Origin of the sequence: Brachybacterium sp. SGAir0954, from assembly GCF_005490785.1 — a bacterium.
Classification (GTDB): Bacteria; Actinomycetota; Actinomycetes; order Actinomycetales; family Dermabacteraceae; genus Brachybacterium; species Brachybacterium rhamnosum.
The window spans coordinates 1,132,443-1,189,523 of sequence record NZ_CP027295.1 but is presented as its reverse complement, the minus strand read 5'-3'; the positions used below and the strand labels follow the sequence as shown (position 1 = coordinate 1,189,523).

Sequence of the window (57,081 nt, the reverse complement as noted above, 5' to 3'; positions counted from 1 at the left end):
GAGCACCCCCTCGAGGACGAGAAGGGCGAGAAGATCGCCGTCCCCGAGTGGAGCTTCCCCGCGGTGGAGATGATCGAGCAGCGCTTCCGGATCAAGGAGCTCAGCGCCAAGGCGGGAGCGGCGGTCGTCGCCCAGCTCCCCGCCACGACGCGGACGCGCGCCTGGACGACCCAGCTGCACAAGGCCACCTCGGGCCTGACCACGCTGCGCAAGTACATCGAGCTGTACCGGCTGTACACGAAGACGGAGATGGTCTTCGACGACGCGAACACCCGCGCCCTGCGCGAGGAGCTGCCGGCCTCCTTCCTCGCGGAGCACGACTTCGACGTGCACGACATCGACTGGTCGGACTTCTTCCGCAACCACCACCTCCCCGCCATCACGGAGCTCACCAAGGCGTACTCGCGCCGCAAGGCCGCCCTGCGCAGCCGTGCGGGCCGCCCGGTCGAGATCACGGAGAAGCCGGGCGCCCTCGCCGTCTTCGACCTCGACGGCACGGTCATCGCGTCCAACGTGGTGCGCCAGTACGTCGACGTGGTCCGGGCGACCCGCCCGCGCCGCGAGTGGCCCGGGGAGATCGCGGCCGTGCTCGCCTCGGTGCCGGGGTACCTGCGGGCGGACCAGCGTGACCGCTCCGAGCTGATCCGCATGGTCAACCGCCGGTACAAGGGTTACCGCGCCGAGGAGCTGCGCGCGCTCATGCAGGGCGAGCTGGGCACCCGCATCCGGGCCTCGATCCGGCCGGAGGCCCTGGAGCTCATCGAGCGCCACCGCGCCGCGGGTCACCGCACCGTGCTCGTCTCCGGCGCGCTCGACCTGCTCGTCGAGCCGCTGCGCGACCTCTTCGACGACGTCATCGCCACCCCGATGGACGCCGACGCCGACGGCGTGCTCACCGGCTACCTCGCCACTCCCCCGCTGGTCGACGAGGCCCGCGGGAACTGGCTGCTGAAGTACGCCGACGGGCAGGGCGCGGATCTCTCGGTCTCCTCCGGCTACGGCGACTCCCTCGCGGACGCCGCCTGGCTCGAGCTCGTGGGCACCCCCACCGCCATCAACCCGGACCTGGGCCTGTTCTCGCTCGCGAAGAAGAAGCGCTGGCAGATCCTCGAGTGGTGACCCCCGGGGCCTGAGAGGCCGGCGGGTCGAGCTTCGGCTCCCGGCCACCGACCCCGATCACCCCGACCCCGACGCCCGCCGTCGGCCCTCCGCCTCGCAGCGGCCGGGCCCGTGGCGGGCGTCGTGCGTCGGCCCCTCCGCCGCAGGTCGGGCGTGACGGGACAGGACGACGCGGAAGGGGCGGCACCGGGGCCCGAGCGGAGTCGAACCGGGCCGGTCGAGGCGAGGCGGCACCGGCGATGCGAGCAGGCCAGCGAGCCAGGGAGCCAGGGAGCCAGGGAGCCAGGGAGCCAGGGAGCCAGGGAGCCAGGATCGAGCGCTACCCCGCCGACCGGACGGGGCCTCCCACGAAAAGACTGGTCATCATGTACATGATGACCCGCCTTTCAGAAAGACGGACCGACCTCGAGTCGGGTCGGGACACGGCCGTGCTCGGATCGCCCCCTGGCCGACGGGCGACGCGCGGCGCGGGGTAGGTCGTGCCTCCGTCGGAGGAGTAGGTCAGAGGACCGAGGCGAGGAAGCCCTTCAGGCGCTCGGACCCGGGGTGGTCGATGACCTGCTCCGGGGTGCCCTGCTCGACGATCAGGCCGTCGTCCATGAAGATCACCTGGTCGGCGACCTCGCGGGCGAAGCCCATCTCGTGGGTCACGACGATCATGGTCATGCCGCCCTCGGCGAGCTCCTTGAGGACGGAGAGCACCTCCGCCACGAGCTCGGGGTCCAGGGCCGAGGTGGGCTCGTCGAAGAGCATCAGCTCGGGCTCCATCGCCAGCGCGCGGGCGATCGCGACACGCTGCTGCTGACCGCCAGAGAGCTCCGAGGGGTAGTGGTCCGCGCGATCCCCGAGGCCCACGCGGTCCAGGAGCGCGATCGCCGCCTCCTTCGCCTCCGCCCTCCCCCGGCCGAGCACCTGGATCGGCGCTTCCATGACGTTCTCGAGCGCCGTCATGTGCGGGAAGAGGTGGAAGCGCTGGAAGACCATGCCGATCCGTGAGCGCTGGCGGGCGATCTGCGCGGAGGGGAGCTTCTGCCAGCGGCCGTCCGCGAGGTGCTCCTCGGCGTAGCCCTGGGTGACGCCGGCGATGCGGACACGGCCCGCGGTGGGCTCCTCGAGCTGGTTGATGCAGCGCAGCAGCGTCGACTTGCCGGAGCCCGAGGGGCCGATCAGCACCGCGACCTCACCGGCCGCGACCTCGAGGTCGCAGCCCTTGAGCACGTGCAGGTCGCCGAAGGCCTTGTGGATGCCCTCGAGGCTGATGAGCGGGGTCGGGGCGGCGCCCGCCGCGGAGGCGGGACCGGCGGCGGGAGCGGTCGCCGCCCCGTCGGGGGACGGGGACGGACCGTTCTGGGACGGGATGTTCTGGGGCGCGGTCGTCATCAGAGCTCCACCTCCGGGAGCGAGTCCTTGGGGGTCGTGCCGGCGCGGTTCACCGCGGCCTGGCGGGAGCGCTTCGCGGCGGGCCCGCCGGTGCGGTCGTCGAACCCACGCCCGAAGTACCGCTCGAGGAAGTGCTGGCCCACCATGAGCACGCTCGTGATGGCGAGGTACCACAGGGCCGCGACGATGAGCAGCGGGATCGGCGCGTAGAGCTTGTTCGCGATCGCGTTCGAGGCGAAGGTCAGGTCCAGCGTGAAGGGCACCGCGAGGACGAGCGAGGTCGTCTTCAGCATGCCGATGGTCTCGTTGCCCAGCGGCGGGACGATCACGCGCATGGCCTGCGGGATGATGATGCGCCGCAGGATCTTCCCGTTGCTCATGCCGAGCGCCTTGGACGCCTCCGTCTGCCCCTTGTCCACCGAGTTCAGGCCCGAGCGGATGATCTCCGCGAGGTAGGCGCCCTCGTTGAGCGCGAGGCCCACGACCGCCGCCCAGAAGGCCGGGAAGTAGTCACGGGTCGAGAACGAGAACAGCTCCGGGCCGAAGGGCACACCGAGCGCGATCTTGGGGACGATCACCGTGAACAGGCCCCAGAACACGAGCTGCGTGTACACCGGGGTGCCGCGGAAGACGAAGATGTACGCCCAGCTCACGCCCCGCAGCACGGGATTCTCGCTGCGGCGCATGATCGCCGCGGTGAGCGCGATCGCGGTGCCGAGGATCATCGACAGCACGGTGATCAGGAGCGTCCAGCCGACTCCCTGGACGACCTTGACGTCGAGGATGAAGGTCGCGACGGTCCCCCAGTCGAAGACGGGGTTCGTGACGAGGAAGTTCGCGAGGCCCAGCACGAGCAGCGCGACGATCACAGCGCTGATCCAGGTGCCGGGGCGGGGCGGCCGCTTGGCGCGGATCCGACCCGGGATCGGATCGGCGGGGCGCCGGGCGGCGGGGGCGGCGGGGGTCTGTGTGCTCACTGCTGCGGGTCCACTTCCGAGGTCTCGATCATGCCGGTCTCATTCCCCCAGGCCGCGAGGATCTCGCGGAGGGTGCCCGAGTCGATGAGGTGCTGGACGGCGCCGCGGATCGCCTCGGCCAGGTCGGGCTGGTCCTTGGCGACGACGATGCCGTTGAGGGCGGCGTCCTCGATCTCGCCGACCTGCTCGAGGGTGCCGCGCGAGCGGTCCACGGCGTAGGCGACGACGGGCGAGTCGCCGATGAGGACGTCGGCCTTGCCGCCGGCGACGGCGGTCGCGGCGTCCGCGTTGCCGACGTAGGGCTGGTCGACGATGCCCTTGCCGCCGCCGTCGCGGCACTCGGCGTCCCGCTCGACGACGACATCGTCCATGTAGGTGCCGACCTGGTGGGCGACGCGCGTGCCGCACAGGTCCGGCGGGGTGATCCCGTACGGGTTCCCCGACTTCACGGCGTAGCTCATGCCGGCGGCGAAGTAGGACACCATCGTCACCTGCTCGAGGCGCTCGGGGTTGATGGTGAAGCTCGAGATGCCGACGTCGTACTTCGAGCCGATCGAGGGGATGATCTGCGCGAACACCGCGGACTCGGTGCGGGTCGTCAGGCCCAGCACCTTGCCGATCGCCGCGAGGACGTCCATGTCGTAGCCGACGGCCTGCCCGTCGGAGCCGACGAACTCGCCGGGGGCGTAGTTCAGGGCGGCGCCGTTGACGAGCTCGCCGCGCTCGCGGATCGCGGCGGGGACGAGCTCGGCGAGGTCCTGCCGCTCCTCGATGCCGGAGAGGTCGATCGTGGGGATCGCGTTCGACTCGGCGTCCAGGCGCACGGAGGCGTCGGTGCAGGCGGCGAGCGCAGGCGCGAGGGCCGCGCCGCCGAGGGCGAGGGGCAGCGCGCGGAGGAGGCTGCGCCGCCGGGGTCGGGTGGGGATCACGGATGGAACCTTATGCATAACGGTGCATGACGACAAATCCGTGAGGTCTGTGCCTCACGGCCCGACGTCGCGCGGGGACGGCCGACGCTACCGTCGGCCGTCCCCGCCGTCCGGCGCTCCCCCGCGCCGAGACCGCACCGTGATCCGCGTCCGAGCGCAGCGCCCTCCCGTGCGACCAGACCTCCCGCGGGCTCAGAGCGCGGGGGCGATCCCGCCGGTCGTCGTCGGCACCTCGCCCGTGACCGGGGCCGGCTCCGTCGCGCCCGTCTCCCCCGTGACCGGGACCTCCGCGTCCGGATCCGACGTCGCTCCCTCGAACTGCGAGCGGTACAGACGGGCGTACGCGCCGCCCGCCGCGAGCAGCTCCTCGTGGGAGCCCTGCTCGACGATGTCCCCGCTCTCCATGACGAGGATCAGCTCCGCGTCGCGGATCGTCGAGAGGCGGTGCGCGATGACGAAGGAGGTGCGACCCTCCCGGAGGCGGTTCATCGCGTTCTGCACGAGCACCTCGGTGCGCGTGTCCACGCTCGAGGTCGCCTCGTCGAGGATCAGCAGGCTCGGCCGGGCGAGGAACGCGCGGGCGATCGTCAGCAGCTGCTTCTCGCCCGCGGAGATCGACGTGCCGTCGTCGTCCACGACCGTGTCGTAGCCCTCCGGCAGCTGCCGCACGAAGTCGTCGACATGGGTGGCGCGGGCCGCCTCGAGCACCTCGTCGTCGGTCGCGTCGAGCCGGCCGTAGCGGATGTTCTCCCGGATCGTGCCCTCGAACAGCCACGTGTCCTGGAGGACCATGCCGGTGCGGGAGCGCAGCTGGGCGCGCGTGAGATCGCGGATGTCGACGCCGTCGATCGTGATCCGGCCCCCGTCGACCTCGTAGAAGCGCATCACGAGGTTCACGAGGGTCGTCTTCCCCGCGCCCGTCGGCCCCACGATCGCGACCGTGTGCCCCGGATCCGCGACGAGGGACAGGTCCCGGATCAGCTCGCGCTCCGGCGTGTAGGAGAAGCGCACGTGCTCGAACTCGACGCGGCCCTCGCGGATTCCGGCGACGGCGCGGGGATCCGCGGTCTCCGGCTCCTGCTCCTCCGCGTCCAGCAGCTCGAAGACCCGCTCCGCGCTCGCGACGCCGGACTGCAGCATTGTCGCCATCGAGGCGACCTGGCTTAGCGGCTGCGTGAACTGGCGCGAGTACTGGATGAACGCCTGCACGTCACCGAGGGTCATCTGCCCCGAGATGATCCGCAGACCGCCCACGATCGCGATCGCGACGTAGGACAGGTTCCCCACGAACAGCATGAACGGCATGATCAGCGAGGAGACGAACTGGGCGCCGAAGGTGGCCGTGAACAGGCGGCCGTTGGACCGCTCGAACTGCTCGGCGACCTCGCGGCGCCGGCCGAACACGGTGATCAGCTCGTGGCCCGTGAAGGCCTCCTCGACCTCGCCGTTCAGCGCGCCCGTCGCGTCCCACTGCTGGGCGAAGAGCTTCTGCGCGCGCTTGCCGACGACGGCCGTGATGAGGAACGCCACCGGGATCACGGCGAGCGCGATGAGCGTGAGCCGCCCCGAGATCGTCAGCATCATGACGAGCACGCCGATCACCGTGAGGATCGAGTTCACGAGCCCCGTCACGGTGTTCATGAGGGTGTTCTGGATGTTGTCGATGTCGTTGGTGACGCGGGAGAGGATCTCGCCGCGCTTCATCCGGTCGAAGTACGCGAGCGGCAGGCGGTGCAGCTTCTCCTCGACCTGGCGGCGCAGCCGCGAGACCATCCGCACCAGCAGCCGGTTCAGCGCGACGCCCTGCAGCCACATGAGCAGCGAGGCGGCGATGTACAGGCCGGTCGCGAGGGCGAGCACCTGGTAGAGCGCCGTGAAGTCGATGCCCTGCCCCGGCGTGAGCGTCATGCCGGAGAGCATGTCCGCCATCTTCTCCTCGCCCGAGGCGCGCATCTGGGCGATGACCTGCGCCGGATCGGCGCCCGCGGGGAGCTGCCTCGAGATCAGCCCGGAGAAGATGAGGTCCGTCGCGCGGCCCAGGATCTTCGGTCCCACGACGTTCAGCGCCACGGAGACGACGCCGATGGCGATCGCGAGGACGAGGTACTTCCGCTCCGGTCCGATCTCCCGGACCAGGCGCTTCGCGGAGGGCCAGAAGCTCTTCGCGCTCTGCCCCGGGCGCAACCCGCGCGAGGCGTCCTTCTCGCTCGCGATCTCCGCGGCGACCTCGGCCTCGTCCCCGGCCGCAGGGGTGGATGCGTGCTTCTGCTCGCTCATCACGCGACCTCCTCCTCGACGCCCTGGGAGCGCACGATCTCGCGATAGGTCTCCGAGCCCTCGAGCAGCTCGGCGTGGGTGCCCTGCGCGACGACCCTCCCGTGCTCGAGCACGAGGATGAGGTCGGCGCCGGTGATGGTGGTGACGCGCTGGGCGACGATGAGCACGAGCGCGTCCCGGGTCTCGGGGGCGAGCGCGGTGCGCAGGCGGGCGTCGGTCGTGAGGTCGAGCGCGCTGAAGGAGTCGTCGAAGAGGTAGATCGACGGCTTCGCGGCGAGCGCGCGGGCGATGCACAGCCGCTGCCGCTGACCGCCGGAGACGTTCGTGCCGCCCTGGGCGATCGGCGAGTCCAGCTCCTGCGGCATCGCGGCGACGAAGTCACGGCCCTGGGCGACGGTGAGCGCGTGCCAGAGCTCCTCGTCGCTCGCCTCCGGATTGCCGAAGCGGAGGTTCGAGCCGACGGTGCCGGAGAACAGGTAGGGGCGCTGCGGGACGAGGCCGATACGGTCCCAGAGCACCTGCGCGTCGAGCTCGCGGATGTCCACGCCGCCCAGCAGGACCCGCCCGGAGGTGACGTCGGACAGCCGCGGGACGAGGTTCACGAGCGTCGTCTTGCCGGCGCCGGTGCCGCCGATGATCGCGACGGTCTGCCCGGCGCGGGCGCTGAAGGAGATGTTCTCGAGCACCGGGCGCTCTGCCCCCGGGTAGGTGAAGGAGACGTCCTCGAAGGTCAGCTCGAGGGGGCCGCTCAGCTCGCGCACGCCGTCCTCCCGCTGCACGACGGTCGTGGTGGTCCCGAGGACCTCGCCGATGCGCTCCGCGGAGACCATCGCGCGCGGCACCATCATCGTCATGAAGGTCGCCATCATGACCGCGATGAGGATCTGCATGAGGTAGGCGATGAAGGCGGTGATCGAGCCGACTTCCATCTGCCCGGAGTCGATGCGCGGCGCCGCGACGAGCAGCACGACCACGGTGGACATGTTGAGGATCAGCATGATGATCGGCTGCATCGTGATCATGAGCAGGCCGATCCGGCGGTTCAGGTCCGTGACCTCGTCGTTGACGACGCCGTAGCGCTCCCGTTCGCGGTCCTCGCGCACGAAGGCGCGCAGCACGCGGATGCCGGTGATCTGCTCGCGCAGCACCCCGTTGATCTGGTCGATCACGCCCTGCATGCGGCGGAACAGCGGGGCGGCGCGCGCGATGATGAACCCGACGGCGAGCAGCATGACCGGCACCATCACCGCGATCAGCCACGCCATCCCGGGCTCGACGCGCAGCGCGAGCACCACGCCGCCGATCCCCGTCACCGGCGCCTGCACCAGGAAGTTCAGCGAGAAGAAGACGAGCATCTGCACCTGCTGCACGTCGTTCGTGGAGCGGGTGATGAGCGAGGGCGTGCCGAAGCGGTCCATCTCGCGCGGGGAGAACGTCGCGACCTGGCCGAAGACCTTCCTGCGGAGGTCCTGGCCCACGCGCATCGCGGAGCGGGCGCTGAAGAAGTTCGCGGCGACGAGCGCGACGATGTAGCCCAGCGAGATCACGAGCATGATCCGCCCGAGCTCCCAGATCCGGTCGACGTCGGCCTTCGCGACGCCGTCGTCGATGATGTCGGCGTTGAGGGTGGGCAGGTAGAGCGAGGCGAGCACGCCGATGATCTGGAAGACGACCACCAGCGCGATCCAGAGCCAGTAGGGGCGCAGCGAGCGCAGGACGAGACGGAGCAGCGGCACAGGGGTTCCTCTCACGCGTCGTGCGTGCGCACGCACGACCCCGCCGAGCCTACTGACATCCGCGTGCGCTCGCTGAGGGGGCGCTGGGGATTCGAGACAGGTGTCCGGCGGAGGACGTCGGAGGGAGGACGGGGCGCGGCCGGCGGGGCGGGGGCCGACCGGGGCGGTCGCGGCGGGCGGGGGTGGGGCTCAGCCGGCGGAGCCCGCGTCCGACGCGCCGCCCGCGTCGGAGGCGGCGGAGTCCTCGTCCGGGGTGAGGGACATGTCCGCGACGCGCCAGCTGCTCCCGTCCCAGACCAGCTTCGCGCTCAGCTGCCCGGAGACCGACTCGAGCGAGTACGGCACGCGGGAGGGGTCGTCCACGAGGGTGCTCTCCGCCTCCTCGAAGTCCGCGACGACGGTGCCGCTCGCGGGCGGCTCCCCGGTGCCCTCGAAGGTCGTGCCATGCACGGTGAACTCGCCGCCCACGAGGTAGCCGTCCTGCTCGTGCAGGGTGGTCGCGTTGTCGAGGAAGGACGTGCACACCGAGCAGTCCTGGTCGATCGACGCCTCCCAGAGGGACGTGTCCCCCGTGGTCATCATGTACGTGTACGAGTCCAGGAGGTAGGTGAGCGTGGCCTGCGCGCCCTCGGCGGTCTGCTCCTTCATCACCGCGGGCGCCTCGGGCCTCGCGACCTCGGGCCGCGGGGTCTGATCCGCCGGGTCCATGGTGGGGCGCGGGTCCTCGGTGGACTCCGTCGCGGTCCCGGCCGTGGGATCGCCGCTGCCGCCCGTCAGCTGCCCGATGCCGAGGATCCCGGCGGGGATCACGAGCAGCAGGGCGAGGACGACGATGACGATGCGCTGGAAGGGACGGTTCACGCGGGCCAGGGTAGCGGGCCGAGCCGTGCGCGCCCTCCACGGCCCCGGCCGGGCCGGCTCCCGATGCGCCACGACCCGGCCCCCGCCCCGCGGCCGCGCCCCGGCCCCGGCCCGAGCCCCCGGCCCCGCCCCCTCACTGTCCGATTGCGCGCCGGAGTTCCACGAACGGAACTGGGACGCGCAATCGGACAGTCGGGTCCGCGGCGGGGCCGGTCACGGGACCTCTTCGCGCACGTCCCTCCCGTATCGAGGACTTCTGCGCGCGGACGTCCCGTGCCCCTGATCGGCGGATGCCGGTGCGCAGGGGGACGGCGCGGGCCGGGGCTCAGGCCGCGCGGTAGAGGAAGAGATCGGTGCGATAGGGCAGGCCGACGGTGCTCCCCCGCTCATGGCCCAGGTGCTCGTGCACGTACCAGTCGAGGTTCGCGAGCACCTTCTCCCGCCGCTCCTCCTCCGCGGTGATGACGTAGCTGCGGGTGCGGGCGAGATCCACGAGGTCCGGCGTTGCCATCGGGTCCTCCCACCGCACGACGACCCGCTCGGCGAGGGCGAGCCCGCCGGCCACGGGCGGGGCGAAGTCGTCGCGCTGCACGTCCCCCGCGTGCATGATCCGCGAGTAGCGGTGCACCCAGGGGATCTGCACGTCCAGGGTGTTCCACAGCAGTGCGAGCACCCCGCCGGGGCGCAGCAGGCGGAGCACCTCCGCGCTCGCGGCGTCCGCCTCGAACCAGTGCCAGGCCTGGGCGGCCGTCACGAGATCGGCGCAGGCATCCGGCAGGCCCGTCGCCTCCGCGGTCCCCACCACGCGCTCGACTCCCGGGTCCCGGAGCGCGTCGAGCATCGAGGCGGCGGGGTCCACCGCGGTGACGACGAGGCCGCGGGCGGCGAGGGCGGCGGAGAGCTTGCCGGTCCCCGCGCCGAGGTCCACCGCGGTCCGGCGCTCGACGGCGGCGGGAAGGGCGGCGAGGATCGCGTCGAGCGCCGCCTCGGGATAGGCCGGGCGCAGCCGGTCGTAGTCCGCGCCGGTGCGGGTGAAGGCCTCGGCGAGCTCGGCGCGCCGTTCCCGGGAGCGGAACCGCGGCTGAGAGCGGCGGGACACGGGCGGGACCGGCGGGTGCTGGGGGTCGTCGGTGCTCACGCGGGGGAGCCTAGTCGGCGCGCCCGCCTGTCCGTCCCCCTCGCGGGGGACGGACGGGCGGGAGGGCGACGAGGCTCAGAGGCGCGGGTCCACCATTACCTTGAGCACCTCGCGGGCGTCCATCGCGGCGTAGCCCGCGGGCACGCCGTCCAGGCCCACGGTGCGGTCGAACACCTTGCCGGGCTCGATCTCGCCGCGCAGCACCTGGCCGATCGCCTCCTCCTGATAGGCGCGCACGGGAGCGGGGCCGCCGGCGAGGCGCGCGTTCTTCCCGAACAGGGAGCCGAAGCCCACCGGCGCCTCCTCGTACTGGGGCACGCCCACGCGGGAGATGACGCCGCCCGCGCGCACCACGCCGTAGGACTGCTCGTAGGCGGGCATGTGGCCCACGGCCTCGAGGACCGCCTCGCTGCCGAGGCCGCCGGTGAGCTCGAGGACCTCCGCGACGCCCTCCTCGCCGCGCGCGGAGACGACGTCGGTCGCGCCGAACTCGCGACCCAGGTCGGTGCGGGCGGTGTGGCGGCCCATGAGGATGATCCGCTCCGCGCCGAGCTGCTTCGCGGCGAGCACCGCGGAGAGGCCCACGGCGCCGTCGCCCACGACGGTGACCGTCTGGCCGGGGCGCACCTTCGCCACGTACGCGGCGTGATAGCCGGTGAGGTAGACGTCGGAGAGGGTCAGCAGGGACGCGAGCAGGGACTCGTCGGCCGTGTCGGCATCCACCTCGGGGACGGGGACGAGGGAGCCGTCGGCGAGGGGGATGCGGGCGAACTCCGCCTGCAGTCCGTTCGTCTCCGGCGTCGCGTAGAAGCCGCCGTGGGGGCAGGCCGTCTGGAAGCCGTCGCGGCAGATCTCGCAGGTGTTGTCGGAGAAGGAGAAGGGCGCGACGACGAGCTGGCCGGGGCGCAGCGAGGTGACCTCGGCGCCGATCTCCTCGACGACGGCGAGGGACTCGTGGCCCATCGACTGGCCGTGCTCCTGCGCCTCCATCGAGTGATAGGGGTGCAGGTCCGAGCCGCAGACGCAGGTGCGGACGGTGCGCACGATCGCGTCGGTGGGGCGGAGGATCGTGGGCTCGGGGACGTCCTGGACGCGGACGTCGCCCGCGCCGAACATGAGGGTGGCCTTCATGGCGGATCTCCTGTGAGGTCGGAGTCGGGACCCGTCGGCGGGACTCTGCCGGCGGGGACCTCACCAGCGTGCGGTCACCGGCCGACGCCCGGGAGTCCGGGGCGAGAGGTGTACTGCGAGAGCCCCCCAGGGACGGGGATGACGGGGACGAGGACGACGGGGACGAGACCGACGGGCCCGGGGCATCGGTGCGGGGTACTCACGAGACCTCCCTCGCCGTCGCCGGCGCCCCTACGCTCGGGAGCATGAGCCAGAAGGACGAGGTGCGCGAGTTCCTCATCAGCCGCCGTGCGAAGGTGACCCCCGCGATGGTGAGCCTTCCCCCGGGCGGCCCGCGCCGCGTGCCCGGGCTGCGCCGCGGGGAGGTCGCGGTGCTCGCGGGCGTGAGCGTCGAGTACTACACGAAGGTGGAGCGCGGTGACCTGCGCGGCGTCTCCGACGAGGTGCTCGGTGCGATCGCCACGGCGCTGCGTCTGGACGAGGCGGAGCAGACGTACCTCATGAACCTCGCGCGGGCCGCGAACGCCGGCCACCGGGCCCGAGCCCCGCGCCGTCAGGAGCAGGGGATCCGGCCCAGCATGCTGCATCTCGTGGACTCGATCTCCGAGGGTGCGGCGGTGCTCGCGAACCCGCGCAGCGAGATCCTCGCGACGAACCCGCTGGCCCGTGCGCTGTACGACCCGCTGTTCCGTTCCCAGGGCGAGCGTCCCGGCTACGGGCGCTTCATCTTCCTGGACCCCGCCTCGCGGCAGTTCTACCCGGACTGGGAGATGATCGCCGACGTCAACGTGGCGTCCCTGCGCGCGGTCGCCGGGCGGAACCCCTTCGACCCCTCGATCACGGAGCTCGTGGGCGAGCTGTCCACCCGCTCCGAGGAGTTCCGCCGGCGCTGGGCTCGGCACGACGTGCGGCTGCACATCGAGGGCCTGAAGCGCCTGAGCCATCCGGTCGTGGGGCTCGTGGAGCTCGAGTACAACGTGCTGGACCTGCGGGCCGACGACGGCGCCGATCTCACCGTGTACACCGCCGTCCCGGGCTCCGAGAGCGAGGAGAAGCTGCGGCTGCTCGCGAGCTGGTGGGCCTCGGAGCGTGCGGCCGACGACGCCGCCTCCCCCGCCTCGGGGAGCGTGCTGCCCGGGGCGGGAGGGGCGGTGCGGGATCAGGGGACGGTGTAGCCCGCCGCCCGGAGGATCTCGTACCACTCGGCGCGGGTGAGCGGCAGGTCCGATCCCGCCGCGGAGTCGGTGACCCGCTGCGGGGTCGTGGTGCCGAGCACCACCTGCATGTTCGCCGGGTGCCGGGTGATCCAGGCGACCGCGATCGCGGTGGTCGTGACGTCGTACTGCTGCGCGAGGCGGTCCAGCACCGCGTTCAGCTCGGGGTACTTCTCCGACCCCAGGAAGGGCCCGTCGAAGAAGCCCGCCTGGAAGGGGGACCAGGCCTGCAGCGTGATGTCGTGCAGGCGGGCGTGGTCGACGAGACCGTCGTCCCGGCTGATCGACTGGTCGAGCCCCTGCATGTTCGCGGCGACGCCCTGGGCGATGAGCGGCGCGTGCGTGATCGAGAGCTGCACCTGGTTCGCGACGATCGGCTGGCGCACGTGCTTCTTCAGCAGGTCGATCTGCCGGGGCGTGTGGTTCGAGACGCCGAAGGAGCGCACCTTGCCGGCCTCGTGCAGCCGGTCGAAGGCGTCCGCCACCTCCTCGGGCTCCACGAGGGCGTCCGGGCGGTGCAGCAGCAGGATGTCGAGGTAGTCGGTGCCGAGCGCGGCGAGGGACTCCTCGACGGACTCGACGATGTGCTCGGCGGAGAAGTCGAAGTAGGGGCCGGGGTGGCGGATCCCGGTCTTGGTCTGCAGGGTGATCTGCTCGCGCTCGGACGGGGTCAGCCGCATGGCCTCCGCGAAGCGCCGCTCGCAGCCGTGGGTGGAGCTGCCGTAGACGTCGGCGTGGTCGAAGAAGTCGATGCCGGCGTCGCGGGCGGTGCGCACCAGGGTGCGGACCTCGTCGTCGGACTTGTCCTGGATCCGCATGAGACCGAGGACCACGTTGGGCGCGGTGATCTCCGTGCCGGGGAGGGTGAAGGTGCGCATCGTCGCTGCTCCTGTGCTGGGGTGAGGGGGCGGAGGGCCGGCGGCGTGCGTCGCCGGCCCTCCGGATGCGGAGGTGGGGGTCAGTTGACGTCGAGCGGGTGGGAGCCCACGCGGCCGGAGCCGTCGCCCGGGTCGAGGGCGTCGATCGCCGCGACCTCGGCGTCGGTGAGCTCGAAGCCGAGGACGTCGAAGTTCTGGGCCTGGCGCTCCGGGCTCGAGGACTTCGGGAACACGATGAAGCCCCGCTGGAGGTGCCAGCGGATGACGACCTGAGCGGGCGTGACCTCGTGCGCGGCCGCGGCCTCGGCCACGGCGGGGTTCTCGAACAGCGGGTACTTCCCCTGGCCGAGCGGGCCCCAGGACTCGATGAGGGTGCCGTGGGCGGCGGCCCACTCGAGCACGTCCCGCTGCTGGAGAGCGGGGTGGAGCTCGATCTGGTCGACGGCGGGGACCACGCCCGTGGCCTCGACGATGCGGTCCAGGTGCTCGGGCAGGTGGTTGGAGACGCCGATCGAGCGCGTGAGGCCCTGGTCGCGGATCTCGACGAGCTTCTCCCACGCGTTGACGTAGGTGTCCTTCTCCGGGGTGGGCCAGTGGGTGAGGTAGAGGTCCACGTACTCCAGGCCCAGCTTGTCCAGGCTCTCCCGGACGGCCTCGTGCGGCTGCTCGCCGCTCTGGCGGTCGTTCCACAGCTTGGTGGTGACGAAGAGCTCCTCGCGGGGGATGCCGCTCGCGGCGATCGCGGCGCCGACGCCCTCCTCGTTGCGGTAGATCGCGGCGGTGTCGATGTGGCGGTAGCCGATCTCGAGCGCGCTCGAGACGGCGGCCTCGGCCTCGTCGGCCGGGACGAGGAACACGCCGAAGCCGAGCTGCGGGATGGCGTGGCCGGAGTTCAGGGTGAGGGTGGGGATCGTCATGGTGCGACGATATGACGCGCTGTTTCAGAAATCCAACAGCATGGACCGATGTGCGTCATGAGGAGGACCGATCAATGGATCTGCGGCAGATGGAGTACGTGCTCGCGCTCTCCGAGGAGCGCCACTTCACGCGGGCCGCGGCCCTCACCGGGGTGTCGCAGTCGGGGCTGAGCAGCGCCATCCGCAGCCTCGAGTCGGAGCTCGGCACGCCGCTGTTCGACCGGACCACGCGCCGGGTGGAGCTCACCGCGGCCGGGGAGGCGCTGCTGCCGCACGCCCGGGCGATGGTCGACGAGGCGGCCCGCGCGCGCGACGCCGTGGTGCGCTCGACCCGGACGGTGAGCGGCTCCCTGCGGGTGGGGGCCGAGCAGTGCCTGGGGCTCGTGGACGTCTCCACGCTGCTCGAGCGCTTCCACCGCCGCTACCCGGGCGTCGCCACGGAGTTCGCGCAGTCCGGCTCCCACGAGCTCGTCGACGCGGTGCGCGGCGGGACCCTCGACGTCGCCTTCGTCGCGACCACGCGCCCGCCGACCTCCCTGCGCCACCAGCCCCTGGGCGGGGAGCCGCTCGTGCTCGTCGTCCCCGCGGACAGCGACCTCGCCTCGCGCACGCCCCTGCGCTGGAGCGACCTCGCGGGCCGCGACTTCGTGGACTTCAGCCCCTCGTGGGGTGTGCGCACCCTCAACGACGAGCTGCTCGCCGCGCATGCGGTGACGCGCCGCGTGCGCTGCAGCGTGAACGACGTCCACACCCTCCTCGACCTCGTCTCCCGCGGCCTGGGCGTGGCGATCGTCCCCCGGCACGTGGCGGCCAAGCCGCAGGCGGCGACGCTGCGCACGATCCCGCTGCCCGGAGCGGAGTCCCCGGAGTGGACGGTGGGGGCGGTGAGCCCGATCAGCCCGCGCGCCGACGTCCCCGCCGTGCTGCTGCTCGAGCTGCTGGGGACCCCCTCCCCCGGCACGGCCGAGGCGGAGGCAGGGACCGCGGCGACCCCGCCGCCGGGGGCGCGGCCGCTCGTCCCGCTGGGGTGATCAGCGGGTCACGAAGTGGACCGTCACCGCGATCGCGAAGGTGATCGTGGAGAGCATCGCGAGCGAGAACTCCACGAGGATCCCCGTGCCCAGCGCCTTCACGGCGACCCAGGCGCTGGTCAGGCCGCGGCGTGCGTCCTTCAGACGCAGCGCCTCGGAGACGTACAGCCCGACGATGAAGCCGATCGGCAGGCCCAGGAACGGGATCACGAAGATGCCGACGATGCCCGCCGCGATGCCGACGAGCAGCGGCCAGGTGGGTACCTCGTGCGCCTTCAGCCTCCGTCCCGTGAGCACGTAGCTGCAGGTCATCCCGATCGCGCCGAGCACCAGCACGATCGCGAAGGCGACCCAGGCCGGCCAGCCGCCGATGACGATCGCCCAGACGAGAGTCGAGATGACGATGAGGATCGTGCCCGGCAGCACCGGCACGATGATCCCCATGAGCCCCACCGCGTAGGCGAGGGCGACGAGCACGGTCACCACGACCTGGACGGTCAGCGAATCGACCACGGGGACCTCCGGGTGCGGGGACGGACGGGCGAGCAGCGGGCGGGCGCCATCCTATGCGGCCGCCCCGGACGGGCCCGGGTCAGGGCAGGCGCACGACCTGACCGGCCCAGGAGAAGCCGCCGCCGAAGCCGACGAGCAGCGCGGTCGCCCCGGAGGGGATCCGGCCGGCCTCGCGGAGGCGGGAGATCGCGAGGGGGATCGTCGCGGCGGAGGTGTTGCCGGAGGTGACGATGTCGTCCGCGACGATCGCGTCCTCCCGCAGGTCCAGCGCGGCGGCGAGCGGCTCGATCATCCGCAGGTTCGCCTGGTGGGGCACGAACACGTCGATGTCCGACATGGTCAGGCCGGCGGCCTCGACGATGCGGCGGGAGATCTTCGGGGCCTCGCGCAGCGCCCAGCCGAGCACCTTGCGCCCCTCCTGCGCGAAGGCGGGGCCCTCGCCGTTGATGGTGACGGCGTCCGCGAGCTCGGGGACGCTGCCCCAGACGACGGGCGAGATGGTGGGCTCGTCGCTGGGGCGCAGGACCATCGCGCCGGCGCCGTCGGCCGTGAGGATGCACGTGGTGCGATCGGTGTAGTCGGTGACCTGGGAGAGCTTCTCCGCACCGATGACGAGCGTGGTGGTCGAGGTGCCGGAGCGGATCGACATGTCCGCCACGGCGAGCGCGTGCTCGAAGCCGGAGCAGGCGGCGCCCACGTCGAAGGAGGCGGGGTCCGTGAGGCTCAGCAGCTGGGCGACGCGGCCCGCGGCGCTCGGGGAGCGCTCGAGGTTCGAGCAGGTGGCGACGATGACCTGGGTGACCTCGGAGGGGTCCACGCCGGCGTCGGCGAGGGCCATCCGGCCGGCCTCCGCGGCGAGGTCCGCGACGTCCTGGTCCTCCGCGGCGATGCGGCGCTCCTCGATGCCGGTGCGCTGGACGATCCACTCGTCGCTCGTCTCGACGAGCTTCTCGAGGTCCGTGTTCGTCATGACGCGCTCGGGCCGGTAGTGGCCGGTCCCGACGATCCGGGAGCCCGCCGCGGGGGCGGGGTGGGCGAAGGCGCGCGGGGCGGCGCCGGGCGTGGTCGTCATGGTGGCTCCTGCCGTCGGGGGGACGAGGAGATCGTAGAACCCTGCGCGCCCGGGCGGGCGGGGACGCCCACCCGGTGTGAGCTACCTCGGGCCCGCGGGCCAGTTCCCAGCGGGCGGTCGTAGCGTGCCCGGCGTGAACGAGCTGGTGCGACTGGCCCTGGTGGGCGTGGTGGGCGGCCTCGGGGTGTTCGTGCTGATCAGCCCTGTGGCCGTGCTGCTGCAGCGCCGTCGGTTCGGCCGCTGGCGCCCCCTGCGCCTGATCGGCGTCGCCGCGATCTGCGTGTACACGATGGCGCTCGCGGGGCTCACCGTCGCCCCCGCCTACGAGGTCGCCGTCACCTGCAGCCGGCGCGTGGGCGGGGAGCTGCGCGCGGTCCCCTTCCACGCGATCACGCAGATCATCGACACGTACAGCGCGGGGACGACCGGCATCGGCCTGCTCATCGCCTGGCCCACGCTGCAGCTGATCGCCAACATCGTGCTGTTCGTGCCGCTCGGCGCGATCCTGCGCGGCGTGTTCCGCCTCGACGTGACGACGGCGCTCGCGATGGGCGTCATGCTCTCGGTGCTCATCGAGGCGACCCAGTACACGGGCGCCTGGGGCCTCTACCCCTGCGGGGTGCGGATCGCGGACATCGACGACGTCTTCTCGAACTCGCTCGGCGCATGGATGGGCGCGATGCTCGCCCCGCTGCTCACGCGGCTCGGGGTGCCGCTGTTCGGCCGTGAGGAGCGGCACTGGTCGCGCACCGGCGAGATCGATGTCCTCGAGGACATCGCCGGGCGGGGCGACTCCGGGCGCCGGCGCTGAGCTGCTGACCGTCGGAGCTGACGGACTGCCGGGTCGCGGACCCGTCCCCCCCCCTCAGGCCAGGTTCACGAGCAGCACGAAGGTCGCCGTCCCCGCGCCGATCGAGCTGCGCAGGGTCGACACGGCGAGGATCGCGAGGATCCCCACCGGCATCCAGCGGGACATCTGCGCGACCAGCGGCGAGTCGCGCAGCGGCTGCAGGATCACGAAGGGCACGGCCCGCAGGGCGAAGGTGATGCCGAAGCCGATCACCATCACGGCCAGGAGGTAGGTGGTCTCCGACATGCGCGGCCTCCGGGTCCGACGGGTCGTGCGGGTCCTGCGGGTCCTGCGGGGCCGACGATCGTCGAGCGCTTCGAGACGACGATCCAGGGCTTCGACGAGGTGGTCGAGCTGTACCGCCTGTTCGGCTCGCCCGACCACTGCGTGCGCGTGGCCGTCGCAGGCCTCGAGGCGTACGAGCACGTCCTCACCGAGGAGGTCATCGCGATCCCGGGCGTCTCGAAGATCTCCTCCCGCTTCGCGATGAAGGTGCTGAAGAGCTGGCGGCCCACGGCGGCCGTCCCTGCCGCCGCGAAGCGCTGAGCGGCAGGGACCGGCCGCTCAGGCGGTGATCGTGAGCGTGGATCGGCTGCCCTCCCCGCGGCGCACGTGGATCTGCTCGGCGACCTGCGCCTTCATGTCGCCGACGTGGCTGACGATCCCGATGGTGCGGCCGCCCTCCGCGAGGCGCCCGATCTCGCGGACCACGGTCTCGAGCGTCTCGGGGTCCAGGGAGCCGAAGCCCTCGTCGATGAAGAGGGTCTCCATCTGCACGCCGCCCGCCTCCCCCATGACGATGTCCGCGAGGCCCAGGGCGAGTGCGAGAGAGACGAAGAAGGTCTCGCCGCCGGAGAGGGTCTCGGGCACGCGCACCTGATCGGTGCGGCGGTCCATGACCAGCAGGTCCAGTCCCGTCTTCCGGGCGCCGCGGGCGCCGGTGTCGCGCAGCAGCTCGAGCTCCGACCCGGAGAACAGGGCCAGGCGCGCGTTGGCCGCCTCGACCACGGCGTCGAGCCGCCACTTGAGCACGTAGGTGGACAGCTGCACGCGCTCCCCGTCGGCAGAGCGGCCGGTCGCGAGGTCGGCGACGCGCACGATCACGCCGGCGCGCTCGCTCACGCTGCGCACCTCGTCGATCGCCCGGTCGAGGGCGGTGCGGGCGGTGCGGCCGCGCTCGGCGACCGCCTCGAGGCGCGCCGCGGCGGCGCCGTCCTCCCGGGCGGCAGCCTGGGCGACGGTGAGGGCCTGCGCGGTCGCGGTGACCGCGGCCCGTGCCTCCTCGAGGGCGGCGTCGGTCGTCGGGGCGTCGCCGACGCCCTCCTCGGCCAGGCCGTCGGCGAGGCGGGCCTCGTCCACGGCCCGGGCCTCGAGGAGCGTCGCGAGGCGCCTGCGCTCGGCGGGCTCGAGCACGGCGGCGCGGGCCTGCTCGTCCGTGGCGATCGCGGCGGCGGCGAGGGCACGGGTGGATTCCTCCTCCGCCTCGCGGGCCCGCTCCTCGGCCTCGGTGCGGGCGCGCAGGGCGTCGCGCAGCGTGGTCGCGGCGGCGGCGCGGGCGAGGTGCGCGCGGCGCCGGTGGCCGACGCTGCCGTCCTCCCCGCGGGCCTCGACGATCCGCTCCCGGTCCGTCCCGATCGCGGTCGCGGCGGCCTCGAGGGCCGTCTCCGCGCGGGAGAGGGCGAGGGCGTCCGCCTGGCCGCGCCGGGTGAGCTGCTCGGTCTCGGCATCGTGGGCGGTGATCCGCTGCTCGAGCCGGGAGGCCGTCTCCTGCGCCTCCTGCGCGGCCTGCACCCGGGTGGTCGCGGCCTCGAGGGCGGCGCGGGCGGCGTCGGGCTCGAGCTCACCGGCGGCCTCGCGCAGGCGCGCGAGCTTCTCCTCGGCGAGGGCGTGGGCCTGCTCGGCGCGGGAGCGTGCGGCCTCCGCCTCGACCCGGGCGGCCTCCGCGGCCTCGACCTGCTCGGGGCTCACGGCGTCCTTCGCCGGGTCCGCGCGGTGGGGGTGCTCGAGAGCGCCGCACACGGGGCACGGGTCCCCGTCCTCGAGGGCGACGGCGAGCTCGGCGGCGATCCCGGCGTAGCGACGGCGACGCAGCGCGGACTCCGCCTCGGCGGCGGAGGAGGCCGTGGCCAGTGCCTTCTTCTGAGTCTCCAGAGCGGTCTCGACGGCGGCGGCCTGCTGCTGCGCGGCGCGGGATGCGGTCGCCTGCTCCGTCGCGGCGGCCTGCGCGAGCCGCGCATCGGCGAGGCCGGCGGCGCGGGTGCGGGCCTCGTCCCGCGCGGTGACGAGCTCCTCCCGGGCGGCGGGCCGCGCCTCGAGCAGAGCGGTGGCCGAGGCCAGGGCGGTGCGCGAGGCGGCGATCCGCTCGCGCTCCTCGTCGAGGGCCTTCTCCCGGGCGGCGAGCCCCGTCTCGAGGGCGACGAGATCGGCGAGGGCGCCGGCCGCGGTGGTCGACTCCTGGACGGCGGCGGCGAGGGCGGCGTCCGCCTCCGCGGCCCGGGAGCCGCCGGCCGTCCCGTCGGTCCCGGCGGCGCCGTCGGCCCTGTCGGCCCCGTCGGGCAGCAGCGCGAGCAGGTCGGGGCGCTCCTCGCCGGTGCGGGCGGCGAGGTCGGCGAGCGCCTCGATCGCGGCAGCGGCGCGGGCGCGGGCCTCCTCGCGGCGCCCGAGCGCGCCGACGACCGGCCGGGCCGCCTCGTCACGGGACAGGGCGGTGCGTGCGCCGTCGACGGCAGGCTTCTGCTCCTCGAGCCGCGCCGCGAGCGTCCGCAGCTCGCGGCGGCGGTCGATGCGGCGGGCGGCGAGGGCGGCGGCCTCGGCGGCGGTGCGCGCCGCCTGCTCCGCCTGCTGCGTCGCGGCCGCGCGGGCCGTGGCCTCCTGCGCGCGCGTCGTGACGCCGGCGAGGGCGGCGTCGGCCCCCTCGGCGAGCGCCTCCGGGCGCAGGGCCTGCGCCTGCCCGGTGAGGGCCGCCTCCTGCTCCCCCTCGACGCCGGTCGCCTCGACGAAGCGGGCGAGCGCCCGGCCGAGCGTCTCCCTCGCGGCGGTGACCTGCTTGTTCGCATCGACACGCATCTCGGCGAGGCGCTTCTCGACCTGCTCGTACAGCTCGGTGCCGAAGACCCGCTGCAGCACCTGCTGACGCTCGGCCGTGCCCGCGCGCAGGAAGCGGGCGAACTCGTTCTGGGGCAGCAGGACCGTCTGCGTGAACTGCTCGCGGCTGAGGCCCACGGCGCGCTGGATCTCGCGTCCCACCTCGTCCATGCGGGTCGCGACGGCCTCGAGGCCCGCGCCGGCGCCGGCGGAGTCCTCGACCACGGCGGGGATGAGCTCGGGCGAGCCGATCCGCCAGAGCACGGCCTTGGCCTGCTCCTTGGTGGTGCCCGTCCCACGCTGCTTGGTGCGCTGGAACTCGGGGCTGCGGCGCACCCGGAAGATCCCGGCGCCGGTCTCGAACACGAGGTCCACGACGCTCGGCTCGGTGGGGCCGGCGAACTGGGAGCGGATGCGGTCGGTGCTCGTGGCGCTGCCGGCGACCTGGCCGTAGAGGGCGTAGACGATCGCGTCGAGGATCGTGGACTTGCCGGAGCCGGTGGGCCCCTCGAGCAGGAACATGCCGCTCGCGCCGAGGGCGGCGAAGTCGACGTCGACGGTGCCGGCGAAGGGGCCGATCGCGGTGAGGCGCAGGTGGTGGAGCTTCACGAGGCGGCCTGCTCCCGGCGCACGTGCGCATAGGCCTGCTCGAGCACGTCGTGCTCCGCGGGGCTCGGGGCGCCGCCCGTCGCGTCGGTGAGGAACTGGTCCATGACCTCGAGCGGATCCGCCTCGCGGCGCACCACGGGGGCGGCGGCGCCCTGCTCGCGACCCTCGGGCGCGTACTCGGTGAGCAGCAGTTCGGGGAACGCCTCCCGCAGCCGCTCCTGCAGGTGGGCGGGACGGGCGGGGTCCGTGACGACGGCCTTGACCCAGTCCCCGCCGTGCTCCTCGCCCTCGGCGAGGATCTCCTCGAGCGTGCCGCGCAGCTCGGTGAGGCGCCGCGGCACGGGGGTCGCGAGGCGCTCGACCTCGACCTGCCCCCGCTCCCCCAGCTCCACGAGCAGCACGGCCTTGCGGTGGCGGCGCTCGGAGAAGGAGAAGGCGAGCGGCGACCCGGAGTACCAGGCGGGGGCGCCGACGGTCGCCGTGAGGTCCTGGCAGCCGTGGAGGTGGCCGAGCGCGAGGTAGTCGATGCCGCTCAGCACCCCGGCGGGAACGGAGTCCACGCCGCCCACGGAGAGGTCCCGCTCGGAGTCGCTGCCCTCGCCGCCGGTGACGAAGGTGTGGGCGAGGACCACGGTGCGCGCCCCGGGGTGCGCGGCCGCCCGCTCCCGCACCCGGTCCAGGGCCGTGCGCGTGACGGCCTCGTGGCTGCGGGCGAGCGGCGCCTCCTCCCGGCCGACGAGCGCGGTGCGGGCGACGTCCGGCTCGAGGTAGGGCAGGCCGAAGAAGAGCACCTCGCCGTACTCGTCCTCGACGCTCACCGGGTGCTCGATGCCGGGGAGGTCGGTGAGCAGGTGGATACCCGCGCGCATGAGCTCACGGCCGAAGCCGAGACGGTCCGCGGAGTCGTGGTTGCCGGGCGTGATGATCACGGTGGTGTGCTCGGCCATGCGCGCGAGCGCCCGGTCCAGCAGCCGCACGCTCGAGACGGCCGGGACCGCGCGGTCGTAGACGTCGCCGGGGACGACGACCACGTCCACGGCGCGCTCGACCACGGTCTCCACCACCCAGTCCAGGAACGCGGCCTGGTGCTCGTGCAGGTCGACCTTGTGCAGGGTGCGGCCCAGGTGCCAGTCCGAGGTGTGCAGGATCCTCATGCCCCTGAGCCTACGAGCGGGGGCCGACGACCGAGGACCACCGCCACCGCTGTGGACGGCCCGTCTCAGCGCCCGAAAGCACCGCCGGCCAGCAGGCGCTCGAGGACCCGCGCGACGCCGTCGTCCTCGTTGCTCGCGGTGACCTCCGCCGCGACCTCCCGCACCTCGCCCGCGGCGTTGCCGACGGCCACGCCGTGCCCCGCCCACGCGACCATGTCGCGGTCGTTCGGGGCGTCACCGAAGGCCAGCACCTCCTCCCGTGCCACGCCCAGCGCGTCGCACAGCCGGGCGAGCGCGGCACCCTTCGTGATCCCGGCGGGCTGCACCTCGAGGAACGGCGCGCCCGAATGGGTGAGCTCCACGCCCTCGACGCCCAGCGACCGCGCCGCCTCGAGCAGGGCGTCGGCCGGCAGCGCGGGGTGGCGGGCGAGGAACTTCAGGCTCGCCGTGCCGGTGACGAGGTCCCACCCGGCCGGGATCATCGTCGCCGGGTCGCGCTTGTGGTCGGCGTAGCGCACGCCGGCGATGTAGTCCCGCTCGGCGACGAACACCTCGCCCCGGTCCCGGACGCTCGCGAACAGCACGCCGGGGACCGCCCGCCGGAGGGCGTGGGCGAGCTCCCGCTGCGCGGCCACGGCGACCGTCTCCTCCCAGAGCGTCTCCCCCGTGCCCGGGTCCACGCACAGCGCCCCGTTGCTGCACAGCACGCGGCCCTCGATCCCCGCCGCTGCCGCGATCGCCCGCACGCCGATCGGCTGCCGGGCGGTCACGGGGATCACCGCCGCGCCGGCGGCGCGCACCGCGTCGAGGGCGGCGCGGGTGCGGGGCGCCACGGACCCGTCGTCGCGGAGCAGGGTGCCGTCGAGGTCGGAGGCGACGAGTCGGAAGGTCACCCTCGGAGAGTACCGGCGTGCTCTGTCCCCCTTCGCCGCACCCCACCACGGGCCCGCCGACGCGCGTAGCGTGACGCCATGAGCACCGCCGCGCAGGGCCCGTCCACCACCACCGCCGCCGAGAGCACCACCCCCGAGGATCGCCCCGACCCGCAGACCGTCACCGCGGACGTCGTCGTGATCGGCGGCGGCCCGGTGGGCGAGAACCTCGCCCAGTACGCGATCGAGGGCACGGACCTCACCGCGGTGATCGTCGAGCGCGAGCTCATGGGCGGGGAGTGCTCCTACTACGCGTGCATGCCCTCCAAGGCGCTGCTGCGCCCGATCGACGTGGCCCACACCGCCGCGCACCTGGACGGGCTCACCACCCCGCGGATCGAGCCGGCGGGTCTGCTCGCCCGCCGCGACGCCTGGGTCTCCGGCTACGACGACGCCGGCCAGGTCTCCTGGGCCGAGGGCGCGGGGATCCGCGTGGTGCGCGGGCACGCCGTGCTCACGGGCGAGCGGGAGCTGCGGGTGGGGCCCGGCGAGGGTTTGGCGGCGGGCGCCGATGCGGTCACCGTGCGCGCCCGGCGCCGGGTCGTCATCGCGACCGGCTCGGCCCCCGTGATCCCGGAGGCCTTCACGGGCCTCGAGCCGTGGACCTCGCGGGATGCGACGGGCGTGGTCGAGGTCCCGGCCTCCCTCGCGATCGTGGGCGGCGGCGTGGTCGCGGTCGAGGCGGCGACCTGGATGGCGGCGCTCGGCAGCGAGGTGACCGTGATCGTGCGGGGCGAAGGCCTTCTCGGCGCTGAGGAGCCCTTCGCAGGCATCCACGTGCGCGAAGCGCTCGAGGCCGCGGGCGTCACCGTCCTCACCGGGACCACCGTCGCGTCGGCACGGCGCGAGCGGGCGGAGGCGACGGGCCTGGGCCGCGTGCACGGCGGCGAGGTGACCCTCGAGCTGAGCGGCGGCGACGCGGTAGGCGAGGCGCGCACGCTCACCGCCGCCGAGGTGCTCGTCGCGACGGGGCGCCGCCCGCGGCTGGACGACGTGGGCCTGGACGCCCTCGGCCTCACCCCGCAGGACGTGACCTCCGGCGGCCTGCCGTCGTGGCTCGCGGCCGTGGGCGACGCGAGCGGGGAGGCGCCGCTGACGCACTGGGGCAAGTACCGCGCCCGCGTGCTCGGCGCCGCTATCCGCGCGGAGGCGCTGCGCGAGCAGGGGCAGCCCGACCGGGCCGACGGGGCCGACGGGACGGGGCCGGTCCCCGAGGAGGTCCCCGTCCCGCAGGTGATCTTCACCGACCCGCAGGTGGCCCGCGTGGGGCTCACCGAGCGGGCCGCGTGGGAGGCGGGCCACGAGGTGGTCACGGCGCAGGTGCCCTTCACCGGCGCCGCCGGCACGGCCCTGCTGCGGGACGACGCCGCCGGGACCGCGCAGATCGTCGTCGACGCCGCCACCCGGACCCTGCTCGGGGCGACGCTCGTGGGCCCCGAGGCCGGGGAGCTGATCCACGCCGCGACCGTCGCGATCGTGGGCCGGGTGCCGGTCAGAGTGCTGCGGCACGCGGTCGCCAGCTACCCGTCGGCCTCGGAGATCTGGCTGCGGCTGCTCGAGGAGCTCCCCCGCGAGTACCGGGTGCGCTGAGGGGCGACCAGGGTCGGTGGCGGCGGCTCCGCCCGCTCCGACCTTCGGACAGGATGAGCCCGTGGCCCTGGCCATCGGCGGCGCGACCGGGTGGGATGGGAGCGGCCCTCCCCCGGGCCCCGCCCCCACCATCGGAGCTCCGTCATGTTCGACAAGCACCGCCGACGACGCCGCGAGCGCCGCGTGCGCCCCGGTGACGGCCGCGCACTGAAGCCCTTCCGCACCTGGCAGCTGCTGCATCGGACCCTGTTCCACCTCGACCTCGAGGAGCCCGACGGCGCCGTGCACCGCTACGGGGTGGACGTGCACCACCTCGCGGACGAGCTCTCCGGGAGCCTGGACCCCGAGGAGAAGGAGCCCACTCCCCCGATGGCGCTGTACCGCGACGGCCGCCGCACCCACGTGGCGAATCCGCCCGCCGCCTTCCCCGTGCCCGGCGGGGTGATCGAGGTGGCGCGCACCAGCTACGGCCTCTCCCGCATGCACCACGTGCCCGACGGCGGCGAGGCGCGACTGCTCACCCCGCACCCGCGCTCAGCCGAGGGGCTGCGGGCGCGGCTGGGTCGGCGCTTCCCGCTCGCGAGCCGGATCCTCGGTGCCGTTGCGATCGTGGTGCTGCTGGTGAGCCTCGCCGTGACGATCCCGCAGATCGTGGAGCTCGTGACCTCGGTCGAGGTGATCGCGGCGCGCGTGGGCACCTTCACGTCCCCGATCAGCCTGAGCGCCGAGCTGAACACCGCGCTCGTCGTCGCGGGCGCCCTCGCCGCGACCGAGCGGGCGCTCACGCTGCGCAACCACTGGCTCATCGACGCGGACACCACCTGGACGAGCTTCACCTGACGTGGGCCGTCCACAGCAGCGCGGCCCAGAAAACCGCTGGTCACCTGCCGGGCGGGCACCCTAGCCTCGCCCCATGAGCACCGCCGCCCCGGACCCCGCTCCGGATCAGATCTATGCCGACCCCCGACTCGCCGCCTGCTACGACACCTTCGACGGCGAGCGCGACGACCTCGACCACTACGAGGCGCTGATCGACGAGCTCGGCGCCCGCACGATCGTGGACGTGGGCTGCGGGACCGGCTCCCTCGCGGTGCGGCTCGCCGCGCGGGGTCTGACGGTGACCGGGGTGGACCCGGCCGCGGCCTCCCTCGACGTCGCCCGGTCCAAACCCCACGCCGAGGCGGTCACCTGGATCCACGGCACCGCCCCGGACCTCCCGCCGCTCGGCGCGGATCTCGCGGTGATGACCGGGAACGTCGCCCAGGTGTTCCTCACGGACGAGTCCTGGCTGCGCACGCTGCGAGGGATCCGCGCCGCCCTGCGCCCCGGCGGATGGTTCGTCGCGGAGTCCCGCCGGCCGGAGCGGCGGGCCTGGGAGGATTGGCAGGCGGACACGGATCCGCAGGTGCACGAGGTGCCGGGCGTGGGCCGTGTGCGCAGCCGTGCGCGGTCGGTCGAGGTGGCGCTGCCGCTGGTGACCTTCACGGACGACTTCCGCTTCGAGGACGGCACCACGCGCTCCTCGACCTCGACCCTCCGCTTCCGCGAGGAGGCGGAGCTGCGTGCCTCCCTCGCGGAGGCCGGTCTCGAGGTCCGGGAGATCCGGGAGGCGCCGGACCGGCCGGGCCGCGAGTACGTGCTGGTCGCCCGCGCGGTCTGAGCTCTCAGGCCCCGGTGCCCGTGTAGAAGCCGTAGGTCGCGTCGGCGTTGCGCTGGGCGACCTCGGGGTCCTCGCCGGAGGCGGTGTGGGCGACGGCCCAGCCGTCGGCCGCGCCGCGATAGAAGGAACGTCCCTCCTCGGTGCCGGCCCAGGCCTCCGCCTCCGACGGGGCGAGCGAGCCCTCGACGGCGCCGAGGTGCAGGGAGAGGCCCAGCAGGCCGCCGTCCCAGCCGACGCCGGTCGCGCCGGGGCCGAAGGTCTCCCACATCTCCGCGGGGACGTCGGCGACCGTGCTGCTGTGCTCGAGCTCGAAGCGGGTGGACTCCTCGGAGACCGCCTCGAGGCGCACGGTCACCCAGGAGACGCTGCCCATGGCCTCCCAGCTCACGGAGTAGGCGGCGGCGCCGTCGGCCGGGGGCTCGCAGCTGAGCACCTCACCGCCGGCCTGCCCCTCGAACTGGTAGCGGCCGCCCTCGCGCAGCTCGCCGGAGATCGGGAGGAACCAGCGGGCGATGCGCTCCGCGGTGGTGACGGCCTCCCAGACGTCCGCGAGGGCGGCGGGGTAGTCCTGCTCGAGGGTCTGGACGTGCTGGGGCTCGCCGTCGCGCTCCTCGACGCGGTAGGCACGGCTGACGGAGGCGAGCTGGGTGGGGACGTCGACCATGTCAGGTCTCCTTCTCGTGGGGTGGGGTCGCGAGGCGGCGCTGCCGCTTCCCGCGGGCGATCTCGGTGCCGAGCGCGTCGAGCTTCGGGAGCCAGAAGCGTTCGAAGGGGGTGAGCCACTGCCGGGCCTCGGCGGGCCCGCGCGGGTCCACCGCGTAGAGGCGGCGCCTGCCCTCGGGGCGGACGCTCGCGAAGCCGTGCTCGCGCAGGACCTTCAGGTGCTGGGAGACGGCAGGCTGGCTGATGGCGAACTCCGCCTGGACCACCTCGCCGATCTCGCCCGCGCTGCGCTCCCCGCCTGCGGCGAGGAGCTCGAGGATCCGTCGCCGCACGGGGTCGCCGAGGACGTCGAGCGCGTGCACGCGGCCATCCTGCCCACCCCCGTCATATAAGTCAACGCTTAATCAGTGCGGGAACGGACCAGCAGCCGCACCAGGATCCCGGTGGCCACCACGCCGAGACCCGCGAGGAGCGTCGGCCACGGGAGCGCGGCGACGAGCAGCACGCAGCCCGCGAGCCCCACGACCTGGAGCGCCCGCGGGAACAGCCGGTCGTCACCCCTCTGGGTGAGCGCCGCCGCGTTCGCGACCGCGTAGTACAGCAGCACACCGAAGGACGAGGCCGCGACGGCCGTGAGCGCGCTCGGCACGAGCAGCACGAGCGCCACGACGAGCGCCCCGACCGTCACCTCCGCCCGCCACGGCACCTCGAAGCGCGCCGAGACCGCCGCGAGCGGGCGCGGGAGATCTCCCTCGCGCGCCATCGAGAGCATCGTGCGGGAGACCCCGGCGACGAGCGCGAGCAGGGAGCCCGCCGCGGCGGCCGTCGCCCCGACCGTCACGACGAGCGTCCACCCACCGCCCGCACCGACGGCGTCGAGCGCGGTGACGAAGGGCGCCGCTCCCCAGCCGGTCCCGCCCGGAGCGGGACCGACGAGCACGAGCAGCACCGCGAGCAGCATGTACAGCGCGAGCACGATGCCGAGGGCCAGCAGGATCGCCCGCGGGATGGTGCGGCGCGGGGCGGTGACCTCCTCCCCCAGCGTCGCGACCCGGGCGTAGCCCGCGAAGGCGAAGAACAGGATCGCCGCGGCCTGCAGCACCGCGAGGACCACGCCGAGGGTGCCGTCCGGCACGTCCGCGAGCGGTCCCGGGACCGCCGCCGCGAGGCCCGTGGCCGTGGTCCCGCCGGTGGCCACGGCGTCCCCCTCGGCCGCTCCCCCGGCCTCCCCCGCGCCGTCGGCCCCGATGGCGGGCCCGGTGAGGACGCCCGCGGCGAGGCGGCCCGCGGTGAGCAGCAGGGCGGTGACCGCGACGGCGACGAGCACCCGGGCGAGCGCCGCCGTGCGGGTGACGCCCACGAGGTTCACCGCCGTGAGCACGAGGACCACGCCCGCGGCGACCGGCCGCCGCCAGACCTCCTCCGGCACCAGGTACGCCGCGACGACGAGCGCCATCGCCGCGCAGGAGGCCGTCTTGCCGATGACGAAGCACCAGCCGGCGAGGAAGCCCCACCCGTGCCCCAGCTGCTCACGCCCGTAGACGTAGCTGCCGCCGGAGGTCGGGTAGCGAGCGGCGAGCTGGGCGGTCGAGGTGGCGTTGGCGAGCGCGACGACGGCCGCGAGCAGCAGCGCCGCGAGCACGGCGGGACCGGCGAGATCCGCCGCGGCACCGAGCGAGACGAAGACGCCCGCGCCGATCATCGCGGCGAGGCCCACCACCACGGCGTCGGCGAGGCCGAGGCGCCGCGAGAGCGCCCCGGCCTCAGCACCGGTCGAGGTCAGGGCTCAGCCCTGCCGGCCCTTGCCCTTCCCGATGCCGCTGTTGCTGCCACCGGGCGTGCCGTTGTTCTTCCCGGGGCCCTTGTTGTCGTTGTCCCGGCCCTTGCCGTTCCCGTTCCCGTGGCCGTTGCCGTTGCCGTTGCCGTTCCCGTTCCCGCCGCCGGAGGCCGGGGCGAACTCGGCGTCCAGGCCGGTGATCATCGGGTTGTGGTCCGAGGAGGCGAAGGGGCCCTCCTGGTACAGCTCGGTGACGTTGGTGTTCGCGCGGCTGTACAGCGCGAGCGGGGACTCGGCGCCGTTGATGGACCAGTCCGTGGCGCCGGTGATCCGCTCGCGGGCGGAGTCGTTGGCGAGCACGTGGTCCAGGGAGCCGGTCATGCCGTCGAAGCTGTAGGACCAGCCGTCCTCGTCGAAGGTGGAGCCGAGGTCCGTGTAGCCGGCCTCGTAGAACACCTGCAGCGGGTCCTCCTGCGTGTAGGCGTTGAAGTCGCCGCCCAGCAGCACGTCCTCGACGCCGAGCGCCTCCTGCTGCTCCTGCACCCACGTGTTCAGGGCGTTCGCCTGCGCGAGGCGGGAGGTGCGGGAGTTGCCCTGCACCGGATCCGCGGGGAGGGAGGCGTCCGCGGCGTCCTTCGAGCCCTTGGACTTGAAGTGGTTCACGGCGAAGAAGAACGGCTCGCCCTGCACGGCACGGCCCTTGCTGTCCTCGCCGACGGGCGCGAACACCTGGCCGAGCGGCTCACGGGCATTGGCGAAGGCCGGATCCTCGGCGAGCACCACGGCATCGCCCTGCGGGGCGGCCGCGGCGGGCTTGTAGATCAGGGCGCTCGAGATGACGTCCTGGCCGGCGTCGGATCCGGCGGCCTCGTAGGCCGCGGCGGTGGGCACGTACGCCCAGGTGCCGGCGCCGTCCTTCTCGTTCAGCGCGGCGACGAGGGTCGCGGTGGCCTCGTCGGCCTCCTCCCCGAGGCGCGCGGAGTTCTCGATCTCCATGAGGCCCACGACGTCGAGGCCGGAGGTGGAGATCGCGTCGACGATCTTGGACTGCTGGCGGTCGAGGTCGTCCTGGCCCCAGGCGCCGCGCGGGTCGCAGCCGCCGCGCACCGAGGTGCCCTCGCCGGCGCGGTCGGTGTACGGCTCGCAGCCGGGGGTGTCCTCGCCGAGGGTCGTGAGGTAGTTGAGCACGTTGAAGGTGCCCACCTGGAGGTCGCCGCCCACCTCGTCGGGCGTCGCCTGGCGGGTGTCCTCGAAGCTGATGCCGTCGGTCGCGGAGGACTCCCACGGGGTCGTGGGCTGGAGGCGCCAGGTGTCGAAGGAGTAGGAGAGCACGACGGGCTCCTCGAAGCCGACGCCGGCGCCCACGCGCACGGGCTCCTCGGTGGAGAGGTAGGACATCGGCACGTCCGTGGCGGTGGAGAAGTTCGTGGTCTTCCCGTCGTCCAGCAGGATCATGTCGTCGAGCTGCTGCTGGTAGAGGGCGGTCGCCTCGGCGCCGGGGCGCAGGGTCTCCGCGGGCTGGCGGTAGGCCTGGTCGCCGATCGCGAGGCCCACCTCGCCGTACTTGTTCGTCTCGTAGACGTCGGTGACGGTGAGGTCGCCCTCCGCGGGCAGGATCAGCATGCTCTCGAGCCGCTCGCGCTGCTCGGGATCGGTGGGGAACCCGCCGGTGAGGACGGCCGGCTCGACGGGCGCGAGCTCGGCGTCCGGGGTGGTGAGGCCGCCCGCGGCGACGGAGATCTGGGTCGCGTCGTAGTACTCGGAGACCTGACCGGTGACCTTGACGCCCTGCCCGATCTCGACGTCGCCGACGGTGGCGGGCGAGTGCACGAACAGGCCCTGCGAGGCCTCCGCGGTGGCGGGGTCGATGTCGCCGCCGGTGCCGCCGGTCTGGATGACGTAGCCGTTCAGGCCGCCGGTCGCGTAGACGGCGGTGACGACGCCCTCGGTGGTGACGGTGGTCCCGGCGAGCGGGGAGGCCGCGCCGGTGCCCTGGATCTCCGCGATCGGGACGACGGCGCCCGGCTCGACGGGGTCCGTCGGGTCCGTCGGATCGGTCGGGTCCATCGGGTCCGCCCCGGAGGGCTGCGGGGTGGGGGCGCCCGTGGTGAAGTCCGCGGCGTTGTCCCCGGTCTCCGCGGTGCGGGAGACGGAGGTGGCGTTCGTGGTCGCCGCGGCGGGGGCGGTGCCCGCATAAGTCGCGGCGCCGCCCCAGCCGAGCAGGTCGACGACGGCGGTCTCGCCCGCGCAGGTCTCGAACTGGCAGGTGAGGGTGCCGCTCGCGTTCGACAGCGCGACGACGCCGCCGGTGCCGGAGAGGGCGAGGCTCCCGGTCTGGTCCGGGGTGGGCAGCGCCTCGGTGCCGCCGCTGCCCTGGGCGAGCTGGACGAGGAAGGTGCCGCCCGCGGGGACGGTGCCGGTCAGCTGGAGCGTGTTCCCGGCGGAGAACGCGCCGGCCTTCGCGGCGTACTGCAGGGACCAGCCGGCGAGGCTGATCGGCGCGTCGGAGGTGTTGCGCAGCTCGACGAAGTCGTGGGTGTACGTGGCGCCGGAGTTGCCGCCGCCGCCGTAGACCTCGCTGATGCGGAGGTCGCCCGGGGGCAGCAGATCGGCGGCGCGGGCCGGGGCGTCGAGGGCGGGCACGAGGCCGGCGCCGAGGGCGAGGGCGGCGGCGCCGCAGGCGAGGCGGCGCAGCGGGAGGAGGGTGCGGGCGGGGCTCATGGGGGCTCCTAGCAGGGGGACGCAGCGGAGGGGGATGAGGCGGGGGTGAGGCGTGGGACAGGGCGGGTCCCCGGGGGCGGGCGTGACGGCCCACCCCCGGGGACCCGAGGAGGAGGTCAGTCCTCGACGTACTCGATGCCGGCGTCGTCCATGCGGTGCATGAACGCGGCCATCGCGTCACGCTTCATGGGGTTCAGCGGGCGGTACGTGCCGTCGCTCCAGCCGGTGGAGATGCCGGTGGACTGCAGCCAGGCGATCTCCTTGGCGTACTTGCGCGAGGCGGAGACGTCCTCGAAGGGGCCCTTGACCGGGTCCGAGTAGCGGGGCTCGCCGGCGTAGCGGTACAGGAACGCGGCCATCGCGTCACGGGCGATCGGGGTGGTGGGGCGGAAGGTGCCGTCGCTCCAGCCGGTCGTGATGCCCTGCTGCTGTGCCCACACGATCGCCGTGTAGTGCTGGTCCGTGGGCTTCACGTCCGTGAACGGGGACGTCTCGGGCAGGGTCACGGCCGGCTCGCCCGCCATGCGGTAGAGGAAGGCTGCCATCGCGTCGCGGTTCACGTCCTGCAGCGGGCGGTAGGTGCCGTCGCTCCAGCCGGTGACGTAACCCTGGGCGGCGGCCCAGGTGATGTCCTCGGAGAACTGCATGCCCGCGGGCACGTCGGAGAAGGAGACCGGCTCCGTCTCGAGCGTGATCGGGAAGGTCACCGAGGTGCCGGTCACCGGGACGGCGGTGACGGTGCCCTCGTGCTCACCGGCGGGGAGGGTGACGCGCACGTCGGCGCCCCACTGGCCGTCCTTGTTCTGCTTGTACGGGGCGGAGAAGGTCTCGCCGTCGATCTCGAGCGTCGCCGTGCTGATCTGCGGGGCACCGAGGGAGCGGGACTCGAGGCCCGTCAGGCGCACGATCGAGGAGCCGGTGCCGGCCGTGATCTGCACACCGATGCCGCGCTGGGAGTAGTCGGCCTTGAGGCCGCGGTGCTTGCCGAGGTAGCTGATCCACGCGTCACGGTCCAGCAGGCCCGTGTCCTTGGTGTTCGTTCCCTTGGCGAAGGTGTGGAAGTTGTCGCCGCCGGCCACGAGGAAGCTCGCGGCGACGAGGCTGTAGGAGGCCTTCGGGTCCAGGGGCTTCCCGTCGATGCTGACGGAGGTGATGTGCTCGCCCTGCGCGGCGGACTCGTCGAAGGTGTAGTCGACGTTGCCCGAGAGGCCGAGCTGCAGGTAGCCGCGGGAGGGGACGTTGCCGTCCGCGTCGAGCTGCCACTGCTCCTCGAGGAGGTCCTCGAACTGGGCGCCCGTGAGGGTCGTGGTGGAGAGGTTGTTGACGAAGGGGACGATGTTGTTCGCCTCGCCGTAGGTGACCACGCCGTTGCCCTCGTCGCCGGAGGGAGCGTAGGCGAGGTTGTCGCGCACGCCGCCGGGGTTCATGACGCCGATCGTTGCGCGGTCCCCGGAGTAGGAGTCCTGCTGGGTGGCCCAGACCATCGAGTCGGCGAGCTCGTCGGAGAGCGCCGAGGAGCTCCCGCGGTCGTCGCCGCGGCCGGTGTAGCCCTTCTTCTTCGTCCAGACGCCGTCGACGTACTCGGCGCCGTCGGGCGCGTAGGCGGTGGTGACGTCGGTGTCGATGTCGCCCACCTCCTTCTTCGCGGCCTCGGCGCCGGCGGCGGCAGCGTCGTCCGCGATCGTCGCGGCGGTGTCGTAGGCGGCGTCGCCCGCGCAGGCCTCGAGGTCCGCGCCCTCGGTGGGGACGAGCGCGGTGGCGTCGGCGACGACGTCCCAGTCGCCGTCGGAGGCCTTCTCGAGGGTGACCTTGCCGAGGTTCTCGCCGTAGGAGCCGGTCTGCACGACGGGCCGGGTCTCGCCGGACTCGCCGGGCACGGCCGCCTGGTAGACGTAGGACTGGTGCGTGTGGGCGGTGAAGATGACGTCCGCCTCGGCGGTGGTGTCGTCGATCAGGTGCGTGAAGACGGGCGTCGGGGTGGGGGCGCTGCCCGGCTCGGAGGAGCCGGAGGAGCCCTCGTGGTACTCGACGGCGAGCACGTCGTACTGCTCGCCGGAGGCCTTCAGCTCCTCGATCGCGGCGTTCACGCCGTCCACCGGATCGCCGAACTCGACGCCCTGCAGGCCGGCCGGGGACGTGAGCCCCGGGGTCTCCTGGGTGACGGCGCCGACGACGGCGACCTTCACGTCACCGGCGTCGACGATCGCGTAGGGATCGGTCGTGGCCTTGCCGTCCTTGGTGACGTTCGCGGCGAGGTAGGGCCAGTCCGCCCGCTCCTGCACGCGGGTCGTGAAGTCGTCGTAGCCCTTGTCGTACTCGTGGTTGCCGGCGGCCGACGCGCCGAGGCCGAGGGCGTTCAGGTAGTCGATCGTCGGGTTGTCGTCGTCGATGTAGGACGCGAACTCCGAGGCGCCGATGTTGTCCCCCGCGGAGAGCAGCGCCGAGTTCGGCGCCGCCTTCTCCTCGGTGACGACCGTGCACGCTAGGTCCTTCGCGGTCGAGGAGATCCGGCCGTGGAAGTCGTTGATGTTCAGCAGCGTCACCTGGTCGCCCGTGCCCGCGGCGAGGGCGGGGACGCCGGCGCCGAGGAACGTGGTGAGGGAGACGGCGGCGATGCCGAGCCCGGCGGCGGTGCGGCGGGCGAGTCGGCGCGAGACCGAGGGGGTCATGGAGATGCTCCTGGCGCGGGGAGAGACGGGGGACGGGAGGGGGGCGGCACCACGGCGGCTGTGGCGTGGGCCTCGTCCATTCAAGCCGCCCGCGCGTCTCCCCGGATCCGTTCGCCGAGGTGGTGACCGGAGCGTTATCAAACGTTCGCCCGGATGCCGCCTTCACGACGCCCTGGGGTCGCGGTCGGCGCCCGTCGCGATTCCCGCGGGGCCGCCGCGACCGGGGCGCCGGGCATCGCGGGCCCCCGCGTCCGTCTCCTCAGCCACATCCCGGGCCTGCGAGGATGGGCGCGGGAGCCCGGATTGGGTAGCATCGATGCGACTTCCCGCGGATGGGCGTCCGGCGCCCCGTCCGTGGTGCTCCTGACCGCCGTCCCGCCCTACCGACCGTCACACCCCCTCGACGATGGGCCCGCCCGACGCGGCACGCTCGGACCGGCTCCCGCCGTCACCCAGAAGGAGCTCCCCATGGTGTTGCCGTTCCTGGCACGTCGTCCCACCGTCCCCGCGAAGGACGGCGGGAGCTGGCCCCACGTGGTGATCATCGGAGGCGGCTTCGCGGGGGCCAACGCGGTGCTGGGCCTGGCGGATTCCCGCGTGCGCGTCACCCTCATCGACCGCAACGTCTACAAGACCTTCCAGCCGCTGCTCTACCAGGTGGCGACCGCGGGCCTGAACCCGGGCGACGTCACGATGTTCCTGCGCGGCCTCTCGCTCAAGGTCCCCAACATGCGCTACCGCCAGGGCGAGGTCATCGGCGTGGACCCCGACCAGAAGGTCGTCACCGTCGACGAGGGCCAGCGCGGCGAGAAGCGCCTGCGTTACGACTACCTCGTGCTCGCCAACGGCGCCACGACCACCTACTTCGGCACGCCGGGCGCCGAGGAGCACGCGATGCCGATGTACACGCGCTCGCAGGCCATCGCGATCCGCGACCGTGTGTTCTCCGAGCTCGAGCGCGCGAGCCGCGCCCGCGACGGGGACGTGCTGCACGTCTCGATCGTGGGCGGCGGCCCCACCGGCGTCGAGATCGCCGGTGCGCTCGCCGACTTCCGCAAGCAGGAGCTGGACATCCTCTACCCGGAGCTCGACCCGGGCACCCTGAACATCCGCCTCGTGCAGCGCGGCGGCGAGCTCATCAAGGAGTTCCGCGAGGAGTTCCGCGAGTACGCGGCGCACGAGCTCGAGGACCGCGGCGTGCACCTGTGCCTGGGTCACGGCGTGAAGTCCGTGGGCTACGACTACGTGACCCTCGATGACGACACCGTCCTCGAGTCCGACATCACCATCTGGGCCGCGGGCGTCGCCATCGCGGACGTCGTGAAGACCTGGGGCCTGCCCCAGGACAAGCGCGGCCGCCTCGACGTCGACGAGAACCTCGAGGTCAAGGGCTTCCCGGGCGTGTTCGCCGCGGGTGACATCGCCGGTGGCGACGGCTCCCTCCCCCAGCTCGCCCAGCCCGCCATCCAGGCCGGCCGCGCGGTGGCTCGCGCGATCGCGGCCGACGTCGCCGGCAAGGTCAAGAAGCCCTTCCACTACGTCGACCTCGGCACGATGGCGACCATCGGCCGCCATGCCGCGATCACCGAGATGCCGGAGCTCCCGGGCGTCGGCTCGATCGGCCTCAACGGCACCGTCGGCTGGTTCGCGTGGCTCGGCGTGCACGTCACGAAGCTGCTCGGCCACCGCAACCAGCGCGCCGTCGCCATGAACCTGCTGTCCCTGTACAGCGGCACGCGCGCCACCCACCAGCCGAACCCGGTGGTGGGCGAGGTCGACTCGCTGCGCGCGGCCCGCGAGTTCGAGGAGCAGGCCCGGCACCGCAAGTTCGGCGCCGACCACCAGGCCTGAGCGCCCCACGACGGGGGCGGGAGCCGGGGCAGACGCCCTGGCCCCGCCCCCGTTCGCATGCCCGGGGACCGGTGCCGCCCGGCCGGCTCAGACGGTGGGGGCCGGGAGAGCGGCGAGCAGGGAGACGACGGCCTCCGCGGCCTCCGCCCCCTTGTCCTCGCTCGACCCGGGCAGCCCCGAGCGGTCGAGCGCCTGCTGTTCGTCGTCGCAGGTCAGGAGGCCGAATCCGACGGGCTTTTCCGTGCGCAGCGAGACGTCCATCAAGCCCTGGGTCGCGGCCTGGCACACGTACTCGAAGTGCGGGGTGCCGCCGCGGATCACGGTGCCGAGGGCGACGACGCCGTCCGCGCTCTCGGCGGCGCGGAGGGCTCCGAGCGGCAGCTCGAAGGAGCCGGGCACGCGCAGCAGCTCGTGGGTGGCCCCGGCGGCGTCGAGGGCGCGCTGCGCACCGGCGACGAGGGCGTCCATGATCGTGTCGTGCCAGCTCGCGGCGACGATGACGACGTGACGGCCGTGGCCGTCGGGGGTGAGGGCGGGGGCTCCGGCCTTGCTCATGAGTGGGGTCCTTCCGTGGTGGTGGTGGTGTCGGGTCGAGGGGTGTCAGGGGTGGTGGGGCTCGAGGATCCGGTGGGGTCGAGCAGCTCGGGCGGGAGGCGGTGGCCCATCTCCTCGGCCTTGGTGCGCAGGTAGGCGGTGTTCTCGGGGACCACGCCCACCACGAGCGGCGAGACCTGCTCGACGCCCACGCCGTGCTCGGTGAGCTGGGCGGCCTTGTCCGGGTTGTTGGTCAGCAGGTCCACGCGGGCCGTGCCGAGGTCCTGCAGGATCGCGGCGGCGGCGCCGTACTCGCGGGCCTCCGCGGGCCAGCCCAGCTCGAGGTTCGCGCTGACCGTGTCCCGCCCCTGGTCCTGGAGGGCGTAGGCGGCGATCTTCTCGGCGAGGCCGATCCCGCGACCCTCGTGGCCGCGCAGGTAGACGACCGCGCCGCCGTCGCGGGCGATCGCGGCGAGGGCGGCGTCGAGCTGGGGGCCGCAGTCGCAGCGCAGCGAGCCCAGTGCCTCCCCCGTCAGGCACTCGGAGTGCACGCGCACGGTCGTGACGGCGTCGGGCCCGATCTCCCCTGCCGCGAGGGCGAGGTGCTCGGCGCCGGTGCGGCGGTCGCGGTAGGCGTGCACGGTGAGCGCGCCGTGCCGGGTGGGCAGCTGGGCGGTGGCGACGCGGTGCACGCGCGGGGCGGGCTCCGCGGCGCCGGGCACGGGCGCGGCGGCGCGGGTCGCGGCGGTCGCCCGGGCGTCGAGGTCCGCTGCGAGGTCCGCGATCGTGAGGAGGGCGAGTCCGTGCTGCTCGGCGAGGCGCTCCGCCTCGGGCAGGCGCATGACCTCGCCGTCGTCCCGCACGAGCTCGCAGATCATGCCGACGGGCGGCAGGCCCGCGAGGCGGCACAGGTCCACGGCGGCCTCGGTGTGGCCGGGCCGCTCGCGCACGCCGCCGGCGACCGCGCGCAGCGGCAGCACGTGACCGGGGCGGATGAGGTCCTCGGGCCCGGCGTCGGCCGCGGCGAGGGCGCGCAGGGTACGGGTGCGGTCCGCGGCGGAGATCCCGGTCGTGACGCCCTGGGCGGCGTCGACGCTCACCGTGTAGGCGGTGCGCAGCGGGTCGCGGGTGCGCGGGACCATGAGCGGCAGCTCGAGGCGGTCGGCGAGCTCCGCGGGCAGCGGCGCGCACAGGTAGCCGGAGGAGTGCCGGACCGTCCAGGCGACCCAGTCGGGGGTGGCGAGGGCGGCGGAGAGGATGACGTCGACCTCGTTCTCGCGGTCCGCGGAGTCGGCGACGAGCACGGGGCGGCCGGCGCGCATCTCGGCGAGGGCGCGGGCGATGCGGGAGGAGCGCTCGTCGTCCGCGGGGGCGCCGTCGGCGGGGCTGGTCGTGCCGTGCTCGGTCATCGCCCCTCCCCCTCCGCGGCCACGTCGGCGGTGAAGCCGGTGAGGCGGGCGACGTAGCGGGCGATGACGTCGACCTCGAGGTTCACGGCGTCCCCCTCGCGGAGCGTGCCGAGGGTCGTCGCCTCGAGCGTCGCGGGGATGAGGGAGACGCCGAAGGAGTCCGCCCCGGCGGAGGTCACGGTGAGGGAGACGCCGGAGACGGTCACGGCGCCCTTCTCCGCGACGAGCGGCGCGATCTCCGCGGGCAGGGTGAACAGGAGGTCCTCCCAGCGCCCCTCGCCGCGGCGGGAGAGGAGGCGACCCACGCCGTCGACGTGCCCCTGGACGATGTGGCCGCCCAGGCGGGAGTCGGCGCGCAGGGAGCGCTCGATGTTGACGGGGGCGCCGGCGGCCTTCTCGCCGAGTGCGGTACGGCGCAGGGTCTCGGGGACGGCGTCCACGGCGAAACTGCCGTCGCCGGGGAGGTCCACGACGGTGAGGCACACGCCGTCGACGGCGATCGAGTCGCCGAGGCCGGCGTCGGAGGCGGCGAGCGGGCCGGTCAGGAGCAGCCGGGCGGAGCCGTCGGGCTGCGGGGTGAGGGAGGTGAGGGTGCCGATCTCCTCGACGATGCCGGTGAACATGGGGTCTCCTTCGGTGGGGTCGTGCGGGGCGGTGGTGGTCATGGGCGTCAGGGGTGGCCGGTGGCGGGGTCGCCGGCCGCGGGGCGGGCGATGAGCAGCACGTCCTCGCCGAGGCACTCGACGTGCTCGGTGCGCCAGCGCAGCGCCTCGCCGATCGTGGCGACGCCGAGGTCCCCGACGGCGGCCGTGCCCGCGCCGAGGTGCACGGGCGCGAGGTAGGCGTGGAGCTCGTCGACGGCGCCCGTGCGGAGAAAGGACGTCGCGAGCCGGGGGCCGCCCTCGACGACGACGCGACGCACGCCGCGGGCGGCGAGGTGGGCGATGACGAGCGCCGGGTCGTGCGTGCTCACCTGCAGGAAGCGGCCGTCGGATCCGCGGATCCGCGCCGTCGCGGGCACGGGACGGCGCCCGACGACGACCCGCAGCGGCTGAGGTCCTGCTGCTGCCCCGGCGGGGCGGGCGGTGAGGGCGGGGTCGTCGGCGCGGACGGTCCCGGTGCCCACGACGATCGCGTCGACGCCCGCGCGCACCCGGTGCGCGTGCTCGCGGGCGGCGGGGCCGGTGATCCAGCGGCTCGTGCCGTCCGCGGCGGCGACGCGGCCGTCGAGCGTGGTCGCGGTCTTGAGGATCACGCGCACGGCAGGCCGGGCGGCGCGCGCATACCAGGGGCCGATGAGGTCGAGGGCCGATTCTGCGAGCTCCTCCCCCACGGCCGCGGGGCCGCCGGCGACGTCGATGCCGGCGGCGGCGAGCTCGGCCCCGCCGCCGCCCTCGGCCGCGCCCGGATCGGGCAGGGCGAAGACGACGCGGGCCACGCCCGCCTCGCGGAGGGCGCGGGCGCAGGGGCCGGTGCGGCCGGTGTGGCGGCAGGGCTCGAGGGTGACGACGGCGGTGCCGCCGCGGGGGTCGTGGCCGCGGGCGGCGGCGTCCGCGAAGGCGTCGGCCTCGGCGTGCGGGGTGCCCGCGCCGCGGTGATGGCCCTCGCCGAGGGTCGTCCCGTCGGGGGCGAGGAGCACACAGCCGACCTGCGGGTTCGGGGTGTCGGCGGGGCCGCGGGCGGCGAGCTCGAGGGCGCGCCGCAGCGCGGCGTGCTCGGCGGCGGGCAGCACGAGGGCGGGCAGCGGCGCGGCGCCTGCGGCGGCGGGCTGCGGAGGGTGCGGGTCGTGCACGGTCGTCCTCCCGGAGTGCGGTCCGGGGAGATGGCCTGGAGCGTGCACAGGGCCATGGACGACGCCGGGGGTCGACGCAGGGTGCACGCAGGGCGCACCAGGCGTCGCCTGGGCGACGCCACATCTCCTCCCATCCGGACTTTCACCGTCGGTCCTGGAGTTCCACCAGGTCAACCAGCTCCCGAAGGAGCTGGGTCGCGGACTGTCACCGCCGGCTCAGAGTTTCACTGACCCCGGAGAATGTGGTTCATTCGCCGGACACGCTAGCACCGGCCGGGAGCCGGCGTCGCGGCGGTGTCGGCCGATGAACATCCGCGGGCCCGCGGCCGGGGCCGACGGGGCCGCGGGCGGGACGGCCGCGCGGGGCCTCAGATCCCGAACCCGCTGCGCAGCAGGAAGGCGGCGCCCAGCGCCCCGATCGCGAGCACGGCGAGGGTCGCGACGAGCATCGGCAGACCGCTGCGGGTCAGGGCGCCCTGCGCGGTGAGCGAGCGGTTCGCGCGGCGGTACCCGGTGACGGCGAGCAGGTAGGCGAGCCCGGCGAGGGCCGCGCCGAGCACCCCGACGACCACGGCGACCGTGCCAAGCGACTCGAGGGCGAAGCGCATGGCGACGAGGCTGCCCGCCGCGAAGGAGAGGCAGGTGCGGCGCCAGGCGAGGAGGGTGCGCTCGGGCTGCAGGCCCGGGTCGAACACGGCGCCGCGGACACCGGCGCCGCCGTCGGCCCCACGACCGCTGCCGGCGCCGGTCACACCCACATCCCGAGGGCGACGAGCGCGGCGGCGATCACCACGCCGATCACGATCACGCCGCCCACGCCGAGCCCCGGCAGCGGCAGGCCGCGGCGCAGGGCGCGCTCGGTCTGCCGCCAGCCCCACCAGGCCTGCAGCGCGGCGAGCGTGCCGAGCACGAGGAACACCGCGGCGGCGGAGGCGCGCCAGACGAGCGGCTCGGGGATCGCGAGCGCCTCGAGGGCGAAGGCCCCGGCGTAGAGCGCGAGCGCCGTGCGCACCCAGGCGAGGAAGGTGCGCTCGTTGGCGAGGCTGAAGCGGGGATCGGGCTCCTCCCCCTCTCGGTACACGGAGGCGGGGAAGCGTCGCTGCTGTTCGGTCATGAGTCCTCCGTGCGGCGGGCGTCGGGGATGCGGAGCGCGACGGTGCGGAAGCCGGCGTTGCCCATCGAGGAGTCCGGGGTGTTCCGGGAGCGGGCGGCGTTGCGGTACCGGTTGCAGTAGGAGTCGTGGCAGAGGTAGCTGCCGCCGCGCAGCACGCGCTCCTCGCCGTCCTCGGGGCCGGTGGGGTCCACGATCTCCCCGCTCTGACCGGGCCGCCGGTAGGTGGCGGGATGGAAGCGGTCCTCGCACCACTCCCACACGTTGCCCACGGGCTGCCAGAGCCCGTAGCCGTTGGGCGTGTAGCTGCGCGCGGGGGCGGTGGTGAGGTGGCCGTCCTCGAGGGTGTTGATGCGGGGGAACTCGCCCTGCCAGATGTTGGCGCGCCAGCCGCCGTCGTCCACCTCGGCGTCGCCCCAGGGGTACTTGGCGCCCTCGATGCCGCCGCGCGCGGCGTACTCCCATTCGGCCTCGGTGGGCAGGCGGCGCCCGGCCCAGTCGCAGTAGGCCCGGGCGTCGTTCCAGCTCACGTGCACGACGGGGTGGTCCTCGAGGCCGCGCAGGCTGGACCCGGAACCGCCGGGACGGCGCCAGCTCGCGCCGTGCACGCCGCGCCACCAGGGGGTGCCGGCCGCGGGCGGCATGAGGTCCTGCTCGGGCGCGGTGATCGCGAGGTGGAAGACGGCGGAGTAGCCGAAGACCTCCGCCTCGGTGCGGTACTCCGTGGCGTCGACGAAGCGCGTGAAGTCCGCGTTGGTGACGGTCGTGGCGTCGATCTCGAAGCCGCTCAGGCGCACCTCGTGGCGGGGCACCTCGCCGTCGGCCCGGTTCCGGTCACCCCAGGAGTCGCCCATCGTGAAAGTCCCCGCAGGAACGGTGGCCTGCGCGATTCGATGGCGGCCCGGGGCGGGGGTGCCGGAGGGGGCGGCGGCCGACGGGGCATCGGCTGACGGGACGGCGGCCGACGGGGGCCTCTCACCGATGCCGATGGACTGCTCCCTCGACGGCATGCCGCATCCGCAGCCGCAGCCCTGCGCGTCCTCGCCGCTCACACCCGTCTCCTCCACGCTCATTGCTCCCTGGGCAGGGTATGCCGTTTCGGCTCCGACATCGCCCTCCGATGCCGATGACACCTCTCTCGGAAAACTCAAAGGTTTGAGCCTTCACCTCAAACGATTGAGTATCTAGCGTCTGCCTCACCGCCACTGCGCGGAGTCCCCTCGATGAAGAGAGAACCCCCATGAGCACCACCGCTGACACGGCCTCGCCGCACCAACTCCTCGCCGCACGCCCCTTCGGGATCCGAGACCGGGTGGGTTATCTGTTCGGCGACCTCGGCAACGACTTCACGTTCCTGCTGGCCAACGCGTTCCTGATGGTCTACTACACCAACGTGGCAGGTCTGAACCCCGCGCACGTGGGCACGCTCTTCCTGGCCGCGCGGCTCATCGACGCCTTCACCGACGTGGGCTGGGGCCGCTTCCTCGACCGTCATGCCCCCTCATCCCACGGCAGGTTCCGTCCCTGGATCGGCCGGGTCGCCGTGCCGCTCGCCGTCGCGAGCGCTCTCATGTACCTGCCGATGGTCGGCGACTGGGACTACGGGCTCCGCCTCGCGTTCGCCGCCATCACCTACCTGCTGTGGGGCTCGGTCTTTTACACGGTCGCGAACATCTCGTACGGATCGATGGCCTCCGTCCTGACGATCGTCCCCGAGGAGCGCGCCTCGCTCTCGGTCTTCAGGGGAATCGGGGCGAACTCCGCGGGCCTGCTCGTCTCGCTGGTGCCGCCGCTCATCGTGTTCGGGATGGTCGACGGCACGTCGCAGCTGATGCCCGGCCGACTCTTCGCCACCGCGATCGTCTTCTCGGCCCTCGCCGCCCTCTGGTACTGGATCTGCGTCGCGAACGTCCGCGAACGCGTCGCCGCCCCGCCGCGTGACGCCTCCGCACGCAGCTTCCTCAGCCTGGTCCGCTCCCTCGCAGGGAGCCGCCCGCTCCTCACCCTCATCAGCGCGAACATCGTCATCATGCTGGGCTCCCTGCTCTACGGGACGATGGCCGCCTACCTGTGGCTCTACCACTTCAACGACGGCTCGCTGTCCGGTCCGGCCCAGCTCGCGTCGTTCCTCCCGGGGCTCCTGCTCTCCCCGATCGCCGCGCGACTCGCCACCCGCTTCGGGAAGAAGGAGGTCGTCACGACCGCTCTCCTCGCCACCGGAACGCTCTACGTGCTCCTGTTCGCGCTGCACATCGCCTCACCGTGGATCTTCATCGGTCTGGCCTTCCTCGCCGGTTTCGGTCTGGGCTTCTACAACCTGCTCATCTGGGCGCTGGTCGGCGATGTCATCGACGCCGAGGAGGTGCGCAGCGGCGAGCGGGACGACGGCACCGTCTATGCGATCAACACCTGGGCCCGGAAGGTGGGCCAGGCCATCGCGGGCGGCGTGGGCGGCTTCGCCCTCGCGATCGTCGGGTTCCGGTCCGGGGAGGACGTGCAGTCCGCTGCGACCATCGACGGGATCTACCTCTTCTCGACACTCGTGCCGGGAGTCCTGTATCTCCTGGCCGGCCTCATCCTGCTGGTCCTCTTCCCGCTCGGACGGCGCCGTGTGCAGCAGAACGCGGAAGCCCTCGCTCACCGCCGGGACGAGACGGCATGATCCGATGATGACCCGCCCCACGCTCAAGGACGTCGCCCGTCGCGCCTCCGTGTCCGTCTCGACCGTCTCCTACGCCCTGAACGACGACTCGCATGTCCATCTCGCTCCCGAGACCCGAGCGCGCGTGCGCCGGATCGCCAAGGAGCTCGGATACACCCCGAACGCCATGGCCCGGTCGCTGCGCACCCGCTCGAGCCGCACGGCGGGGGTGGTGCTCACCAAGCCGCTCACGAACCTCAGGTACGCGGCGATCGTGCAGGGCATCGCGAACGGGCTCGCCACGTCGGGCCTCCGCATGACGGTGCTGCCCGATGCCACGGCCGGGGTCCTCGAGGACTGCCGCAACGGCATGATCGACGGCCTGATCTTCGTCGGTCACGACGACGCGGTGCCACCGCCCGCGCTCGTCGAGGCGGCGGCCGTCGGTGTGGCCCCGCTCGTGACGATCGACTGCGGCGGGCGAGCCGCTGACGCTCCCCACTCCGCCGTCGACTTCGACTACGCGCATGGCGCCCGCGAGATGATCACGCATCTCGCGGGACGCGACATCCGCACGATTCTCCACGTCCGCCCTGAGGTCTCGTCACGAGCGGAGCGGGATCGGCAGGCGACGCTGATGCGCGCGCTGGGTCACGCGGACGGCGTGACGATGCGCGTGGTCAGCACCGGGATGAGCGACGAGGACCTCGCACGGACGGATGCGGAGGACGGCGCCATCGCGAGGGGGTACCTGGCATCCACTCTCCGGAGCATCACCGACGCGCTGCTCGGCGTCGACGATCCCGACACCACCGCCGTCCTCTGCTCCTGGGGTGCGGACGTCGAGACCTCGCTGCGGGCCGTGTCCCACGTCGCGCCCGGCACCGTCGTCGCCGCCCTCGCCGGCAGCTGGCCGCGCACGGAGATCTGGCCGGATCTCGTCTACTCCCGCCTGCCGCTCGAGGAGGCAGGACGTCGTGCGGCTGCTCTCCTCTCCTCCGAGCTCGCCCCCGATCGCGAGCACCTCAGCATCGTGCTGCCTCCCGCCCTCGACACCCGACTCCCTGAGACCCCTCCCGGAAGGACCCCCGCATGACCCGCCCCAACATCGTCTTCATCATGAGCGACGACCACGCCGCCCACGCGATCTCCGCTTATGGCAGCCGTGTGAACTGCACCCCGCACCTGGACCGCATCGCCGAGGAGGGGGTGCGGATGGACGCCGTGTTCTGCACGAACTCCATTTGCAGCCCGTCGCGAGCGTCGATCCTCACCGGCACCTACAGCCACGTGAACGGCGTCTCCTCGATCTGGACGGAGATGGATTATCGGGTCCCGACCTTCGTCGAGGCGCTCCACGAGGACGGCTACGCCACGGCGATGTTCGGCAAGTGGCACCTCGGCGAGCACGGGCAGTCCCTCCCGCGCGGCTTCGACGCCTGGCAGATCTTCCCCGGGCAGGGCGACTACCAGGATCCCGAGATGATCGACGCGGACGGTCCGCGCACGGTGCCCGGCTACGCGACGGACATCGTCACCGATCTCGCGATCGAGTGGATCGACGGGCGTGACGCGGACGAGCCGTTCTGCATGATGGTCCACCATAAGGCGCCGCACCGCCCCTGGGTGCCCGACGAGAAGCACACGCATCTCTATGCGGACGGCTCGATCCCGGAGCCGGAGACCTTCTTCGACGACCTCGAGTCCCGTTCTCAGGCGGTGCGCGGCGTGCACATGACGATCGCGGACGACATGGGCGCCGATGACCTCAAGACCGAGGTCCCCCCGCACCTGCGCGGCGAGGAGAACCGCGAAGCGCGGATGCGCTGGAAGTACCAGATCTACATGCGCGATTACCTGCAGTGCATCCAGTCGATCGACGACAACGTGGGCCGCCTGCTCGACCACCTCGACGATCAGGGGCTCCGCGACAGCACCCTCGTGGTCTACACCTCCGACCAGGGTTTCTTCCTCGGAGACCACGGATGGTTCGACAAGCGCCTCATGTACGACCAGTCCCTGCAGATGCCGATGCTCATCCGCTGGCCGGCGGAGATCGCTCCCGGATCCCGCTGCGAGGCGATCATCACCAACGTCGACTTCGCAGCGACCTTCCTGGACATCTGCGGGCTCGATCCCTCTCGGGCGCTGCCCACCTCGCAGGGACGCAGCTTCCGCCCGCTGCTGCGCGGAGAGGAGGTCGAGGACTGGCCGGACGCCGCCTACTACCGCTACTGGGAGCACGACGACCCGATCCACCACGCGCCCGCCCACTATGGAATCCGCACCCAGGACCACAAGCTGATCCACTACTACGGCGCCGGGCTCGGCGTCCCCGGCGCCTCGGACAGGATCTTCGAGGCGGAGTGGGAGCTGTATGACCTCGCTGCGGACCCGACGGAGGTGCGGAACGTGGCCGACGACCCCGCGTATGCCGGGGTGCGTGCCGCGCTCGAGGTGAAGCTCGCGGCGTACCAGGCGCACTACGCCGACGAGTCCTACCGGGGAGAGGACACTCCTCATCCCGAGTGGGGTCCGTACGACGAGGAGGTCTTCGCGCGCGTCGCGAAGTACGTGGAGGAGATCGACGCGACAAGCAGGTGATCGCCACGGCACCGGGATGATCGGGCTCGGGGGCTGGCGGTATCGCCTCCGGGGCACTCGGCCGTCCGACCTCCACACCGGATCAGTCGATCGGGCTCACGCGGATGAGGTTGCCGTCGGGGTCGGCGACGACGAAGGTGCGGCCGAAGACCTCGTCGGCCGGCGGCTCGACGCTGCGCACGCCCTGGGCGACCCACCTCTCGTGGAGCTTGTCGATCTCCGCGGCGGGCCCGGGCAGCATCAGCCCCACCTCGCTCGTGCGGGGCGTGCCCGGGACGGCGTGCTCGCTGCGGCCGGTCCAGAGCGCGAAGAGCACGCCCGGCGCGACCTCGAAGGCGACGTAGCGGGGGCTCGTGAAGACGGGCTCGATGTCGAGCAGGTCGCGGTAGAAGGCGGTGGACCGCTCGGCGTCGCGGACGTAGAGGAGGAAGAGGTTGGGGGCCGTCATCGGGTGCTCCTGTGGTGTCGGGGTCGGTGCACGACCCACAGCACCACGAAGAGATGACAGTTCCTGTCTCCTTCTGGGGGAGGATCGTCTCCATGAAGTCCGCCCGCCTCATGTCGACGCTGCTCCTGCTGCAGACCCGCGGGTCCATGACGGCCGAGGAGCTCGCGCGGCGGTTCGAGGTCTCCCGCCGCACGATCCTGCGGGACGTCGAGGCGCTCTCCGAGGCCGGCGTTCCCGTCCACACGGAGCGCGGTCGCGGCGGCGGCATCGTCCTGGACCGCCGGGCACGGCTCGACCTCAGCCGGCTCGAGCCCGCGGAGCTGCAGCTCCTCGCCGCGGCGGGACTGGATGCGCGGCAGCTGGACGCGGTGGGGCTCGGGGACCTCGGCACCCGGGCGCAGGAGAAGCTCGAGGCGGCCATGCGCGGGCCGCTCACGCCGGACGTGCCGCTCGCGGACGTCCTGCGGATCGACTCCGCGGGCTGGTTCGTCGCCCGCTCCGACGGCGGATCCGACAGCCGGTCCGACGGCAGCCCCACCGCCGATCCGGGCGCCGACCTCACCGCGCTGCTCGACGCGTGCCGTGGGCGCCGACGGGTCGAGCTCGCCTACCGGCGCAGCGGGGAGAGCGCCGCCCGGCGCCTGACGGTCGATCCGTACGGCCTCGTCAGCAAGGCCGGCTCGTGGTACCTGGTCGGCGACGTGGAGGGCACGGCGCGGATGTTCAACGCCGCGCGGATCCGGCCGCACATCGCGCTCCCGGAGCCGGCGCGGCTGCGGGACGGTGAGACGCTCGCGAGCGTGTGGACGGCGCTGCTCGAGCAGTTCTCCCCCGCCCCGGCCCTCGAGGTGCGGGCGCTGCTGCGAGCGAATCGGCTCGACCTCGCCCGGCGCATCCTGGGCGCCCGGCTCATCGGCGCCACCGCACCGGAGGGCGATCGGGTCACGATCACCGTGGCCTGCGAGGAGCTCGAGGCGGTGCGCCAGCTCCTGCAGTTCGGCGACCACCTGCAGGTCGTGGACCCGCCGGAGGCCGTGCAGCGCGTGCACGAGCTCGCGCAGCAGCTGGCGGCGGCGCATGCGCCCGCGGCGGAGGGCTGACGGGTGCCGTCGCTGCCGGCCGGCACCTGAGCACTCGCCGGCGGCCGCCCCCCCTGCTCGCGCGCCCTACCGCGCCCGTCGCACGAGCGCGACGAGGAGGTCGCGGTCCGGTCGCAGCGCGCGCCGCTCGACCTCGCCGGGAGCCGTCCCCTCGTCGGCACCGTCGTCGGCCCCGCCGCCGTCGGCCCCTCCCCCGGTTCCGGACGCCTCCCCCCACAGCGCCGGGTCCACGGGCACGGCGTAGCGGGCGTCGGAGACGGCGTCACCGATCCGTGCGGCCGCTTCGCGGTGCTCGTCCGTGACCCGCGCTCCGGAGCCGGTCTCGATGTCGTCCAGCAGTGCGTCCAGGGCGGCGGCGGGCGGGCGGGCCGCGTCCAGGCGCAGGTGAAGCGGCGGCCGGCCCCAGAGCCCGGTCCAGCCCAGCCAGCGCACCGCGGCGGCCCGGCCGCGCAGCTCCGCCTCGAGGTCCTCCCAGGCCACGAGCCCGGAGGCGCGACGCCACAGCTCGCTCTCCGCGGGACCGCCGCGCACCATGTCCCCGGAGGAGACGCCGTCCGCGCGCGCCAGCTCGAGCATGCGCTCCCAGCGGGCGGTGCGGCGCGCGTCCCGGCGGCGGCGCAGCAGCACCACGGCGGCCGCGGCGAGCAGACCCGCGACGAGCGCCGCGCCCACGAGCACGGCGACGGTGCGCAGGAGGTCCCCGGCCACCTCGGCGCCGGTGCGGGAGACGCCGCCGGTGCCGGCGTCGGAGGCCGTCTGCGACTCCTCCGGCGTGGTCGTCTCCTCCTCCGTGGTGGTCTCCTCGGTGGTGGGCTCCTCGGTGGTCGTCTGCGCGGCGCTCGGCTCGGAGCTCGGCGCGGTCTCCTGGGACGCGTCCGTCACGGCGGGCACGTCGATGCCGTTGTTCGCGGCCGACGGCGTGGGCTCGAAGCGCACCCAGCCGTGCTCGGGGCCGAACCACACCTCGGGCCAGGCGTGCGCGTTCGTCGAGGAGACCACGCGCTGGTCGCCGTCGACGTCCCCCGCCGTGAAGCCGATGACGACGCGCGTGGGATAGCCCTGCGAGGTCATCATCAGCGCGAACACGGAGGCGAACTGCTCGCAGTAGCCCACGCGGTCCGCGAGGAAGGACTCGAGCGGGTCCTCCCCGGGCGGGGTGGAGACGGTGAGCGAGTAGTCGAAGGAGTTGTGGAAGTAGTCCTGGAAGGCGACGGCGGTGTCGAAGGCGTTGCTCGCCCCGGAGCTCTCCACGAGGGAGTCGGCGAGGTCCGTCGCGGCGGCGGGCACGTCGCTCGTGCGGAGGTAGCCGGAGTCCAGCGGCTCGGAGAGCACCGAGGGGTCGACGTCGCGCAGCTCCTGCGCGCTCGCGGGGTTCTCCTCGGCGACGACCTGGTAGTCCATGCCGGTGAGCGGTCCCGAGCTCTCCCCGGCGCTGATCTCCCCGCTCGTCGCGTCCACGGCGATCCGGGAGTCGAGGGAGGCGTCGGTGCTGCTGACCTCGCGGACGTCCGCCGGGGCGGGGAGGCGGTCGCCCGCGAGGTCGGTGACGGTCACGGAGTACTCGGAGAGCAGGGAGTCGTCCCCGCTCACGGCGTTCCCGTCGTCGCGACCGTCGGAGAACGCCTCGGAGCCGGAGGCGGCGGTGTCCGGGTCGCCCTCCGCGAAGGTCTCGCCGTCGAAGCGGGTGAGGGTCCGCAGGCGCAGGTAGGAGGGGTCCTCGGCGTCGGTCGTGTAGCGGAGCACCTCGACGGGGTCCTGCTGCAGGAGGGAGCGGCGCACGGAGACGGAGTCGTCGACCATGACGGAGCCGAGGTTCGCCTGGTCCTTGTTCCGCCAGGCGTTGACGACGTCCATGTCGAGCGCGACCCTGCTGGGCGCGACCTGCGGCAGCAGCAGCGAGGCGGGCACGGTGAGCACGGCGACGAGCAGCACCACGAGGCTCGCGGCGAGCGCGGTGCGGCCGGCGCCGGCGAGCGGCCCGGCCTGGGGCCGCGGGTCCCGCTGGGCGAGCACGGGATCGGCGTGGAGGGTGCGGGAGGCGAGCACGATCGCCCCGGCGAGGACCGGCAGGGCGACGGTCCACCAGGCGCCGCCGGAGGGCTGCTGCAGCGCGGGCACCACGATGAGGCCCATGAGCACGAGGGCGGTGGGCGTGTGCCAGCCGAGGTCGAGGTACATGATGTCCAGCAGCAGGGCGACGAGCGCCATGATCAGCACCACGAGCACGGTGCCGCGGGCGCCCACGGTGACGGGCGCGAGCGAGGCGGTCAGATCCGCGACGGCGGTCGGGAACAGCCGCACCTGCTCGGTGACCAGGGAGGCGGGGCCGCCGGAGAGGTCCACGACGTCCTGGCGCAGCTCGACGACGATCACGGTCGCAATGACGACGAGCACCTGCACGGTGGGGACCAGCGCGGGCAGCGGCAGCAGCCTGCGCAGCACGATCCCGGAGAGGATCACGGGCGCGGCGCCGATCAGGGTGAGGGTGAACCAGTCCGTACCGGTGATGAGGATCGACAGCGGCGTGACGGCGAGCATGAGCGCGACGAGCAGCAGCACGCCGCGCACGGCCGCGTGGCCGGCGGGGAGGGAGGGGCGTCCCAGCAGCGGGCTCATCGCAGGCCTCCGTCGTCCGCGGCGGCGGCCAGCAGCTCGCCCACGGGCTCCGCGCTCGTGCCCCGCACGAGGGTCCAGGCACCGAGGCGGGAGACGGCCGGGGCCGCCTCTCCCCCGCGCTCACTCGCGCCGTCGCCGGCGCAGCGGAGGGCGAGGGCGGTGCGGTGCGCGGCACGGCCGGCGAAGCGGTCCAGGTCCAGACCCGAGAAGGGGTCGCCGTCGTCGGCGCCGAGCGCGATCGCGAGGGCGGTGTGGCCGGCGGCGTGGTCGCGGCCCGCGGCGAAGGAGGCGGGGTCGTCGTCGAAGCCGACGTCGGCGAGGGCGAGCAGGGCCGTGCGGCGGGCTCCGGCGTCCGCCTCGAGGCCCAGCGGGGAGGCGCCGCGCGTGGCCATGCGGCGCTCGGTGCGGGTGATCTCGTCACCGCTCGCGTCGAGCACGCGCACCTCCCAGCCGTGCGCGCCGAGCGCCTCGAGCACGGAGGCGGCGTGGGAGACGAGGCGGTCCTCGAGGGCGGTGCGCTGCGGCTCGGCGATGCCCTCGCGGCGGCTCGTGTCGAGCACGAGCACGGCGCTGTGGCCGCCGGCGGGCTCCTCCTCGCGGGTCATGAGGCGGCCGGTGCGCGCGGAGGCGCGCCAGTGCACGCGGCGGATGTCGTCGCCGGGCTCGTAGACCCGCGCCATGGCGCCGATCTCGCCGATGCCGCCGGTGACGGCCCGCCCGGCGCCGTCGCGGCTGATGCCGGCCGCGGCGAGCGCGAGCGGCTCCACGGTCTCCACGCGGGGCAGCCCGGCGATGCGGGCGCCGTCCTCCGCGGTGACGGTGAGGCGGAACATGCCCAGCACGTCCTCGACGACGATCGAGAAGGGGCCCAGCGCGTGGGCACCGCGGCGGGGGACGGCGAGGGTGTGGCGCATGCGGCGGGCGAGCGGCAGGTCGCCGCGGCCGCCGAGGGCCTCGGGCAGGTGCTCGCGCAGCACGCCGCGTCCCAGCGGCAGAGTCGGGAACAGGGCGCCGTCGGCGAGGCGCACCTGCACGCGGGCGGAGCTGCCCAGCGGCACGGCGTCGTCGATCAGGCTGCGCCGGGCCCGCAGACCGATCCCGCACAGCAGGATGCACACGATCCCCGCGGCGAGGCACAGCAGCAGGCCCGCGGCGAGGGAGCGGGCGGGGGTGAGCTCGGTGAGGTCGCCGATCACCCACAGGAGCACGGCGGCGAGGGCGACGACGATGCCGCGGGTGGTGGGGCGCAGCCGCCGGCCCGGGGCGGGCGTCCGCTCGGTGCCACGGCGCCGGCGCCCGGCGGGCGGGGAAGGGGTAGTCACGACAGCGGGGTCGCCGCGAGCACCTGGTCGAGGACCTCCCCCGTGCTCGCGCCGCGGGAGAGGGCCTGCGGGGTGAGGTGCAGGCGGTGGCGCCAGACGGGGCCGATCACCGCGCGGACGTCCTCGGGGTGGGTGTGGGGGCGGCCGTCGAGCGCGGCGCGGGCCTTCGCGGCGCGCACGAGGTGCACGGCGGCGCGGGGCGAGGCGCCGAGGGCGACCTGCTGGTGGGAGCGGGTCGCGGTCGCGAGGCGCACCACGTACTCGAGGAGGCCGGGGGCGATGTGCACGCGGCGGGTCGCGCGCACGTGGGCGGCGATCCGCTGCGGGGTGGTGCGCGCCCGCACGGCGTCGATGACCTCGCGGGCGCCGCCCTGGACAGGGCCGGTCTGGGCGGCGAGCATGCGGGCCTCCGCGCCGGCGACGGGGTAGCCCATGGAGGTCTGCGCGAGGAAGCGGTCCCGCTGCGCCTCGGGGAGGCGGTAGGTGCCCTCCATCTCGACGGGGTTCGCGGTCGCGACGACCATGAAGGGCTCCTCGAGCGGGTAGGTGACGCCGTCGACGCTCACCTGCCGCTCCTCCATCGCCTCGAGCAGGGCGGACTGGGTCTTCGGGGAGGCGCGGTTGATCTCGTCGGCGAGGAGGACCTGGGTGAACACCGCCCCGGGTCGGAACTCGAACTGGGAGGTGGCCTGGTTGAACACGCTCGCGCCGGTGACGTCGCCGGGCAGGAGGTCCGGGGTGAACTGGATGCGGTGGCGGGTCGCGCCGAGCGCGGCGGCGAGGGACTTCGCGAGCATCGTCTTGCCGACGCCCGGGATGTCCTCGACGAGGAGGTGGCCGCCGGCGAGGAGGACGAGCAGGGCGAGGTCCGCGACCTCGGGCTTGCCCTCGACGACGGTCGCGATCTCCGCGGTGACGGCGCGGGCCTCCTCGGCGATCTCGATCGCCTGCGCCTCGGTGAGCGGCCCGGCCCCCTCGGGGGCTGCGTCGCGCGGGGCGGGCCCGTCGGCGCCGCTCGCGCCGGGGAGGTCCCGCGCCGCGAGGGGCGTCTCGTTCTCTGACATCGCAGGCTCCTCGCCGTGGGCCGGTGACCGCTCTCACCGACGGCCCGCCCCGGATCGTGGTCTGGGCGACGTCGCTCCACGCGGTCGTTCCCTAGAGTATGGCGGGTACCCCCGTCCCTGAGGAGCCTCTGTGCCGATCCGCCCCCCGACGTTCTTCGTGCGCCTGCTGGCCGCGGCGATGCTCGTGGTGACGGCGCACCTCGCTCCGGCGGCCGTGATGGCGGATTCCTCGCCCGGCGCTCCGGAGACCCAGGAGGACGTGTGCCGCTCACCGAAGGTGAACGCGAGCCCCTCCGAGGTCGCACCGCAGGCGCAGGTCTCGGTGACCGGCTCCTGCCTCGCCACGACCCGCGGGAGCGTGACGCTGCAGGTGGGCAGCGAGAACCGCGGCTCTGTGACGACCGGGGCGGACGGCGGGTTCAGCACGAGCCTCGAGGCGCCGAAGGCGACGGGCAGCGCGGTCATCGCGGTGATCGACGACGGCCGCACCGTCGCCTCGACGACGATCACGGTCGTCGAGGAGGACGCCCCGTCGGAGGATCCGGCGCCGACGGAGGACCCGTCCTCGCCCGCCGAGGATCCGACGGAGGACCGGACGAGCGATCCGCCGTCGGCCCCGTCCTCCACCACGGCGCGGGAACCCTCCCCGGAGCCGACCACCACTCCCCCGGCGAGCCGCAGCGCGGACCCGTCCCCGAGCCGCTCGCCGGAGCCCACCACCTCCTCGACGCCGAGCGAGGAGCCGACCCGCTCCGCCGGGAGCGGCAGCTCCCGCGGCACGGGCGCCTCGGGCAGCACCGGTCAGGCGGAGGAGCCGGGGACCGGCGCCTCGACGACGCCGAGCCGCGCAGGTGAGGACGCCACCGCGCGCGCCACGCCGACGACCCCTGCCGCGCAGTCGCCGACGACGGACGGCCCGACGGCGGAGATCAGCACCCCCAGCACCTCCGCCTCCGCCACCGCCGCGGACCCGGCCGAGGCGAGCACCCCGGCGGTGGTCGCGCCGAGCGGCGCCGCGACGTCCGCAGCCGCCTCCGACGGCGGCGAGGGCGAGCAGCGCGCCGCCGCCCGCCCGGCGGCCGGGGGCGCGATGGTCACAGCCGTGGGCTCCGTGGCCGGGGTGGCGCTGCTGGGCACCGCGGGCGTGGTCCTCCTGCGTCGCCGCGGCGACGGCTGATCGCCCACCGCGCTCTGCCGGGCACGCCGGCGCCCTCGGTAGAGTGACGCCATGACGCGTCCCTCCGACAGCTCGCCCCGCGCGGCCTGGAGGCCGTTCGACATCGACGCGAACGACCCGCACGGGGAGCTCGTGGACCGCTCGTCGCTCAGCTCCGAGCAGATCGCCGAGATCGACGCCCTGATGGCCGCCCTGGTGGAGCTGCGGCAGGTGGAGGAGCAGCTCTCCCGCGCATCCCAGGAGTACATGGACCTGAACTCCACGGACATGCGAGCCGTCCATTTCCTCATGATCAGCGAGAACCGGGGCGAGGTCACGACCCCGGGCATGCTCGGCGCCCACCTCGGCCTGTCCTCGGGGGCCACAACCAAGCTCCTCGATCGGCTGGAGGCCTCGGGCCATGTCCGCCGCACTCCCCATCCCCACGACAGGAGGAGCCTGGCTCTGACGGTCGAGCCTGCGACGCGGGAGGCGGCGATGTCCACCATGGGACGGCAGCAGGCCGGCCGTTTCCGGGCGGCCGCGGCACTGTCCGGTGAGGAGCGCTCGACCGTCACCCGCTTCCTGCTCCACATGGCCCAGGAGATCTCGCCCGCGTCCCAGGAGTGGGCCGGTTCGCGGGACAGGGGCCGCGCCGGACGAGAATGAGCGCCGCCGAGCGAGCACGTGGACCGCTCGGTCCGGCGGCAGGGGGCCGGTGGCGCCTGCGCTGGCCGTGGGCGACGATGTCGGGGTGATCTCGAACCAGGATGAGGAAGCACGGACCTCCGCCGAGCGGAATGATGCCGAGCGCGTGCTCGTGACGGGGGCGACCGGCTATGTCGGCGGCCGGCTCGTCCCCGAGCTGCGGGCCGCGGGTGCACGGGTGCGCGTGTGCGGGCGGGACCCCCGGCGGCTCGCGGCGCAGCCCTGGGCGGAGGAGGTCGAGGCCGTCACCGCGGACCTCTCCGACCGCTCGGCGGTGCGCCGTGCCCTGGCGGAGGTGCAGGTCGTCGTCTTCCTCGTCCATGCGATGGGCGGCGGCTCCGGCTTCGAGGAGCGGGAGGCGCGGATGGCGCGCATCATGGCGGAGGAGGCCGCACGCGCCGGCGTGCGGCGCATCGTGTACCTCTCGGGACTGCACCCCGACGACGAGCCCCTGAGCACCCACATGCGCTCGCGCGAGCGGGTGGCGCAGATCCTGCGGGAGGGCGAGGTGCCGGTCGTCGTCCTCGAGGCGGCCACGGTCATCGGCGCCGGCTCGGCGAGCTTCGAGATCATCCGCCATCTCTCGGAGCGGCTGCCGATCATGCCGGCGCCGCGGTGGGTGCGGCACCGCATCGAGCCCGTCGCCGTGAGCGACGTCCTCCACTATCTCGTCGCGGCGGCCACCGCCCCCGGCGAGGTCTCCGGCACCCTCGCCGTGGGCAGCGGCGAGTCCGAGCTGCGCTTCGCCGATCTGCTGACGATCTACGCGGAGGTGGCGGGGCTGTCGCGGCGCCGCGTGCTCGCCCTGCCCTTTCCCGCCCCCGGGCTCTCCGGCCTGTGGATCGGCCTGATCACCCCCGTCCCCCGGGCGATCGCCGCACCCCTGGCCCACTCGATGCAACATGATGCCGTGGCACGGCCCCCGCTCGCCGCGGAGGTCCTCCCCCCGCCGCCCTCCGGCCCCACGTCCTATCGCGCGGCCGTGCGGACCGCCCTGGACCACCAGCGCGAGGGGGAGATCGCCACGAGCTGGGAGGCGGACGTGCGCCGGGACCGCGCCCCGGAGGCGCCTCTGCCGGAGGATCCCGACTGGGCGGGGCAGACGGTGTACACGGACGAGCGGGAGCTCGTGGCGACGGATGTCGACCCGTCGGAGGTGTGGCGCGTGATCGAAGGGATCGGCGGGGCGTCGGGGTGGTACTCCACCCCGCTGCTCTGGACGCTGCGCGGCCTGGCGGACCGGGCGGTGGGCGGTCCGGGACTGAGCCGAGGACGCCGTGACCCTCACCGGCTGCGGGTGGGCGACGCGGTCGACTGGTGGCGTGTGGAGAACATCGAGGAGGGACGGGTCCTCACGCTCCGGGCGGAGATGCGCATGAGCGGGCGCGCCTGGCTGCAGCTGCGCGTGGACCCGGCCGAGGAGGGCGGTTCCCGCTATCGCCAGCGGGCCGTGTACTTCCCGGACGGTTTGCCGGGACGGCTCTACTGGTGGGCGATCTCCCCCTTCCACGCCCTCGTCTTCCCGGCGATGGCCCGGAACATCCTCGCCGCCGCCCGGCGGGGCGAGAATGCCCCGGCGTCCCGTGCCGCGGGCAGCTCCGCGGCACGGGGGCGCAGCTCAGGCCGAGGGGCGTGATCCGCGGGGCACCCTCGAGGGCCACCAGATGCGGTCACCGATCAGGATCGCGAGGGCGGGCACCAGGAAGGTGCGCACCACGAGCGCGTCCATGAGCACCCCGAGCGCGACGATGATCGCCAGCTGCAGGAGGAACTGGATCGGTATCACGAGCAGCGCGGCGAAGGTCGCGGCGAGCACCACGCCCGCGCTCGTGATGACGCCGCC

Annotated in this window: 49 protein-coding genes and 1 riboswitch (2 of these 50 running past the window's edge); of the genes, 16 read left to right on the top strand and 33 right to left on the bottom strand. The window is 73.8% G+C overall.

Annotation, left to right across the window (positions count from 1 at the left end):
* Window positions 1-1,119, top strand: partial view of an HAD-IB family hydrolase gene (locus tag C1N80_RS05160; protein WP_137769800.1) — the 3' portion only. 1,155 nt of this gene lie to the left of the window's left edge; only the last 1,119 of its 2,274 coding nucleotides appear in the window; its start codon lies off the left edge, out of view; its stop codon occupies window positions 1,117-1,119.
* Window positions 1,120-1,620: 501 nt separating this feature from the next.
* Here C1N80_RS05160 and C1N80_RS05155 read toward each other — a convergent pair.
* The 8 genes from C1N80_RS05155 to C1N80_RS05120 form a co-directional block, all read right to left on the bottom strand.
* Entirely contained in the window at window positions 1,621-2,499 is an 879-nt protein-coding gene (locus C1N80_RS05155) for an amino acid ABC transporter ATP-binding protein (RefSeq protein ID WP_137769799.1), read from the bottom strand.
* The gene (locus tag C1N80_RS05150) at window positions 2,499-3,476 is read right to left on the bottom strand and encodes an amino acid ABC transporter permease (RefSeq protein WP_137769798.1); all 978 of its coding nucleotides are present in this window, start codon (window positions 3,474-3,476) and stop codon (window positions 2,499-2,501) included. The genes C1N80_RS05155 and C1N80_RS05150 overlap by 1 nt, the downstream gene beginning before the upstream one ends.
* A complete protein-coding gene (locus C1N80_RS05145; RefSeq protein WP_137769797.1) occupies window positions 3,473-4,405 on the bottom strand; it encodes an ABC transporter substrate-binding protein in 933 nt (310 codons plus the stop codon). Before C1N80_RS05145 ends, C1N80_RS05150 begins: the two co-directional genes overlap by 4 nt.
* A 192-nt stretch (window positions 4,406-4,597) precedes the next feature.
* A complete protein-coding gene (locus C1N80_RS05140) occupies window positions 4,598-6,682 on the bottom strand; it encodes an ABC transporter ATP-binding protein (protein ID WP_137769796.1) in 2,085 nt (694 codons plus the stop codon).
* Window positions 6,682-8,418: an ABC transporter ATP-binding protein gene (locus tag C1N80_RS05135; RefSeq protein ID WP_137771661.1), complete on the bottom strand. Its 1,737-nt coding sequence runs from the start codon at window positions 8,416-8,418 to the stop codon at window positions 6,682-6,684. Before C1N80_RS05135 ends, C1N80_RS05140 begins: the two co-directional genes overlap by 1 nt.
* 189 nt (window positions 8,419-8,607) lie before the next feature.
* A complete protein-coding gene (locus C1N80_RS05130) occupies window positions 8,608-9,279 on the bottom strand; it encodes a DUF6318 family protein (RefSeq protein ID WP_137769795.1) in 672 nt (223 codons plus the stop codon).
* 325 nt (window positions 9,280-9,604) lie between these two features.
* A complete protein-coding gene (locus tag C1N80_RS05125) occupies window positions 9,605-10,417 on the bottom strand; it encodes a class I SAM-dependent methyltransferase (RefSeq protein WP_137769794.1) in 813 nt (270 codons plus the stop codon).
* Window positions 10,418-10,492: 75 nt separating this feature from the next.
* Window positions 10,493-11,548, bottom strand: a complete 1,056-nt coding sequence (locus C1N80_RS05120; RefSeq protein WP_205750678.1) for an alcohol dehydrogenase catalytic domain-containing protein — start codon at window positions 11,546-11,548, stop codon at window positions 10,493-10,495.
* A gap of 245 nt (window positions 11,549-11,793) precedes the next feature.
* Here C1N80_RS05120 and C1N80_RS05115 point away from each other — a divergent pair, with 245 nt between their 5' ends.
* Window positions 11,794-12,723, top strand: coding sequence for a helix-turn-helix domain-containing protein (locus C1N80_RS05115; RefSeq protein WP_137769793.1), 930 nt, complete (start codon window positions 11,794-11,796; stop codon window positions 12,721-12,723).
* Here the strand turns inward: C1N80_RS05115 and C1N80_RS05110 are convergent.
* Both C1N80_RS05110 and C1N80_RS05105 read right to left on the bottom strand, forming a co-directional pair.
* A complete protein-coding gene (locus C1N80_RS05110; protein WP_137769792.1) occupies window positions 12,708-13,640 on the bottom strand; it encodes an aldo/keto reductase family oxidoreductase in 933 nt (310 codons plus the stop codon). The genes C1N80_RS05115 and C1N80_RS05110 overlap by 16 nt on opposite strands.
* A gap of 80 nt (window positions 13,641-13,720) precedes the next feature.
* Entirely contained in the window at window positions 13,721-14,557 is an 837-nt protein-coding gene (locus tag C1N80_RS05105) for an aldo/keto reductase (RefSeq protein ID WP_137769791.1), read from the bottom strand.
* Between the two features lie 74 nt (window positions 14,558-14,631).
* Here C1N80_RS05105 and C1N80_RS05100 point away from each other — a divergent pair, with 74 nt between their 5' ends.
* On the top strand, window positions 14,632-15,588 hold the full coding sequence (locus C1N80_RS05100) for a LysR family transcriptional regulator (protein ID WP_240811240.1): 957 nt from the start codon (window positions 14,632-14,634) through the stop codon (window positions 15,586-15,588).
* Here C1N80_RS05100 and C1N80_RS05095 read toward each other — a convergent pair whose 3' ends face one another.
* Both C1N80_RS05095 and C1N80_RS05090 read right to left on the bottom strand, forming a co-directional pair.
* Window positions 15,589-16,101, bottom strand: a complete 513-nt coding sequence (locus C1N80_RS05095; RefSeq protein WP_137769790.1) for a DUF456 domain-containing protein — start codon at window positions 16,099-16,101, stop codon at window positions 15,589-15,591. It abuts the gene before it with no gap.
* A 79-nt stretch (window positions 16,102-16,180) separates the two neighbouring features.
* A complete protein-coding gene (locus tag C1N80_RS05090; RefSeq protein WP_137769789.1) occupies window positions 16,181-17,173 on the bottom strand; it encodes a beta-ketoacyl-ACP synthase III in 993 nt (330 codons plus the stop codon).
* 133 nt (window positions 17,174-17,306) lie between these two features.
* Between C1N80_RS05090 and C1N80_RS05085 the strand changes: the two genes are divergently transcribed.
* The gene (locus C1N80_RS05085; RefSeq protein WP_137769788.1) at window positions 17,307-17,984 is read left to right on the top strand and encodes a VanZ family protein; all 678 of its coding nucleotides are present in this window, start codon (window positions 17,307-17,309) and stop codon (window positions 17,982-17,984) included.
* Window positions 17,985-18,038: 54 nt separating this feature from the next.
* Here the strand turns inward: C1N80_RS05085 and C1N80_RS05080 are convergent, their stop codons facing one another.
* Window positions 18,039-18,269 (bottom strand): AzlD domain-containing protein, encoded by a 231-nt coding sequence (locus C1N80_RS05080; protein WP_137769787.1) that lies wholly within the window; start codon window positions 18,267-18,269, stop codon window positions 18,039-18,041.
* A gap of 99 nt (window positions 18,270-18,368) precedes the next feature.
* Here C1N80_RS05080 and C1N80_RS15410 point away from each other — a divergent pair, with 99 nt between their 5' ends.
* Complete coding sequence (locus C1N80_RS15410) at window positions 18,369-18,569, top strand: Lrp/AsnC ligand binding domain-containing protein (RefSeq protein WP_168198025.1); 201 nt, start codon at window positions 18,369-18,371, stop codon at window positions 18,567-18,569.
* Between the two features lie 18 nt (window positions 18,570-18,587).
* Here the strand turns inward: C1N80_RS15410 and C1N80_RS05070 are convergent, their stop codons facing one another.
* The 3 genes from C1N80_RS05070 to C1N80_RS05060 form a co-directional block, all read right to left on the bottom strand.
* Entirely contained in the window at window positions 18,588-21,716 is a 3,129-nt protein-coding gene (locus tag C1N80_RS05070; RefSeq protein ID WP_137769785.1) for an AAA family ATPase, read from the bottom strand.
* Window positions 21,713-22,870: an exonuclease SbcCD subunit D gene (locus C1N80_RS05065; protein ID WP_137769784.1), complete on the bottom strand. Its 1,158-nt coding sequence runs from the start codon at window positions 22,868-22,870 to the stop codon at window positions 21,713-21,715. The genes C1N80_RS05070 and C1N80_RS05065 overlap by 4 nt, the downstream gene beginning before the upstream one ends.
* 65 nt (window positions 22,871-22,935) lie before the next feature.
* Window positions 22,936-23,763: a Cof-type HAD-IIB family hydrolase gene (locus C1N80_RS05060; protein WP_137769783.1), complete on the bottom strand. Its 828-nt coding sequence runs from the start codon at window positions 23,761-23,763 to the stop codon at window positions 22,936-22,938.
* Window positions 23,764-23,841: 78 nt separating this feature from the next.
* Here C1N80_RS05060 and C1N80_RS05055 point away from each other — a divergent pair, with 78 nt between their 5' ends.
* The 3 genes from C1N80_RS05055 (at window position 23,842) to C1N80_RS05045 (ending at window position 27,052) form a co-directional block, all read left to right on the top strand.
* The gene (locus tag C1N80_RS05055) at window positions 23,842-25,392 is read left to right on the top strand and encodes an NAD(P)/FAD-dependent oxidoreductase (RefSeq protein WP_137769782.1); all 1,551 of its coding nucleotides are present in this window, start codon (window positions 23,842-23,844) and stop codon (window positions 25,390-25,392) included.
* 144 nt (window positions 25,393-25,536) lie between these two features.
* Window positions 25,537-26,232: a hypothetical protein gene (locus tag C1N80_RS05050; protein WP_137769781.1), complete on the top strand. Its 696-nt coding sequence runs from the start codon at window positions 25,537-25,539 to the stop codon at window positions 26,230-26,232.
* Between the two features lie 73 nt (window positions 26,233-26,305).
* Window positions 26,306-27,052, top strand: a complete 747-nt coding sequence (locus C1N80_RS05045; protein WP_137769780.1) for a class I SAM-dependent methyltransferase — start codon at window positions 26,306-26,308, stop codon at window positions 27,050-27,052.
* A 4-nt stretch (window positions 27,053-27,056) separates the two neighbouring features.
* Here C1N80_RS05045 and C1N80_RS05040 read toward each other — a convergent pair whose 3' ends face one another.
* The 5 genes from C1N80_RS05040 to C1N80_RS05020 form a co-directional block, all read right to left on the bottom strand.
* Complete coding sequence (locus C1N80_RS05040; protein WP_137769779.1) at window positions 27,057-27,716, bottom strand: SRPBCC domain-containing protein; 660 nt, start codon at window positions 27,714-27,716, stop codon at window positions 27,057-27,059.
* A 1-nt stretch (window position 27,717) separates the two neighbouring features.
* Window positions 27,718-28,077, bottom strand: coding sequence for a helix-turn-helix transcriptional regulator (locus C1N80_RS05035; RefSeq protein ID WP_137769778.1), 360 nt, complete (start codon window positions 28,075-28,077; stop codon window positions 27,718-27,720).
* A 38-nt stretch (window positions 28,078-28,115) separates the two neighbouring features.
* Window positions 28,116-29,432: an APC family permease gene (locus C1N80_RS05030; protein ID WP_240811239.1), complete on the bottom strand. Its 1,317-nt coding sequence runs from the start codon at window positions 29,430-29,432 to the stop codon at window positions 28,116-28,118.
* Between the two features lie 69 nt (window positions 29,433-29,501).
* Complete coding sequence (locus tag C1N80_RS05025) at window positions 29,502-32,213, bottom strand: ExeM/NucH family extracellular endonuclease (protein ID WP_137769777.1); 2,712 nt, start codon at window positions 32,211-32,213, stop codon at window positions 29,502-29,504.
* 116 nt (window positions 32,214-32,329) lie between these two features.
* Window positions 32,330-34,882: a 5'-nucleotidase C-terminal domain-containing protein gene (locus C1N80_RS05020; RefSeq protein WP_137769776.1), complete on the bottom strand. Its 2,553-nt coding sequence runs from the start codon at window positions 34,880-34,882 to the stop codon at window positions 32,330-32,332.
* A gap of 468 nt (window positions 34,883-35,350) precedes the next feature.
* On the opposite strand from C1N80_RS05020, the gene C1N80_RS05015 reads away from it, so the two are divergent.
* Window positions 35,351-36,733, top strand: a complete 1,383-nt coding sequence (locus C1N80_RS05015; protein ID WP_137769775.1) for an NAD(P)/FAD-dependent oxidoreductase — start codon at window positions 35,351-35,353, stop codon at window positions 36,731-36,733.
* A gap of 87 nt (window positions 36,734-36,820) precedes the next feature.
* Here the strand turns inward: C1N80_RS05015 and ribH are convergent, their stop codons facing one another.
* The 7 genes from ribH to C1N80_RS04980 all read right to left on the bottom strand — a co-directional run bounded on the left by ribH (window position 36,821) and on the right by C1N80_RS04980 (window position 42,589).
* Entirely contained in the window at window positions 36,821-37,288 is a 468-nt protein-coding gene (ribH, locus tag C1N80_RS05010) for a 6,7-dimethyl-8-ribityllumazine synthase (protein ID WP_137769774.1), read from the bottom strand.
* Window positions 37,285-38,676: a GTP cyclohydrolase II gene (ribA, locus tag C1N80_RS05005; protein WP_137769773.1), complete on the bottom strand. Its 1,392-nt coding sequence runs from the start codon at window positions 38,674-38,676 to the stop codon at window positions 37,285-37,287. The genes ribH and ribA overlap by 4 nt, the downstream gene beginning before the upstream one ends.
* Entirely contained in the window at window positions 38,673-39,299 is a 627-nt protein-coding gene (locus C1N80_RS05000; RefSeq protein WP_137771657.1) for a riboflavin synthase, read from the bottom strand. Before C1N80_RS05000 ends, ribA begins: the two co-directional genes overlap by 4 nt.
* Window positions 39,300-39,346: 47 nt before the next feature.
* A complete protein-coding gene (ribD, locus tag C1N80_RS04995) occupies window positions 39,347-40,468 on the bottom strand; it encodes a bifunctional diaminohydroxyphosphoribosylaminopyrimidine deaminase/5-amino-6-(5-phosphoribosylamino)uracil reductase RibD (RefSeq protein WP_370297216.1) in 1,122 nt (373 codons plus the stop codon).
* 118 nt (window positions 40,469-40,586) lie between these two features.
* Window positions 40,587-40,714: riboswitch (FMN riboswitch) on the bottom strand.
* 122 nt (window positions 40,715-40,836) lie between these two features.
* A complete protein-coding gene (locus C1N80_RS04990) occupies window positions 40,837-41,220 on the bottom strand; it encodes a DUF202 domain-containing protein (RefSeq protein WP_137769772.1) in 384 nt (127 codons plus the stop codon).
* Complete coding sequence (locus C1N80_RS04985; protein WP_137769771.1) at window positions 41,217-41,582, bottom strand: YidH family protein; 366 nt, start codon at window positions 41,580-41,582, stop codon at window positions 41,217-41,219. The genes C1N80_RS04990 and C1N80_RS04985 overlap by 4 nt, the downstream gene beginning before the upstream one ends.
* Entirely contained in the window at window positions 41,579-42,589 is a 1,011-nt protein-coding gene (locus C1N80_RS04980) for a formylglycine-generating enzyme family protein (RefSeq protein ID WP_137771655.1), read from the bottom strand. Before C1N80_RS04980 ends, C1N80_RS04985 begins: the two co-directional genes overlap by 4 nt.
* A 230-nt stretch (window positions 42,590-42,819) precedes the next feature.
* Here C1N80_RS04980 and C1N80_RS04975 point away from each other — a divergent pair, with 230 nt between their 5' ends.
* From C1N80_RS04975 to C1N80_RS04965, 3 genes are read left to right on the top strand one after another with little or no spacing between them, the layout of a single operon-like run.
* Window positions 42,820-44,241 (top strand): MFS transporter, encoded by a 1,422-nt coding sequence (locus C1N80_RS04975; RefSeq protein ID WP_137769770.1) that lies wholly within the window; start codon window positions 42,820-42,822, stop codon window positions 44,239-44,241.
* Between the two features lie 7 nt (window positions 44,242-44,248).
* Entirely contained in the window at window positions 44,249-45,316 is a 1,068-nt protein-coding gene (locus C1N80_RS04970) for a LacI family DNA-binding transcriptional regulator (RefSeq protein WP_168198024.1), read from the top strand.
* Window positions 45,313-46,824, top strand: coding sequence for a sulfatase (locus C1N80_RS04965; protein WP_137769768.1), 1,512 nt, complete (start codon window positions 45,313-45,315; stop codon window positions 46,822-46,824). The genes C1N80_RS04970 and C1N80_RS04965 overlap by 4 nt, the downstream gene beginning before the upstream one ends.
* Before the next feature lie 82 nt (window positions 46,825-46,906).
* On the opposite strand, the gene C1N80_RS04960 is transcribed toward C1N80_RS04965, so the two are convergent.
* Window positions 46,907-47,272 (bottom strand): VOC family protein, encoded by a 366-nt coding sequence (locus C1N80_RS04960; protein ID WP_137769767.1) that lies wholly within the window; start codon window positions 47,270-47,272, stop codon window positions 46,907-46,909.
* A gap of 92 nt (window positions 47,273-47,364) precedes the next feature.
* Between C1N80_RS04960 and C1N80_RS04955 the strand changes: the two genes are divergently transcribed.
* The gene (locus tag C1N80_RS04955) at window positions 47,365-48,372 is read left to right on the top strand and encodes a YafY family protein (RefSeq protein WP_137769766.1); all 1,008 of its coding nucleotides are present in this window, start codon (window positions 47,365-47,367) and stop codon (window positions 48,370-48,372) included.
* 66 nt (window positions 48,373-48,438) lie between these two features.
* Here C1N80_RS04955 and C1N80_RS04950 read toward each other — a convergent pair whose 3' ends face one another.
* From C1N80_RS04950 to C1N80_RS04940, 3 genes are read right to left on the bottom strand one after another with little or no spacing between them, the layout of a single operon-like run.
* Complete coding sequence (locus C1N80_RS04950; RefSeq protein ID WP_137769765.1) at window positions 48,439-50,988, bottom strand: DUF3488 and transglutaminase-like domain-containing protein; 2,550 nt, start codon at window positions 50,986-50,988, stop codon at window positions 48,439-48,441.
* Window positions 50,985-52,310, bottom strand: a complete 1,326-nt coding sequence (locus tag C1N80_RS04945; RefSeq protein WP_137769764.1) for a DUF58 domain-containing protein — start codon at window positions 52,308-52,310, stop codon at window positions 50,985-50,987. Before C1N80_RS04945 ends, C1N80_RS04950 begins: the two co-directional genes overlap by 4 nt.
* Entirely contained in the window at window positions 52,307-53,374 is a 1,068-nt protein-coding gene (locus C1N80_RS04940; protein ID WP_137769763.1) for a MoxR family ATPase, read from the bottom strand. Before C1N80_RS04940 ends, C1N80_RS04945 begins: the two co-directional genes overlap by 4 nt.
* Before the next feature lie 130 nt (window positions 53,375-53,504).
* On the opposite strand from C1N80_RS04940, the gene C1N80_RS04935 reads away from it, so the two are divergent.
* From C1N80_RS04935 to C1N80_RS04925, 3 genes are all read left to right on the top strand, one after another.
* Window positions 53,505-54,551: a hypothetical protein gene (locus tag C1N80_RS04935; protein ID WP_137769762.1), complete on the top strand. Its 1,047-nt coding sequence runs from the start codon at window positions 53,505-53,507 to the stop codon at window positions 54,549-54,551.
* Window positions 54,552-54,602: 51 nt separating this feature from the next.
* Complete coding sequence (locus C1N80_RS04930) at window positions 54,603-55,199, top strand: MarR family winged helix-turn-helix transcriptional regulator (protein ID WP_137769761.1); 597 nt, start codon at window positions 54,603-54,605, stop codon at window positions 55,197-55,199.
* 85 nt (window positions 55,200-55,284) lie between these two features.
* Complete coding sequence (locus C1N80_RS04925) at window positions 55,285-56,874, top strand: SDR family oxidoreductase (protein ID WP_240811238.1); 1,590 nt, start codon at window positions 55,285-55,287, stop codon at window positions 56,872-56,874.
* On the opposite strand, the gene C1N80_RS04920 is transcribed toward C1N80_RS04925, so the two are convergent.
* On the bottom strand, window positions 56,857-57,081 hold the final stretch of the coding sequence (locus C1N80_RS04920; RefSeq protein ID WP_240811237.1) for an efflux RND transporter permease subunit. 1,938 nt of this gene lie beyond the right edge of the window; 225 of the gene's 2,163 nt are visible here — the last part of the coding sequence; the start codon falls outside the window, past its right edge; its stop codon occupies window positions 56,857-56,859. The genes C1N80_RS04925 and C1N80_RS04920 overlap by 18 nt on opposite strands.

Coding starts and splice junctions, on each gene's coding strand:
- C1N80_RS05140 (WP_137769796.1), bottom strand. CDS start 6,682: ATGAGCGAGCAGAAGCACGCATCCACCCCTGCGGCCGGGGACGAGGCC.
- C1N80_RS05015 (WP_137769775.1), top strand. CDS start 35,351: ATGGTGTTGCCGTTCCTGGCACGTCGTCCCACCGTCCCCGCGAAGGAC.
- C1N80_RS04980 (WP_137771655.1), bottom strand. CDS start 42,589: ATGCCGTCGAGGGAGCAGTCCATCGGCATCGGTGAGAGGCCCCCGTCG.
- C1N80_RS05055 (WP_137769782.1), top strand. CDS start 23,842: ATGAGCACCGCCGCGCAGGGCCCGTCCACCACCACCGCCGCCGAGAGC.
- C1N80_RS05155 (WP_137769799.1), bottom strand. CDS start 2,499: ATGACGACCGCGCCCCAGAACATCCCGTCCCAGAACGGTCCGTCCCCG.
- C1N80_RS04975 (WP_137769770.1), top strand. CDS start 42,820: ATGAGCACCACCGCTGACACGGCCTCGCCGCACCAACTCCTCGCCGCA.
- C1N80_RS05080 (WP_137769787.1), bottom strand. CDS start 18,269: ATGTCGGAGACCACCTACCTCCTGGCCGTGATGGTGATCGGCTTCGGC.
- ribH (WP_137769774.1), bottom strand. CDS start 37,288: ATGAGCAAGGCCGGAGCCCCCGCCCTCACCCCCGACGGCCACGGCCGT.
- C1N80_RS05115 (WP_137769793.1), top strand. CDS start 11,794: ATGAGCCAGAAGGACGAGGTGCGCGAGTTCCTCATCAGCCGCCGTGCG.
- C1N80_RS04950 (WP_137769765.1), bottom strand. CDS start 50,988: ATGAGCCCGCTGCTGGGACGCCCCTCCCTCCCCGCCGGCCACGCGGCC.
- C1N80_RS04930 (WP_137769761.1), top strand. CDS start 54,603: ATGACGCGTCCCTCCGACAGCTCGCCCCGCGCGGCCTGGAGGCCGTTC.
- C1N80_RS04965 (WP_137769768.1), top strand. CDS start 45,313: ATGACCCGCCCCAACATCGTCTTCATCATGAGCGACGACCACGCCGCC.
- C1N80_RS04960 (WP_137769767.1), bottom strand. CDS start 47,272: ATGACGGCCCCCAACCTCTTCCTCCTCTACGTCCGCGACGCCGAGCGG.
- ribA (WP_137769773.1), bottom strand. CDS start 38,676: ATGACCGAGCACGGCACGACCAGCCCCGCCGACGGCGCCCCCGCGGAC.
- C1N80_RS05090 (WP_137769789.1), bottom strand. CDS start 17,173: ATGACGACCACGCCCGGCGCCGCCCCGCGCGCCTTCGCCCACCCCGCC.
- C1N80_RS04955 (WP_137769766.1), top strand. CDS start 47,365: ATGAAGTCCGCCCGCCTCATGTCGACGCTGCTCCTGCTGCAGACCCGC.
- C1N80_RS05045 (WP_137769780.1), top strand. CDS start 26,306: ATGAGCACCGCCGCCCCGGACCCCGCTCCGGATCAGATCTATGCCGAC.
- C1N80_RS05000 (WP_137771657.1), bottom strand. CDS start 39,299: ATGTTCACCGGCATCGTCGAGGAGATCGGCACCCTCACCTCCCTCACC.
- C1N80_RS05020 (WP_137769776.1), bottom strand. CDS start 34,882: ATGACCCCCTCGGTCTCGCGCCGACTCGCCCGCCGCACCGCCGCCGGG.
- C1N80_RS04940 (WP_137769763.1), bottom strand. CDS start 53,374: ATGTCAGAGAACGAGACGCCCCTCGCGGCGCGGGACCTCCCCGGCGCG.
- C1N80_RS04985 (WP_137769771.1), bottom strand. CDS start 41,582: ATGACCGAACAGCAGCGACGCTTCCCCGCCTCCGTGTACCGAGAGGGG.
- C1N80_RS05105 (WP_137769791.1), bottom strand. CDS start 14,557: ATGACGATCCCCACCCTCACCCTGAACTCCGGCCACGCCATCCCGCAG.
- C1N80_RS05110 (WP_137769792.1), bottom strand. CDS start 13,640: ATGCGCACCTTCACCCTCCCCGGCACGGAGATCACCGCGCCCAACGTG.
- C1N80_RS05120 (WP_205750678.1), bottom strand. CDS start 11,548: ATGAAGGCCACCCTCATGTTCGGCGCGGGCGACGTCCGCGTCCAGGAC.
- C1N80_RS05050 (WP_137769781.1), top strand. CDS start 25,537: ATGTTCGACAAGCACCGCCGACGACGCCGCGAGCGCCGCGTGCGCCCC.
- C1N80_RS05100 (WP_240811240.1), top strand. CDS start 14,632: ATGGATCTGCGGCAGATGGAGTACGTGCTCGCGCTCTCCGAGGAGCGC.
- C1N80_RS05025 (WP_137769777.1), bottom strand. CDS start 32,213: ATGAGCCCCGCCCGCACCCTCCTCCCGCTGCGCCGCCTCGCCTGCGGC.
- C1N80_RS05040 (WP_137769779.1), bottom strand. CDS start 27,716: ATGGTCGACGTCCCCACCCAGCTCGCCTCCGTCAGCCGTGCCTACCGC.
- C1N80_RS05065 (WP_137769784.1), bottom strand. CDS start 22,870: ATGAGGATCCTGCACACCTCGGACTGGCACCTGGGCCGCACCCTGCAC.
- C1N80_RS04970 (WP_168198024.1), top strand. CDS start 44,249: ATGACCCGCCCCACGCTCAAGGACGTCGCCCGTCGCGCCTCCGTGTCC.